Source organism: Paenibacillus ginsengihumi DSM 21568, assembly GCF_000380965.1.
GTDB classification, from domain to species: Bacteria; Bacillota; Bacilli; order Paenibacillales; family NBRC-103111; genus Paenibacillus_G; species Paenibacillus_G ginsengihumi.
The window spans coordinates 462-58,132 of the sequence record NZ_KB905560.1 but is presented as its reverse complement, the minus strand read 5'-3'; the positions used below and the strand labels follow the sequence as shown (position 1 = coordinate 58,132).

Sequence of the window (57,671 nt, the reverse complement as noted above, 5' to 3'; positions counted from 1 at the left end):
TGTCGTAGCCTTGGGGCAGCCGCCGGATGAACGGATCGGCGTTAGCCATGATCGCGGCCGCTCTTACTTCCTCGTCGGTGGCGTTCTCCTTGCCGTATTTGATGTTCTCCCTGATCGTTCCCGAGAACAGGTACGTATCCTGCAGCACGATGCCGAAGCAGCGCCTCAGGCTGTCGCGCGTGTAATCGCGGATGTCTCTGCCGTCGATCGTAATTTTGCCGCCGGTCACGTCATAGAAGCGAGTCAGCAAGTTGACGATCGTCGTCTTGCCGGCGCCGGTCGGACCGACCAGGGCAGTGCTGCTGCCTGCCTCGGCTGCGAAGCTGACGCCGCTTATGATCGGCACGTCTTCCCGGTATCCGAAGCTGACGTTCTCGAACACGACGCGGCCGCGCGGATGGGCAAGCGGCACGGCGTGCGGCGGATCGGCCGGCTCCTCCCGTTCGTCCAGCACCTCGAAGACGCGCTCCGCTCCGGCGACGCCGGATTGCAGGATGTTGTAGATATTCGCCAGCTCGTTCAAGGGCCGGACGAACTGCCGGGAATAACTGAGAAAGCTGGCGATGACGCCGACGGTAATATCGCCTCTTACGGCCAGCAGCCCGCCGACGACGGCAACTACCGCAAAGCCGATGTTGTTGATCACGCTCATGATCGGCATCAGGAAGCCGGACCAGATTTGCGCTCTCAGTCCGACCTCGTACAGCTTTTCGTTCACCTCGTCGAATTGCTGAACCGCCTGGCGCTCGTAGTTAAACGCCTTGACGACCTGTATGCCGGTGATCGTCTCTTCCGCGTGCCCGTTCAGCTTGCCGAGCTGGGCCTGCTGTTCCTTGAACAGCACCTTCGTCCGCTTCGTGATCGTGCGCGCCAGCAAATAGACGAGCGGCACGGTAATCAGGCTGGCCAGCGTCAAAATCGGGCTGAGCACGAGCATCATGACGAGCGAGCCGACGATCGCGATCGAGCCGCTCATCAGCTGCAGAGTCGACTGCGATACGGTCGTGCTGACGTTATCGATGTCGTTCGACAGCCGGCTCATCACCTCGCCGTGCGGGCGGGCGTCAAAATAGCCGAGCGGCAGCTTCTGCAGCTTCCCGAACAGCATGCCCCTGAGCGCCGTTACGATGCGCTGCGAGATGCCCGCCATCAGCCATCCCTGCAGGAAGGTCAGCAGCCCGTCGGCTACGTAGACAATGACGAGCGCCAGCGCGAGCAGCTTCAGTACCCCGAAGTCGACCAGGCCGGCGCCGGGAGCCATCGCTTCTCCCGCCCGATATGCGACCACAGCCTTTTCAGCGTGCCTTTGAAATCTTTCGGCTTGACGACCGGTCCGCGGCCGCCGAGCCCCGGTGCTCCGGGACCGCCGGGCCTTCCCGGTCCGCCGATCAACGGGACGTTCGCCGGCTCCCGCCGGCCGGACGAAGATTCATGTTGCCGGGACATAGGGCGGCATCTCCTTTCCCATCTGCGATTGGTAAATTTCCCGGTACACAGGGCAGCTGTGCAGCAGCTCGCCGTGCCGGCCGACTCCGACGACCTGGCCCTGATCGAGCACGACGATGCGGTCGGCGTCCATGACCGACGCGATGCGCTGGGCAATGATCAGACAGGTAAGATTGGCGGCGTACTTGCGAAGCGACTCCTTGATCCGCGCTTCCGTCGCCACATCGACCGCGCTCGTACAGTCGTCGAGAATCAAAATTTCCGGATTGCGGACGAGCGCCCGGGCAATCGACAGGCGCTGCTTTTGCCCGCCGGAGAAGTTCACCCCGCCCTGCCCGATCCGGCTGCCGTAGCCTTCGGGGGAAGCGGCGATAAACCCGTGTGCCTCGGCCATGACGGCGGCCTGTTCGATTTCCTCCCGGGTGGCGTCCTCCCGGCCCATCTGCAGGTTCTCCAGCACCGTGCCCGTGAACAGCACCGTCTTTTGCGGCACGACAGCGATGCGCTCCCTCAACCTGCCGGGCTCGATCTCTTTGACATCCACTCCGTTCACCTTCACCGTGCCGGAGGTCGCGTCGTAGAAGCGCGGGATGAGGCTGACGAGCGTCGTTTTGCCCGAACCGGTCGAGCCGATGATGCCTACCGTCTCCCCGGCCTTACAGGAGAACGTGACATTTTTCAGGACGGGATCGCCGGACATGCCGCTGTAGGAGAAGCTGACATTCTCGAATTCGATACTGCCGCGTTCGCCCGCCTTTACAGCGTCGGCGCCCTCTTGCCACGTCAGGCTGTCCTGCTGCGAGAATACTTCCCCGATCCGCCCCGCCGAAGCTTTCGCCCTCACGAACATAGTAAACACGTTGGAGATCATCATCAGCGAGAACAAAATTTGCGTCATATAGTTGATGAAGGCGATAATGCTGCCCACCTCCATCCGGCCAGCGTCGACCCGCATGCCGCCAAGCCAGATGACGGCGACGATGCCGAAATTGACAAGCAGCATAATGCCCGGATTAAAAATCGACATCACGCGCATAGCCGTCGTCGCCTGCTGGCCGTATTCCCGATTCACGCCGTCAAATTTGTTCATTTCGTAATCGTACCGGTTGAACGCCTTGACGACCCGAATCCCCGACAAATATTCCCGCATGACGCCGTTTACCCGGTCCAGCGCCCTCTGCACCTTTCCGAACAGCGGAAAGCCGATCTTCATGTTCAGCGCGATCAGCACCGCTACCAGCGGCACAACGACGGCAAGCACGACCGCCAGCTGCGGATTCAGGCGCGTCGCCAGGATGAGGCTGCCGATGCAAATGAGCGGCGCCTTGACGAAAATGCGCATCATCCCGTTCGTAAAGTTTTGCACCTGCGTCACGTCGTTGGTCAGCCGGGTCACAAGCGAGGCCCGGTCGAATTTGTCGACGCTTTCAAAAGACAGCGACTGAATTTTGGCGAACAGGTCGGATCTCAGCTCGGCGCCGAATTTTTGCGACACGCGGCTGGCCATAATGTTGCGGCCGGAAGCCGCGATCGCGCCAAGCCCGGTAATGAGCAGCATGACGCCCCCCAGGCGCAGGACGTAGTCCATATCGTTATTCGCAACACCGACGTCGATGATGCTGGCCATAATCGTCGGCTGCAGCAGGTCCGCAATCGCCTCGCAGGTCAGAAACAGCAGCGCAACCATGAACGAACGCCAATGCTTGCGCGCGTATTTTTGCAAAAACGACAAGCGTATCTCCCCCTCACCTCATATGATCGCGGAATCGCTCCGAAAGTATTTAGTGTCGCTATATAAAACATACTCCGATTGACATGAAATGTCACTTGTTTTTTTTCGGATAGACGCCGATGACGAACGATTCCTATCGTCATCGGCCCGTCACCTTCGGTGTTAAAAAATTCGCCGGAGGGGTCCGTCCAATTTTTTCAAGCTAGACACCTATGACGCTGGTGCGGCACCATCAGAAGATGAAAACGGGCCGCGCACCAAGCGCTATTTTCAAGCTAGACATCTATGACGAGCGATTCAATGCTTGCTAGCCTAGGGTGCTGTTTTGCCGGGCGAACCCTAAGCTAACGCTAGCCACAGAGCTTATTTTCCTCGAAACCATCGATTTGAAATGATAACGCAAGTGGGCGGCCTTATTTGGCAATTTAGGCTGCCCGATTCAGCATTTTTGGCCAAATAGCGATACTACGTTTCGTTACATTTTTCAAAGGCTGCATTTCAATAAAATAGCGTTTGTCACTGGCGTTAGAGATTCGGAAGCTTCGGCGAGAGCGCAGGAAGGAACCGTTCTGGAAGGGACTGCACGACCGGATAGCAAACAAACAAACAAACAAAAACATTCCGCGGCCGGAAGCCGTATACGGAATGCTTGAAGCGGGGGCGGCGCGAATTCCGCGAATGAATGGCCGCTTGCCGCCGTACATATAATGGTTACCAATATTGCAGAGGCGGTGGAAGTATGTATCGTCAAACACGAAATCCCGCTGCGGGCGCAGACGCCCCCTTCGTGCGCGATCATCGGCGCGTCATCGAGGTGGTCGGCGAGGGGGAAGCAGCGGCGCCTCCCGACCAGGCCGACATCGTGCTGGGGGCGGTGACGGAGGAGACCAGCCTGCATCAGGCGCAAAGCCGCAATACGGCCGACGTCTCGCGAATCATTCAAGCTTTGCGGCAATTGGGCATTCCGCCGGAAAACATGCAGACGGTCGCCTACCGCATCGAGCCGCAGTACCGGTACGAGGACGGCAAACCGATCTTCCTCGGCTACCGGGTTACACATCTGCTGCAAATTACGGTCAGAGACATGAACCGCACAGGGCTTATCGTCGACGCGGCCGTCGCCAGCGGCGCGAACTCCGTCACGAACATCCGCTTCTCCGTATCGCAACCGGCCGTTTATTACGACCGCGCGCTGTCGCTTGCGGTGGCGGACGCCCGCCGCAAAGCTTCGGTAATCGCCCGCTCGCTGGGCGTCGCGGTTCAAGACATCCCCTTCCATGTCGAGGAACAGCCGCGCGCGCCGGAGCCGTCTCCGCTGCTCGCAGTCGCTTACGAATCGCCCGCGGCGGCGGCTCCCGTCCAGCCGGGGGAGATTCGCATCCGCGCTGCCGTCAAGGCGGAATTCGCCTATTGACGGCTGGAAGCCGTAAGACTTGGCAGCCGCCGTCGGGAAGGTCGCCGGATCGTCGGATCGTCGAATCCAAATGACTGTTTCATCGTCAAAACGGGGCGTCAGCAGGCATCAGCAGCGTATGCACGACCTGCGAACTGGTCGTCCGCCTCATTCTTGGCATCCGTATTAATAATGAGGCGATTTTTTTCTCCATCGGCAATCGGCACGTCGAAGGGCAGCCTGCTCCTCATTCGCTGCTTCCTCCCCGGTTTAAGGTATCAGGCCTCGGAACGATAAATTCTGAGGGCCAAATAAGGCTTGCCCGGCAGCTCAATCCGGCAAGAGCCTGTCAGCCTTCCCTCCAGCGGCGTTGCCGTCATCTCCCACGTGTCGAGAATCTCGGCCTGAAACGATACGTCCGGCGGCAGCTCGATCATGCGGTAGGCGGGGCGGTGAATGCCGAAATATAGCAAGTAATACTCGCCGGGCACGCCGATCGTCGGCACGTCGCGAAAAGCCGGGATCGGCCGGCAGCCTTCCGGCGCCGCCTCCAGCACGCGGCGCAAGAACGCGATGCGCGCCGGGCTGTCCCCGTACAGCCTGCCTCCCTTGGCCCACCAAATTTCGTCCTCCGGGTGCAAATAAGTCTCCCCGTGGCCGGCATACCCCCCTCTGGCCGCAGCGTCCCAGAAACGGCGCGTCATCTCCTCGGCCGTTATGTTGCCCCAGCGCTGCGGCACGTTGCCTTCGTAGCAGCATTCGTCGATGACGATTGGCTTGCGGTAAAGGCGGTGCCACACCGGGGTTAGATTCACGTCCCAATGCTGGATGCTGCAGTGGGTCACCCACGGCTTGGCATGGTCGTACATGACGACGCTCTCCGGATCGTACATGCCCGTGCCGTTATGGATCGAGCGGAGATGGCCGTACGGGTCCTCCTGCTGCACGAGGCGGAACAAGCGATCCCAATCGCTCATCGTCTTCGCCTTCATGAAGTCGTATTCGTTCGCCAGAGACCACCATACGTTGCGGAACGCGGCAAGCCGGCTGACAACATAGCGGACGTACCGGTCGTCGGCCTCGCTGTCCATCGCATCGAAGCCCCAATGCCCCTTGTCATAAGGATGGAACAGAATCAGGTCCGCCTCGATGCCGAGCTCCTGCAGCTCGCGCAGCCTTTCCTCCAGGCGGCTGAAATAGGCCGGATTGAAGCGGCTCCAATCAAAGCCTGCCTCGCGATTGCCGGAGAAGGGGAACAGGTCGGGTTCGACGCTGTTAAAGCTGTATTTTTTCGGAAAAAGGCACATGCGGATTTTATTGAACGGCGCGCTGCGCAAGGTGTCCAGCGTCTGCCGCTGCAGCGCCTCGCTCTGATGAGTCCAGGCGTAGCAGGTCGTGCCGACGGGGACGTAAGGGGTGCCGTCCTCGTAGGCGAAGCGATACTCGTCCCGCACGCGCACCGGGCCGCGGTTGCCGGGCGAAGGCTGCGTGCAGCGGAAGCTTCCCGCAATCCCGTCCAGCTCCGGCGAGCTGCTCCTGGTGACAAAGCTCCACTCGCCGACGGCATCCGGCATGAAGCGCAGCTTGTACACGCCCCCGCCGTCATAAAATCCGCGCACCCGCACCGTCCGGCCGCCATGCCGAAAATCGGCAAACAGCTCGCAATCCGCGAACGGATTGCCAGCGGCCGGCCCGGGACAAGCAAGCTCCAGCATGCCCCAACGCTCGACCTGTTGTTCCTGTTCCGAATGAACCAAAGCGAATTCCTCCCCAAGACAGCAGCTTTATTTTCGCTTAACAGAAATCGTTTTCATTGCACACAACGCCATCGTATCACCCAAAAACTAGAAATGTCAATGATTAAGAAAAACGTCTATCGTCGTCTATTCAGGGATGAGCGGCCGCGGTCAGCAGATGTTTTTCCTGGTACAGAAGATCGCACTTCGCTTTATCGCTTTAGCAAAGTTAAATTTTCTATCAAGTTTCAGGAACTGGTCCAGCCTTGTTATGCCTGCGGCGCCGTTCGCCCATCCTGCTGTCCCTCCTTCCGGTTACCGCGCCCCGTACAGCTCTGCCAACTGCTTCACTCTTGCTGCAATGCGCAGCGGTATTTCCTCTTTAAGCTGCTCCCAGCTTGTAAACAGCTGCGGCGAAAGCGGATGCTGCTTGTAAGCAAAAGCCGGAGAAAATGCATAGGTTTGAAGATAGCGCCGTACCCATCCATTAATTTCTTCATTCGTAGAGAGCTTGTCCTGGAATAGTTCGTTAATCAGCAGGCCATCGTTGCCGGCGAGCGCGCTTGCCGCCGCCTCGGCATCGGGCAGCAGCTCGAACAGCTCCGGCAGCGGCGAAAATGCGTGCTTGCCCGGCTGCGAATACAGCTGCACATGCGTTGCGTCAAGCAAGTTGCTTCTATCCTTGCGCAATCCTTTCAACACCCGCCCGTGAAAGCTGGCTTCGCAGTCCAGCACCTCGCCGTTGCTTCCGACATACACCCACACATGCTCCAGCTCATACAGATGCCCGATCTCGTAATCCCACCAAATCGCATATTCGATAATTTGCTGCAAGCCTTTTTGCGTAAAAGGAAAGCTGCGGCGAAAAGATGGCGAGTCCCCCGGTTCAGTGATGACCGTTACGCCAACACGCTCGGGATAAAACGGCTCCTTCAGATCGAACCAAATATAAGGCGCATAGGTCAGCCATACATCCATGCGAATTCCTCCTTTGTTGTGCAGCCTGCCCGCTCTTTCCAGGCCGCTATATGCTGCCAATCCCGCTGCCTCGCGATACTAGTAATGGCCAAGTCGCGCTGCAGCCGGAATATTGGCACTCATAAATCCGCTTTCATTGTACAAAACTATTAAAGCATATTAATGAAGATCGTTGTCAAACGAAGGCAAAAAAAGAGCTAAAAAATTAACAAATGGATAGCCGGAAACGCGAGAAGGCCCCCCCTCTTTGGCAGGATGGGGTTCGTCCGAACAACATCGCCCAAAGAAAGGAGCGCCTTTGTAGGTGAACTTTAACATTTTCATAGCAAAATGTTACAAATTTGGGCAGCGAACGCTTCTGCAGCCTGCCCGGACAGCCGGAAGATCGGCTATGCTGGCGCGGGCGGCCTTTATGTGGCAGCTGCCGCGATTTCCTCCAAATAGACCGGACGGTTCTCGGCCATCGACTTGTAGGCGGCAAAGACCGTCTGCAGCGTAAGCAAATTGTCGGCCAGGCTGTTGACCGGCTCGCGGTCCTCCTCAATAGCCCGCATCAGCTCGCCCATCGTTCCCATGAACGCGTGCGGAAACCAGCGCCCCTCCAGCGTCGGCGCGTACAGGCAGCCCGGCTCCAGCCGCTCGCTGTACAAGGCGATCGTATCCTCCCGGCCGTGCGGATAGTTGTACAAGGCGCCGTTCGTTCCTTTGACGACGCCTTCTGTCCCTTCAAAGCGGAATGTGGCGTACCAATCGTCCTGCGGCATCCGGTTGTTGTGGCTGTCATGGATCAGACCGCGCACTTCGCCGGGAAATTTGAGATGAATCATCGTTCGCGTCTCTCCGGCGTACGTTTGGCCCGGATATTTGGCTCCGTCGGCATAGACGTATTCCGGGGCCGTGCCCAGCACATAACGGATCGCATCGAGGTAATGAATGCTGTGGTACATCACCTCCAGGGTCGGCATGTGCGACAGCCATGGCCACAGCTCCCACGGCGTCAGCACGTTCACCTGGATCGACGCCTGCAGCGGGGCCCCCAGCCAGCCCCGCTCGACAACGCAGCGGCTGGCCTGAATGCCGGGCGCCCAGCGCATTTGCTGGTTCACCGCCGCCTTGACGCCGAGAGCGGCGCACGCCTCGGCCAGCTCCCGGGCCTGGCGGTAGCTCTCGGCCAGCGGCTTCTGGCACAGCAGATGCTTGCCGCGCTCCGCCGCTTGCCGTGCAATCGCAGGCTGATATCGCGCCGGCACGGCGATGTCGACAATGCGCACCCCGGGATGCGCCAGCAGGGCAGCCAGCTCATCGAATACCGCGATGGAGTGCGTCTTGGCCGCCGCCTCCGCTTTGGAACGGTCTATGTCGTATATGCCGATCACCCGAAATCCGGCCAGCTTGTAGGCTGGAAGATGAGCGTTAACGACGATGTCCCCGGCCCCGACGATCGCGATCCCCATGCTGCGGTCAGCCGGCAGCCGCGGCTTGTAATCGAGCGCCAGCCGTCCTTTCCCGGCAGCGTTCCCGCTTGCGGGCTGCACAGCTCTTCCCTCGCTCATTGGCCTCTTTTCCTCCTCTCACCGATAACCGGCTTTTTTCAAAATATCGTTCACCTGCCGGGCTGTCCGGCCGATGGCCTCAGGTACATCGACGCGCAAATTCAGCGCATCGTCGGTCATTTGCGACAGCGCCTCGTTGATCGCCGGATATTCCGGAATCGGCAGCGGGCTGCGGACGTGCTTGTGCACTTCCTCAATCTGCTCGTAGTAGGGAAATCGCTTGCGCACTTCCTCGTCCCGCCATGTGGACAGCCGCGTTCCGTTGCCGCCGCATAAGGAGGTCGCCTTGTCCATGGACGCTGACGCCGTTTCCTTGATAAACCGGTACGCCGCCTCCGGATTCCGGCTTCCCGCCGCAATGCCCAGCACCCAGTAGATATTGAGCGACGTATGCCGCCCGGAAGGTCCGTCCCCCCGCGGAATAAGGCCAGTGCGAACCTTGCCGGCGATGCGGGACACCCCCGGCAATTCGGCGACAGCGGCGAAGCCCGCCCAGTTCCACATCATGGCGATCCCGCCTTGCGCGAAATGGTCGCCGCTTCTCACGCTGTCCATCTTCAGCGCTTCCTTCGGCACTACCTGATGAACATGAATCAGATCGACCAGAAACTGCAGCGCTTCATGCCCGATGCGATCGTCGAACGCGGACCGCCAATCGGCCGTGACCAGCTCGCCTCCCCGGCTCCACAGCTGAATGAGAAAATCGTATACGTTGTTGTGCCCGTCGGGATACGATGCGGTTAATGCGCCGTACAACCCCTCCTCGGGACGGGTAAAAAAGCGGGCGACATCGACAAACTGGCTCCACGTCTCCGGCACGCCGAGCGGATAGCCGTATCGTTCGAGGAAGGCCGACTGCTCCAGCGGATCGGCGAACAAATCGCTGCGGTAGATGAACATTTCCGGCCCGTCGTGGTAGGCGATGCCGTAGATTTGACCGTCCTCTCCCGTCTGCAGCCCGCGCATGCTCGGGGACCAGGCCTCCGGCCAGCCCTCGGGAGGATCGCTCTGCAGATACTCGCTTAGCGGCAGCAGCAGCCCCCGCCGAATCGCTTCCGGCAGCCAGTCGGTCACGCAAAGAAACAGATCATATTTGCCGGAAAACGCTTCCTCTCCGGCGATCATGCGATCGTACAGCCGGTGAATCTCTTCGAATTCGCGCTCCACCCGCCATCCCGACAGGCGCTCGAAACGATCCGCCTGAACGGCAAAAGACGATTCGAAGCCGGCGAATTCCCGCGAAATAAGCTTGAGACGCTGCATCATCTGGGTTATCCCGCCTTCCTTCCAAAAAATCGTTACGCCCTTCCTGTCCGCACCCGCTCGAACATATCCGGCGGGCCGACCTGCCCGCCTTTGAGCACGAGCTCCAGGCCGTCAAGCTGTTCGTTCCGCGACAAGACGCGGCACAGCGGCGCTCCGGGCACGAGCGGCGCCTTCATCTCCAGGGCGTAGCCACCGAGCCGCTGCACAGCGAAGCCTGACGTATCGCCGCCGGCGATGACGGCCCGGGTTAATCCGGCAGACGTAATCAACTCCTTCGCCAGATCGCCGAGCCGGGCGCCAAGCCGCTGTCCGCTCGCGGCCGGTTCAGCCGCCCGGCTCCGCAGGCGGCTGCGCACTTCGGCGATGCCGTCGTCGTCCGGACCGAGCGCCGTGTACAGGATGACGCTGCGGCCGTCGCGAAGCAGGCGCTTCGCCTCCGCGAGCAGCGGCTGCGCTGCCTCCAGCCCGTCCGCCAGCAGGCAGTCTGCCGGGATGCGCATGCCCGCATAGCCATGCGCCAGCGCCCACTCGATTTGGGCGCGGGTTACCGGGGAACAGCTCCCGGATACGACAAGCAGCCGCTCCGCGGAACCGGCCTGCCAACGCGGGGGCTCGGAAGGAAGCAGGCCGCAGCTCCGCCAATGGGCAGCCAGCGCATATTCCACGCCGGACGAGCCGACGGCGAAGGCCGGGCCCCGCTCGCCCAGGCGCGACAGCAGAGCGCCGATCTTCGCCAGATGCGCCTCCGACAGCACGTCGAACAGCACAATATCGTGCCCGGCTGCCGCATGTTCGAAGCGCCTCTCCAGTTCCGCCCCGTCAAGCTCCAGATCGAGCACGGACATCAGCCCGACCGGCAGCGCCGTCTGCCGGCCCAAATGAACCCTTAGGTCCGCTTCCTGCATCGGCGTAACCGGATGGTTCGCCGTATTCGGATGCCGGTCGAGCCGCACGCCCTCCGCTCCGACAAAATGATTGCCGAACACGGTGTAACGCTTCAGCACAGGCAAGCCGGCCACGACCGGCATGCAGCGCTGCTCCGGGAACGCCTGCCGCCCGAGCTCGATCACTTTGCCGATGCTGCCGATGTCCGGCGACGAGTCGAAGGTGGAGCATATTTTGTAATGCGTGATCGGCGCGCCAAATGCCCGCAGCGCGCTCAAAACAGGCGGCAGCTCCCGCTCCATCGCCGCCGGAGACATCGTGCGGCTGACGCCGGCCACGCCAAAGCCGTCATAATCGGCGAACCGCTCCTTCCAGACAGCCGGGTCCGGCACATCCATGAACAGGATGACTCGCAGCCCGGCCGCCGCCAGAGCCTCCAGCGCATCCGTCGAGCCGGTAAAGTCGTCCCCGTAATAACAGATCCTCATCCGCTTCCCGCCTTCCTCCAATGTCCGCAAGGCCGGCTGCCGGCCAATTAACCGAACGTCTCGATGGCCTGCTTGAGCTCCCAATGGGCTTCCGCATGCGTCTCAAGCGGTATGCCAGCGACAGCCGCCTCCCAGCCTTGCACGAGACTGCGGTAGCCGGCGCCGGGCCCGCCCGGATGGCCGTGAATGCCTCCGCCGGCAATGTTCAGCAGATCGACCGTCTGCAGCCTGGCATATGTCCTCGGCGCGGCTCCGGCCCACTGCTTCGAGGACAGCACCGGCAGCGCCGTATCCCGCTCTGCGAACATCGGCGTCAAGCAATCGCGCACGCCGCCGATGACGGAAGCATCGCTTTCGTAGAACTTGTTGTTCAGCCCGTTGACGTGCAGATGATCCGCGCCGCACAAGCGGCACAGCTTCTGATAGGCGCTGAACGACATGCCAAGATACGGGTAGCGCGACATCATGCCCCATTGGTTGCGGTGGCCGTGAATGCAGACGGGAGCCTGCTTGCGCAGATGGGCCAGCCCGGCGAAGCCGATGCTGTTGATGCTGACCATCACGCAATTGCCGCCGTGTTTGACGACCGTATCGAGATGGCGCAGCATCGGCTCGATATCGTCGGTAATGTTGAAGGCGTACATCGTCTTTTTGCCGGTGCGGTCGGCCGCCCGCTCGATTTCCTCCATCGCCGCCTTCACGCGCTCGGCCAGCGGGGCGTACGGCGGGTTGCCGTGCACCTCGTCATCCTTGATGAAGTCGATGCCCGAGGAAGCCAGCTCGCGCACGATCCCCCGCAGTTCCTCCACGCTCAGGCCGATGTTCGGCTTGATGATCGTGCCGATGATCGGCCGGCCATAGACGCCGGTCAGCTGCCGCGTGCCGGCGATGCCGAAGCGCGGACCTTCATATCGCTCGAGGAACGACGGCGGCAGTTCGAGATCGAGCAGCCGGATGCCGGACAGCTCCTCCAGCTCGAACAGGTTGCCCGCCGCCGTCGCCAGCACATTCGGGATGGACGGGCCGATATTGTCATATGGAAAAGCGATCTTGACGATGCCGCGGACGTATTCGCCCTTGCTGCCGGGCGGCACCTTCGCCCCGGGGAGCGCCGGCAGCGCGGCCGTCTCCAGCGGCTCGATCGACGCGATGCGGGCCCGGTGCCGCCGCTTCAGGCTCTCCGTTTCGTTCGGCAGCGGCGTGAACGTGCCCGTCGACTGCTCGCTGACGATGATGTCGGCGGCCTGCTCCAGCGAATAAGCCGTCTCGATCCAATATGAGGCGATCATTTCGCTCATCGCTATCCGCCTCCTTCCGTTCGGGATGATGATGTTGATGAAGCCCGGATATAGGCTGCGTTCAAAACCTACGGCGCCATTTTCCCCAGCCTGGCGAGCTCGGAGCGAACGGCCAGGACGCCGAGGCGGGGGCTGGAGAAGGTCGGCAGGCCGGACGCCTGCTGCAGCGTCTCCTCCATTCGCGCCATCGACCCTTGCGCGAGCACGAGCACGTCGGCCCGGCCCTCGGCGGAAGCGGCCGCCTCCAGGATCAGCCGGTCATGCTCCTCAGGCCGCCCCGAGACGAGCGCCTGGTACGCTCCTTCCGCCAGCAGGCTCAGCACCTGGACGGAGCGGCCCTGGCTGGCCGCCTCCCGCTCCAGCAGCCGCCGGGTCGGCTCCAGCGTCGTCGGCAGCGTGGCCAGCACGGCGATGCGCTCGAACCGCCCGGCCGCTTCCCGGGCCATGGCGTCGTCGATTTTGACGATCGGCGTAGCGAACATGGGGCGGGCCCAATCCGCCACTTCGCCGACCGACGAGCACGTATTGAGGATGACGTCGGCGCCGATCTCTTCGCCATGGCGATAATATTGTACGAGCCGGCGCGTCACCTCCGGCGTCACTCGGCCGGCGCGAATGACGTCGCCGATCAGGCTGTCGTCCATGATATTGACAAGCCGGCTGTCCGGCAGCACCTCGCGGAAAACGGCCTGAATCCGTTCCGCCAGGCCTTGCCCCGTATAAACCGCTACCACGGTGGACATCGCTTCAACCTCCTATTCAGCCTGCCGAAGGGCATGCCGCTTCGTTGTCAGATGCAGACAGTCTTCCTTCTTCCGCAAGCCATCTGTCCATATCCGGCAAATCGAAATAGCGCAGCATCGCCGGAATCAGGAAGCTGAGGGAATCCGTCTCGTCGTAATACGGCTCGCGAATCCAGTCGGCCAGGCTGCTTATGGGCCGGTCCATTCGGACGCCGCGCACGCGCGCATCGAGCAATCCGGCCAGCCCCGCATAGATCGCATAGCGGCCGCTGCCGTACAGGCGAATATCGCTGGGGTCGGCGTTTTTCAGACCGGCAGCCAGCTCCACCGCCCGCAGCACGTCGAAGGTGCGCAGCGCCGCCATGCTGTCCCCGAGCCACATCAGCTCGTCGGTATGCCGGTCCATCACGCCGAAGCGCTTGAACGGCTTCTCCGTCGGCGAGTTCAGATGCGGCAGCAGCGCCCCGATGCCCGTCGGATTGAGCACAAGCGCCATCCGCCCCGAGGCGCACGTCGCTTCGATCCACTCCGCATGCTCCGCCAGCCGGCTCGTGCCGCCGTCCCACACCGCGATCGTCACCGGCAGCTTGCGCTGCGCGGCGCTGGCGGGGAAAAACTGCAGCCCGTGGTTCAATAGCCCCGGCTGGCTCCACCAGACGGTGCGGATAACCCACAGCCCGTTCACCTCGCCGCCGCCCGCCAAGCGCGGATTCAGCTCGCAGCCTTGCCGGGGAGCAAAGACGCGGGCGCTCAGCCATTCGAGCGCTCGCCGCTTCCGCTCGGCCTCCGGGTACGACTGCCGGGCTTTCTCGCATGCCGCAAGCCGCTCCAGCGTCTCGTCATGCGTGCTTTTGGCTCCTTCCAGCTCGCCCATCACCTGGCCGCTGCGCGTGCACCACAGCTGCTCGGCCGGAATTAAGCGAATGTCCGCATCCGCCAGCTCCGCCGCCCGGCCGAGCAGATGCCTGGCGAAAAATTCGGCCGCCGCCCTCGCCAGGCCGGGAGAAAAGCGGTGCACATTCTCCTCCTCGAAAATGTCCAGGTCGCCGCCCCGCCCGTGCATCTCCCAAAATCTCCGGTTGACGGCCACATTATGACGCGGCGCTTCGATCGGAACCGAATCGAACGTCGTGGCCAGAATGCGCACCGGACGCGGCGCCATTGCCAGCACGATATCCTCGTGATCGAGGCCGAGCGCCGAGAAGCCGGGCCACTTCTGCTCGGCGTCCTGGGCCTTGCCGGTGAGCAAGAAATACGGACGGTTCATGATGAAGCCGCCGGGAGCGGCGGCGGCGATGCGCCGATCGTACATCATGAGCAGCGCTGTCTGCGTGCCGCCTCCGGAGTGGCCGGTGACGCCGATGCGCTGCGGGTCCACCTCCGGCCGGGTCTGCAAATAATCGATCGCCCGCAGCGCATCGTGCAGCATGTATCGAGCCAGGCTGTCGCCCAGCGGAATGCACTGGCGGCCGACGTTCTCATGCTCCGTCACGCTCGTCATCGGCGCCTGCCGCGTGGCCGGGTCGTAATAGCCGAACCGCTCGCCTTGGCCGACCGGGTCCAGCGCCATCACGACGAGGCCGGCATGCACCAGGTAGTGGCACACCGTCTGATATTCGTCGCAATGCTTGGCCTGCTCGCGGTGGCCGCACAAGAGCAGCACGGCCCCGCGGGGACCGTCCGTCCCGTCCGGGATGTACAGGTTCGCCGTTGCATAGACGCAAGGCCGCGGCTCGAAGATCACCTTCTCGACGCGAAAGCCATTGCCTGCAACCGTCCCCGTAATTTTCGGCCTGAGCGGGGAAGCGGATTCGGGCAGACCGCCGATGCACCGCTCGATCCCTTCGCGGATGTACTGCTGGCGCCGCTTCAGCCCTTCTATATCCCGAATCGCCGCGCGCGCTTCTTCCCCCTTGGCGGCGGCGCGCATCGCGGCTTCGTATACCCATCTGGGCAGCTGGCTTTTCACATCGAAATTGGCGATGCCCGATTGTCCCAGCTTCTCGTACAAGTTCATCTGCTCAGCTTCTGCCATCCCGTTTCCTCCTCCGAACATTCGCAGGCCAGCAGCTCGGATATCCGCACCGGCCTGCCGCTATGCGCCGATTTCCAGATCGCTTCCCCAGTCAGCACCGACAGCGCTCCCGCCTCCGCGCCCGCCAGGATATCGTCCGGCAGGCCCGGATCAGGCCCGAGGAACAGATCCTCCAATAGCAGCGGATCGCCGCCCCCGTGCCCTCCCGGCCGGGGAACGACATGGATCGTTTCTTTGCCGCCGAACAGCGGAAAATAATCGATCGTTTGCCCGCTTGTCGGAAACGCCGCGCGCCCCGACATCACTTCCATCGTTTCGATCCGGCCCTTCGTGCCGTTAATGGCCAGCCGGTATCCTTCATACGGCAGCGAGAAATTGACCGAGTAGCTAAGCATCGCCCCCCGGTCGTACTTGACGACCGCCGCGTACGCATCCTCGATATCGATCTCGGAATCGAAAATACAGGCGTCCGCCCGATACCCGGACGCTCCGCCCGGCACCGCATCCATATTGGACAAATGATCGTCCTCCGGCACGATGATTTTGCTGCGCGAGGACCAGCGCGCGTAATAGGCGCAGTCCCGCTTCACCCGGCATGTGCCGCAGTATCGGCCGTCCTCCTTGAGCGGATTGAGCTCGCCCTGCGGGCCAAAATAATGGAGCGCCCCGTAGGCGAACGCCTCGACCGGCTTTTGCCCGATCCACCAGTTGACAAGATCGATGTGATGCGTGCTCTTGTGTACGGAAAGACCGCCGGAGGCGCTCCGCTTCCGGTTCCACCGCTTGAAATAGCTCGCGCCGTGATACGTATCGAGATACCAGTTCAAATCGATCGTCGTCACCGTGCCGATCCGCCCATCGCGCACCAGCTCCTTAATGCGCGTATGTATCGGGTTGTAGCGGTAATTGAAAGCGACCGTCAGCTTGCCCTTGCTATGGCTCTGCGCTTCCAGAACCCGCCGGCAATCCGCGCTGCTCGTCACCATCGGCTTCTCCGATATGACATCCAGATCGCGTTGCAGAGCCTGTACAATATAATCGGCATGGGTATGGTCCGGTCCGGCGACAATCACGACGTCCGGTTTCGTCTCCTGAATCATCCGGTCGAATTGATCGGGCATATACGTCGGCGCCCCGCTGATGGCCGGAAATTTGCGGAAGCAATTGGCGAACCGGCCGGGATCGGCATCGAGCAATCCGACGATCTCGCAGTGCGGTTGAAACGTGTCCAGCATCGGGCGAATAAACATGCCGTTGGCCCTTGTGCTTACGCCGCAGATCGCATACCGTTTTTTAGCCAAACGGTTCACCCCCAGTCATTGTCACAACGCTAAAGCAGCCTTTCGGACAACAGCGAAAAGATAGCCCGCTATGCGCGCCTATTGCAAGTATACGAGCGGGGGCAAGCAAAAAAAGCAGCGGATTCGACCGTCATTATAGGCCGATTGCGCCAATGCTGGAGAGCCGGAGGCGCTTGCCGCCTGTACATCAGTCTTCGGGCACGCGGCAGGCGAAAAGACCCCCGCCATGCGGCAGGGGCCTTTCGGTCATGCGGTGACGTTGCACGAATCTCGTTCGCCAATGCGCCGTTCACCAGGCTTAAGCCGGTCAGGCTCAGGCCATCACTTGACACTGATGATCGTCGAGGCGCTCTTGTCGTACGGCCCGGACATCGTCAGCTTGAAGCTCTCCAGATTGATTTGATTCGGATCGTGAGGGGTAAAGACGAGCTTGTAATCCTTGGTCATCTCGATCTTATCCTTCTGCTCATCCGGGGTGCCCGGCTTGTAAGTCACGTCGGACAGCGTAATTTGCACGCCAAAGCTTTCCAGGAAAGGTGTTAGCCCTTCGCTGTTTTTGTCTAGCTCGAATTCAGCCGAGTTGGTAAAGCTGTTGCCGTCCGTATCGATGACCTGAAGGTTGCCCATCAGCTTTTTGTCCCAAATAAAACGGTCTGTCAGCTCGTGGTAATTCACATTTTTGGTTTGGTTATTGTTGCCGGCCTTCAGTTCTTTGAACATGAGACTGGAAAGGAACACGGTGATATCGGCAGTGGCCAGCTTCGTGCCGCTCGGCGTATCGATCGCGAACGTCGCCGTCGCCGTCCCCGGATTCAGCCCGAGCAGACGCTTCGTGGCGCCGGAATTGTCGATGGCGATGACCGTATGATCGGATACCGAGCCGCTGCGTATCGAAACGCCCGGAACGTCGACCCGCGTGCCGTTCTTGTCCTTGACGAGCACCGACACGGACGGGGCCAGGTTGTTGTAATGCTTGAAAATATATTCCGCATCGGCCGGTGTCGCGTTCTCGTTGTCCATGTCTTTCGTCCTGCCTGTCTCGACTTCGCGGTCGACCAAATATTTGCCTGTGGCGAATACTTTCGTGCCGCCCTGAACCTCGATCTCGTAGCGCAAATCATCCGCCACCTCATCGTATGTGTGCGACTCCGCCCAGGCAATGCCGCTGCCCATCGTTCGGGTGACCCTCCATTGGGAGAGGTCCGTCTCCTGGTCATCGGGGACGACCTTGACGATCCTTGCCGTAACTCTATACATCCCGGCTTCCTTCTTATCGGCAATGAAGGTGAAGTTTTGCGAAGCGTCCTTCAGCGGCACCCGGACGGTGTTCTGCTTGTCATTCAAAATGATCTTGCTGTTGCCGCCATGCTTGCCTGTGAAGGCTCCCTCGGCGCCGCTGTATTTGTTCAGCGTGAAGTCGACGGCGTACTCCGGCTTGTTCAGATTGTAAACCTCGTCGTATTGGTCCCGAATCGTGAACTTGGTCGTTTTCTCCACCGCTTTGTCGCTGCGGACGATCATCGACAGAATGGACGTCTCCTCCGCTGCAATTTGGACCGGCACGCGCTCCGGCCTGAGCGTAAACTCGGCCGTGGCGGTTTTGTTCGTATCCGTAAGCCTTACTTCGATGGTTGCTTTTCCTGTTCCCCTTACATTCTGAATGCGAATGGTTCCTTTGTTGCGGGTGATGCCGATCGGGCCTTCGTCGTCCGACGCCGATCCCAGCTTGATGCCGCCGGTGCTGGTCACCTTGATTTTGCCGGCTTTGGCCAGCTCGGCAATTTCGTCTGCAGTAAATTCTAACCCTTCCGAATCCCTGACTTTCAGGTTTACGATTTTGTTCTCATCTCCGTCGGCCAGAATCGGCAGCGGGTCGTCGAAATCGATAGTTGCCGCATTCTTCGGAGTGACCACGCTGATTTCGGTCGTGACCGTCTGGCCGCTCCACAGCGCAGTCATGTCAATGATCGCTTTGGTATCCTTCTCCACATCGTCGAGCGCTTCCAGCTCCCATTCGGGGCTGTCGTCATTGTCGTAATCGTAAAAGGCGCTGTAATCTTTCTTGAATACCCGGCCGCCTGAAATTCGTTTAATAATGCCTTCATCCAGCACCTGCGGATCATACACGCGAAAGCCATACTGGTCATACGCAGCGAAGGAGATGTATACTTTATTGCCGGGCGTCAGGAAGGGCTCGTTTCCTTTGTAAGTAATTTGGCCCAGCTCAATGTGCGAGACGACTGCCCGATCCCCGAGCCGGAATATTTTGGTCAGCGTCAGCCGGTTGTCCCGATCGATGATCGTAACCGGAATGCCGATGCCCCGGTCCTCCAGGCTCAAATCGAGCGTGAATGCCTGCTTGCCCGGCATATATTGCGGCGTAAAGCCTCTGGCCACGCGAATATCGAAGCTGCCGGCCGACTGCGTCGTTTGCTCGCCGAACTGATTGAGCTGGCGAAACTCGATCGTAACCTTCGAACGGGGCAAGATATCGGAGGAATTGGCGAATTCCAGCTTTTCGACCCGTTCGTCTTCTGCTTCAAATGTAACGGACTTCGTCCCGACGAGCGCTTCGTCCAAACCGGATAACTGGGCGGTATAGATGCCCTTCGTCAGCTTCGAATCGAGCGTGACCGTCGCTGATTTCCGGTCTGGTGACCACTCGGCTTCTCCTTTCATTTCGGCGCCGATCCGTGTGATAGTCAGCGATGCGCCTGCAGGAGCCGGATTGTCGAAGGAGACGGAAACTTTGCTCGCGCCGGACTGCCTGGCTTCCTTGATGGAGACTTTCGCGTTGCCCGCTTCCACCGCGGCGATATCGGCGTAAAGCTTTCTGGCCTCGTAAGCAGCCTGGACCAGCATTCTGCGGTTCGCCATCCGGCCGCCGTTAAATCTGCCGTTCTCCTGCCTGGTCATCAGGTTCTTTTGCAGCGCCAGCGTCACAAAGCCTCTTAATTCTTCGTTCACATCGTCTCTGTTTAAATGGGTCGTATCGACAATCGGTGCAACTTTCCTTGCTTCGTCCGCAAATCCGAGAGCGGTGACGATATATTTGGCCAGGCTTTGCCGGTCTATTGTATTCGAAGGGGAATACACCCGCCCGGTGCGGCTGACGAGGCCGATTCTGTATAATTCCTCGATATAGTCCAGCTTCTTGGGGGCGGACTTATTTGCAGGCGGCGTAGCTACGGCCTCGCCAGCTGGTTGCGCGGCTTCGCCTCCGTCTAGCTGCGCCGTCACGGACTCGCCTTCGGCCTGCGCCGTCCCGGACTCGCCTTCGGCCTGCGCTGCGCCGGGCTCGCCTTCGGTCTGCGCCGTCACGGACTCGCCTTCGATCTGCGCCGTCCCGGACTCGCCTTCGGTCTGCGCCGTCACGGACTCGCCTTCGATCTGCGCCGTCACGGACTCGCCTTCGGTCTGCGCCGTCACGGACTCGCCTTCGGTCTGCGCCGTCACGGACTCGCCTTCGGTCTGCGCCGTCACGGACTCGCCTTCGGTCTGCGCCGTCCCGGACTGGCGATCCGTCTGTGCGGAGTGAGAGCCCCCAGCTCCGGCAGGTGCGGCCGACTCTTTTGTAAGCGTTTTATCATCCGGGAATGTAAAAATGACTTTGGCCACTTCCATAAATTCCTGGTTCGTGATCGTTTTATCTGCGCCAAAGAAATTTTCCGACTCCGGTTGAAGCGCCCCGGCCGCAATGAAAAAGTCGAATTGCTCTCTCAGTTCCTTCGGCAATTCCTTCAAATCACTGTAATGGTCCGACAGCTTGACAGGCTCCGCAGCTGCGGCAGGGACTGCTGCGCTTGGCGCAGGCGGCGCAGCCGCTCCCGCCTCTTCCGCATGGGCGGCGGGAAGGCAGGCGGACGCCAGCAGGGACAGCGATAACAGCCAAGATACGCTCCTTTTCATCTCATCACCCTTTGCTTGTTGTTGAAGTTGGATATCTACCCTTACATTAAAACTTTGCCGCCAGCGAGTTAATGGGGGAATGCAAGCATGTTCATAGGGAATCCGCTCCCGATTGCCGTTCCGGCAGCCGGGAGCGCCGCTTCGCATTCCGTTTACCAGTACAATTCCTTCTCCAGCCTGCGGTAGCTTCCCTCGCGCATCGGCGCTTTGTCGAATATTTGCCGGTGGTTGTAGAACGGATGGTGCACCCCTTCGGGAGTCAGCCGGATAACATCGTCGCCCCGCCACTGGGCGATAAACTGCTGGCCGACCGCCTGCTCGACCGTCTGCCGCTGCTTGAGCGGAAACGTCACGGTAATCCGCTCCCCTTCGCGAACCTCTCTCAGCACGAGGAAGCGCCCGTTCAGCCACATGCTCGGCTCGCTGCCGCTCTGCACAAACGCCTCGTCCCCGCGTTCCCTGCGGGCCGCTACCTTCGCATAGCCGGCCCATTCCGGAATCCGCACGAGCAGTCGCTTGATCGGCCGATGCACGAGCAGATCCACCCGCCCCTCGTGCGGCAGATGGCTGCTCACGTCGAGCCAGCGGGAGCCCCGGTTCAGCAGCAGATTGACGCTGACCGTCCCGTCCGTCTCTGTCACGATATGGCTCCAGCCCATGAACAGGCCTCGCGTCCCCGAGCCGATGCAGCACGTCTGCAGGTCGTTCGTATGGCCCCGTCCTTCGGCCACGTCGCAGCAGAAGTCGTTCGGAGCGGAATAGCCGGCGAAGGCCCCCCGCGCGCGCTCTGCCACTTTGTAGTACGATTTCATGCCGGGATCGTCCTGGCTTTTGTCCGGCAGGTCGACGACCCAGTCCAGATTCAGCAGCTGCGATTCGGTCAAGTGGTTGCGCAGGAAACGTTCGACGACGCCCCAATATTCGGTGTATCCGCTGCGGGCGAGCATGATGCCGGCGGCAATGAGATCGACCAGCGAGCATGTTTCATGCTCGAAGGCCTGCTCGCGCATATCCCCCGGCGTCCAGCCGAATGAGGTGCATCGGGTCAGCGCCCAATCGTAGCTTTTCTTGACGAAATGGATGATCGACGCATTCCGCGTATGCCAAGCGAAGCGGGCCAGGGCGTCCAACGTGCCGATCCGCGTATGGAAGTGGCCGCTGCGGAACGCCAGGGCGTCATTGAAGCTGCCGTCCGGCAGGAACACCCCGCTGCGCTCCATGATCATCGCCGCAAAAAACTGACACAGCTCGAAGGCGTCCTCATTGCCCGTCAGCTCGTAGTATTTGATGAGCGGCATGATCAGCCTTCCGCAGAACGCCGCCGGGTCCGGGGCAAGCCGCAGCTGAACGGCATTGGCGGACGGCCAGCCTTCCGTTGTATGCTCCGAGGCCGGGTAATACCAGACGTCCCGCTCCTTGACGGCAATCCGCTTCAGGGCGGCGACGTGCTTATCCGCCACCTCCTTGATTTTCGGATCGCCGGTTGTCATGTACCACGTCGTCAGCGCCAGAAGAACGGCCCGCTGGTCGATCATGTTGGCGGTCGTCCCCCAGTTCGGGGCCTTCGGATTTTTTTGCCGGTAGCTGAGTCCGTCCTCCTTGAAAAAACTGAGGAAATTGGCCCGGTAACGCTCCTCGATATCGCGCCCGCTCTCATCCCCCGTCATGTGCCTCGCCAGAATGAGGGCGTCGATCAGGCGCCCGTGGCTCGAGCCGTAATCCCAATCGCCGTGGGTCAGATATGCGGGCTTCTCCATCAGATTGGCAGCGAAAAAAGGTATGTATCCGTGATCCTCGTCGGCCATGCCGATAATCGCCTTGAGCACGTGCCCCGCCCGTTCCTCCAGCAGTAGGGTGTCGGGGATCAAATTCGGCGCATGCGTTGTCATGCTTTGCTCGCCTCCTTAAATCGTTTTCTATCCAGAATTGGCAACAATCAACAATGATGGAACATACTAGCCCCTAAGCGTCCTCCCCCAGCTTGACGGCCTGGTGAATGCGGATGCGCGAGACGATATAGCCGAGCACAGCTAGTCCTAGCGAAATCATAACCGTCACGATCCAGTACAGCCGGATCTGATCCTGCGGGTCGAACGTGACCTGAAACGGCGGCACCTGCGTGCTCGGATCGAACGACAGCTCGAACAGCGGCACGAACAACAGGCTGGCGGCATTGCCGGTGACGATGCCGATCATGATCGCCGCTCCCGAGATCAGCGCCTGCTCTCCCGCCAGCATAACAATCAGCTGGCCGAAGGATACGCCCATCGCCCGCAAAATGCCAAGCTGCAGCGTTCTGGCGAACAGCGACAGCACCCAATACAGCAAAAAGCCGAAAAAACAAATCACGATGGAGATGAGAAAACCGAGCGTCATCACGCCGTTGATCGCCAGCTGAAACGGCTCCCTGATCGCCTTGATCTGCTCCTGTCTGGCGTCATGAAGCGCTTCGATCTGGTAGCCGCGTTCGGCGATTCCTTCGTAGATCGCCTGGCTGCTGGCATCCGGCTTCAGCTTAAGCCATACCTCGTACGGCTCGAGCGCCAGATTGTTCTGAATGTACGGCAGATGGCCGACCACCAGCATCGGCTTTTTGATTTTCGTCGTTTGTCCTTGCTTCGTCTCTACGGCAACGGCGCTGCCCGGGCCGGGATTCGGATTCCACGACGGCCAGTAATCGACCATGCCGAAGACGGTAAACGGAGTACCTTCCACCTGGGGCCAGCCGACCGTAATCGTATCTCCCGGCTTGATTCCGTACTCGTCGGCCATCGATTGGGAGACAAGCACCGCCGACGGATTCGTAGCGATCAGGTTCAGGTAGGCGTTCATATGATGATCGAGCAGCCTGGGGCGCATCCAGGCGGTTTGGCCGAATTCCTTCGTATCGATGCCCATAAGCGTGACGGTATCCGTCACCTCGCCCCGCGTAAAGGTCGCGTTCGGCTTGACGAACACTTTGGCCGCATGCTCCACGCCGGGCAGTTGCGTGAACGGCAGGAACGACGGCTCGGTATATTGCGTCCGGCGCGGCTCCTCACCTTCCTCCTCCCCGCTCTGGCCCTCCTCCCCTTCTCCTTCCTCGCTCATCAAACCGACCAGAATGACCGGAGGGGCGTCGTTCTCCCAGCGAATTTTGAGCGTCATATCGGCCCCGGCCGCATAGCGGATTTTATCGATCGTATTTTTGCTGATCGTGCGGCTGGCGCTCGCCCCGAACAATCCTGTAGCAATCGTAATAATCAGGAATACCATAATAAACTGATACTGCTTCGTCGACCGGCTGACCTGCAGCAGCGTGGAGTACAGCGACGGCGGCCACCATCTCCGCCCGATGCCGAACAGCAGGCGCATCAGCCAAGGATACAGCCGCAAGATCAGCAGCCCCATCCCCAGAATGAACAGCGCCGGAATGAGGAACAGCAGCGGGTCGACGCGCAGGTCGGCCGATTTCAGCCCGAGCGACAGCAAATCGTCGACGCGTACCCGGTAATTGTACAAGCCGTACAAGGAAATGCCGATCAGGATGACGTCGATCCCGAATTGATGCCAAAAGGAGTTGCCCTGCTGCCTGGCCGACTGCTGCTTGTGGCCGACAATCGTCACCCGCGTTGCAAGAAAGACCGGGATCAGCGTCATGACCAGCGAGACCGATACGGCGACCAGCGCATACTGGCAGGCGTCGCGGGTCAGCTTGACGTCCAGCCTGGCCCGCTGCACGAACTCCAGAAAACCGCTGGAGGCCCCCAGCAGCTTGGTCAGCTGAGCTCCCAGCAAAGGTCCGATGAAGAAGGCGATCGCGCCGAGCACGATACTTTCCACCGCGTAGCTGACGATGATTTGCGTGCGGCTCGCGCCACGGCTGCGCAGCACGGCAATCTCCGTCTTTTGCCGTTCCGTGATCAGGTTGGCGACCATGTACAAATAGAACGCCAGCATGATCATCACCGGCACGTTGAGCGACCACAGCATTAATCTCAGGTTCGCTTCCTTCACATAATACGCGGCAATCGTTTTGAGCGCTGGAGCGTTGCTGTCGAACGATTCGTAGCGCTCCTTCATATGCGAGGCGACCGCCCGGTCGTTGCTTCGGTAATCGCCGGTCGACTCCAGCGTCATGCCGGCGTAATCCAGGGCGTAATACCAATAGCTGGACTGCACATTCAGCTTGCCGGCAACGGTCATATCCTTCTCGAACAGCGAGAAATCGATCAGGAAGCTGTTCTTGTAGCTTCCGGGAGTGTTGTACCAGAACAGGTCGGCATAATCTTTGCGGTCGAACACGCCGACCGGCTTCACCCGGATCGGCTCTGCCGCATCGCCGTTCTGGACGACAAACACCGTATCCAGCACCATGCTGAGCTCGGTCAGCGCCTCCTGCGGAACAAGCGCTTCATAGACGCCGTCGACCGGCTCCTTGGCCGGGAGCCGCCCATCGACGAGGCGGATATGCTCCTCCATTCCTTCGATCGTGCTGATATTCGCCGAACGTTGCCGGGTGCCGTCGACACGGTCCGGCTCGGCCGGAACGAGAGCGTAGCGCGATGTAGCCCGCTCGCGGACGTATTGCTGGACGGGAAGACCGAACTTGCCGCCGGCTTCCTTCATAAATTCGTCGGTTTCGGAAATTTTGGCATGCTTCTTCGGGTCGTCGGCCGACAGGGCAGCGGATACCCAGTATATCCCCGGATACTGATTGCTCGTCTGCTGCAGCTGCCGCAGCTCCTGAATAAGCAGACGCTGCAGGATGGCATTCGTATAAATCGGCATGCTGCTCGTCAGCGCCACGGAAATCACCAGCCCGAACAGAAGGCTGAGCTCCAGCCATTTGTTATTGACCATTTTGCGCAGGATCATGACCAGCAAAGCCATTGTTCAGAGCCTCCTCCGCCGTCAATTGGCCAAAATGATTTTTTGTCCCTCGTTGAGCCCCTGGCGAATCTCCACTTCCGTAGCGGCGACGATCCCCTTCTCCACATCGACCTCCTTCCGGCTGTCGCCGTCGAGCACGTGCACGTAATCGCGGTCCATATAGCTGCGCAAGCCGGCTCTCGGGATGACGATCACATTGTCCCGCTTCTCGGTCACAATCGTTATATCGGCCTGCGATCCGATCGTGACATCCTCGGGCAATCCTTTGACGTCAATGATCAGCGACTTCGCATTCCGCTCCTCGATCGCCTTGTTGTTGTTCGGCGGGGCCGTCATCGGCGTCTGCACGACTTTTCCCGTCAATACCTGGTCCTTGATTTTGACCTCCACATCCATGTTGATCTCAACGCCGGCCAAATCGTTCTGACTTGCTGCGGTATAAATCAGCTTCATTTGCTTCGGATCGGAGATCGTCACGATCTGCTTGTAGGCATCCACTTCCTCGCCTGGCTGAATCGGGTCGATATAGGTGACGATTCCGCTTACGGTTGCGACCAGCCTCGATTTGTCGAGCTGCTTTTGCAGCGATTCCAGCTGAATTTGCGCGCTCTCCAGATCGTACAGCTTCGAGCGGAAGGCCGGGTCCTCTGCGCCCTTCTCGGAAATTTCCTGCTGCAAGGTCAGCTTCAGCTTCTCGATCGCGATTTCCTGCAGCCGAATTTTTGTCTCCAGATCGTCGGTATCCGTCGTTGCGATAATATCGCCGGCTTTGACCGTATCGTTCAGCTTGACGTTCATGGAGACGAGACGGCCACCGGATTCGGTGAAATACAAGTAGTCCATCTTGTCCGACGCGAATGTCGCTACCCCGGTAATTTGCTTTGCGATATTGGCCCGCTTCACTTCATAGAGGGTAAGCGTCTCCTGAACGGGCTGAACGAGCGGAGGCGCCAGCTCCTCTTCCTCGACCGGAAGCAGCGAGCAGCCCCCTGCCACGGCGGCGAGGCACAGGCTTCCAAACAGCAGCGAAACCGCTTGCATACGTTGCTTCCGCAATCGCTCCACCTCCCATCCGTACACAAGCTCATTGGTTTGCCCCCGGGTTAAACGGCTTCGAGCTTTAAGAAAAAACTTTTATCGGCGTCCTTTCGAGGATGCGGGGACCGGTTATGACTCGAACCGCAAGGCATGGCTAAGGCAGCATTAACCGAGGGCTGCAAGCAAGCCATGGCGCCATGAGTCACCATATCCTCTCTAACGCAAGTGACGAACGCTATTTTGCTGAAACGCAGCCTTTGAAAAAGGTAACGCTGGCTGGGTACGCTATTTTGCCAAAAACGCTGAATCGGGTAGCTCAAAACGAGAAATAAGGCTGCACACTGGCGTTACAATTTCAAATCGAGCGTTTCGAATGAAATAAGCGCTGTGGCTTGCGTTAGCTTAAGATCTGCCCAAGTCAGCCCGGCAAAACGGTAAGCCCACGGCCAGCAAAACGAGGCTTGCAACGTGAGACAGCAAGGCGAGCAATCCATTCCCGGCAGCCCGGGTTCGCCGACCGCAAGTGTCAGGGACACTGCGACAGGGATACTCGGCCGGCGGTCCCCGAACTCTGCGTTAGCGCTCGGACTCCGCGTTTGTGTTCGAACTCCGCGTTAGTGCTCCGACTCCGCGTTAGCCTTCGCAAGCTCCGCGTTAGTGCAGCCCCTCTCCGGGCACCCCCGAGCACATGAGGCAATGAATCCTGCAAAAAATGCAACATTTTCCGTATCCTTCGTGCTGGTGGAGGGGGAATGTTGTATTTCGTGCAACAATTTGGGCGAGATGGGCTGCAAACCCGGGAATATCGCCCGAAATGTTGCACTTTCTACAACATTTAGCAGCTAATGCGCTTGATCCCCCCGTTTTTGTTGTACAAAATACAACATTTGCTGACTATAACAAACGAACACCGCCTTATCGGCCGGCCTTTCCTTTTGAAGACATTTCAAAAAAAGGACTGTCGCTCCCCTTGATCCGCTGCGCTCGCGTCCGTCCGCCCGCAGGAGGGGCAGACGGGCGCAAGCGCCTTTAGATTGATGAGGACAGTCCTTTCCTCGTCGCTTCTATTGAACGGCCCACAGCGCCGCCGCTTCGAGAATGTCCATCAGCTCTTCGGTGGCATTGTCCTTGAGCGTGCCCGCTTTGGCCATGAAGAACACGGTGCGTGCCGGAACCGTATCGCCGTCGACGTTCTTCGCGCCTTTCTCGTAGGCGAAGATGGTCGCCTTGTTGCTGTCGCTCTTCAGCGTCGCTACGACGATCGCGTCGTCGCCGGGGATGCCGAAGGTAATGTCGTTCGCGGCATAGTAGACGTCTACATCGCCCTTCAGCCCCGCCGCCAGCGGATGGTCGGGATTCGTGATCGTAATCGTCAGCTCCTTCTTGGCGGAGCTGTTCTCGGAAATTTTCGACATTCCGGCGTCGCCGATCGAAATTCCCTTATTATAGATGATCGGAATGGGCAGCGTTTTAAGCACGTGAATATTGTTTTTCGCATACTTGGAATTGACCGTCTCCGAAATAAAGATCAGATCGTAGCCGTCGAACGATTGAGGGCCCATCTTGCGGTCCAGCAGCCTGTCGACGGTAAAGCCAAGCTCCTCGAGACGGTTGACGATCGGCAGATCCTCCGGCGCCAAATCGCTGTTCCGCTCGCCGCTGACCAGCAGCACCTTCTTGCCGCTTACGGACACGTCGCCCGGCTCGGAAGGCTTCTGCGGCTGCTCCGGCTCCGTTGCCGGCGGAGTCTGCGACTGGGGCGCCGGCTCGTTCGCGCCCGAGCCCGCTGCGAACAGCGCTTTCGCTTCATAGCTTGCAAGCGCCAACATTTCACGCGTGGCCGGTTCGCCGCCGCCGAAGGTGCCTCCCGGCAAGTTCGTCATCAGCTTTTTCTCCAATGCGAGCGAGACGTAGCCTTTGGCCCAGTCGCTGACGGTGCTGTCCGCTACCGGCTTCGCGCTCTTGGCGGCGGCGTCCAGTCCGAGCCCGCGAATCAGGAACGTCGCCAGCTCTTGGCGGGATACTTGGCCGGACGGATGATACGTTTTGCCGCTCGCGTCGTAACCGTCGGTCAGCCCTGCTTTTTTCAGCGCCTCGACGTACGGGAACGCCCAATGGCTTGGGCTGACATCGGAAAACGAAGCTTTTGTAAGCGTTTGATCGACCGGCAGCTTGAAAATAATCGCCGCCACTTTGGCGAACTGCGCCCGATCCATTTTATCCTGCAGACCGAATTGCGTATCCGAAATTCCGCTGAATACGCCTTCTCGAATCAGCGAATCCAGCTTGGCTTTCGTATCGGCCGAAATGTTCTTCAAATCGCTGAAATCGTCCGCCGTCTTGGCGGCAGCGGACAACGGCAGCAGCGCCAAAGACAAGAACAGGAAACAAACGAGCGGAAACAGTAACTTCTTCATTCAACGCACCTTCCCGTTTTTAAGTTTTACGCCTATGACGAACAATCTGTCCGTCGTCGGTCGTCGCCTGCGGCATTGAAAATTCGTCCCATGAGATGCTGCCGAATTTTCAAGTTTGACGCTTATGACGAACAATCTGTCCGTCGTCGGTCGTCGCCTGCAGCGTTTAAAACACCCGTAACTTGCATAGCGAATCGTTGTCTTGCGGAACGCTTATCATGCCAGCGCGTATCTTGCCAGCGCGCGCCTCGCCCGGCGCAGCGCTTTCGCAGCCGAACACCTCCTCGGGGCAAGCGCTTGAATCGATGGCCCTGCATTAATAAAAATAATATGAATAAGCCTGCCCGTTATAGGGGCTTCATCTCACGTTTATAGGTTCATCGCTTCGTCATTGCCGGCTCGCTGCTTTGTCGATCGTCTCGGCGGCCGCTTTCTTCGTCGCAATCTCCTTGGTGGACTGCTCCTCGATCATGCGCAGCGCCGTGACAGAATCTTTGGACTCCTTGAAAATAAGCGGCGCAAAGACGTTCTGCATCGGCACGTCATACCAGACGAGGCCTGCTGCTCTCGCCGCCGGCGGCATCGCCGTCTGGCCGTGGAAGATCGCTTTGGTGTTTTTGCCTCTCATTTGCGGCAGATTTTGACCGAACGCTTCCTTGACCGCCTCTGTCTCAAGCGGCACGATGACGCCCTCCTTGGCCAGCTCGATCTGATGCTCCTCGGACAAAATAGCCGCCATGACCTGGAACGCCAGGTCTTTTTTCGTCGATTGCTTGGTAATATACATGGAGTAGACGTTCGGCTGGTACCTCGTGTTCGGCGCCTCGCTGAAGGATGGCACAGAGACAACGTCGAAATTCAAATTTTTGTTCTGCTCGTGGAAGGAGACGATATGATCGACGGTGGCCACAGCCATCGCAATATTCGCCTTCGTCGCGAACGTCTCGACCGTATCGAATTGATTGGCCGGAATCTCATAGAACCGCCGCAGGTTGTCGACTACCTTCTTCCACTCCGGCGTGCTGAGGCTGGCCTTGTCTTCCGTAAGGCTCAGCGGAGACAGCGACAGCTGGTTGTAGTTCATGTAATGGCCCGGGTTTTGGGAGAAGCCCTTGTACGTGATCTCGCCCTCCACCCGCGTCAGCTTCTTGGCCATTTCGTAAATTTCGTCGTAGGTCATCCCGTCCTTCGGATAATCGACGCCGAATTTATCGAAAATGTCCTTATTGTAGAACAGAACGAAATCGTTATTGTTGAACGGCAGGCCGTAGATTTTGCCTTCCGGCGACAAGTTGCGCATTTGCGCCATCAGCCCCGGATTCAGCTTGCTCGTATCGAAGTTGTACTTTTTGATCAGATCGCTGATATCGTAGTGCAGATCGTTGTCGATGATGTACCGCTGCACGTTCATCCGCGTGTTGTCGATAATAATGTCCGGAATAGTGCCTGCCGCAATCAAATCCTCGTATCTTCGGCCGGGATTGTCCCAGTGGACATGCTTTACGGTAATTTCGGGAAACTTCTTTTTGATAAAACTGCCGATGTGCTTTTCGAAGACGTCTTCCTTGGCATAAAAAGCGGGATATACCGTATAAATGAACAATTCATTCTCGGGCGAAGCGACCGGCGGGTTGTCCTCGGCGACCGGCTCCGAATCCTGGCCGCCGACCGTGCAGCCCGCGAGCAAAGACAGCGACAAGGCAGCGAGCAGCGACTTTCGCGCAATTTGTTTCATGGGATCATCCCCTTTGAGCAAGTTACCCGTTTTGCAGCGTCCAGACGACCAGATTCTCCAGAAGCTTCCACCCTGCGTCAGTCGTATTTTCGTGATTGCCGTTCGTCAAATAGAAAAAAGAAATGCGCGCCTTCACCTCATAGCCGTTGTCTGCCTTGCTTCCCTTATCGTAATAGTAGATCGCCGCTTTGCCCTTATCGCCCGGCACAGTCGCGATCACCTTCGCTTCCTTGCCCGGAATGCCGTAGCTAATGCCGATCTTGTCGCTCGTTTCCTTGTAAACGTCCACCGTGCCGGACAATCCGCCGGCAACCTTATGCTGGCTATCCACGATGTCGATCGCTTTGACGTTCATGACATTCGCGTTCTCTTCAATGGAGGACAGGCCGAGGTAGAACATGCCGTGGTTTTTCACATAAACAGTCGGAATCGCCACATCCTTCATGACCCCGCCTTTGATAAACTTGGAGTTCAGCGTTTGGCTAATATAGATCAAATCGTACCCCTGCGTATCTTCTGGCGTAAAGTCCCTGTCGATCATATACGTCACTTCAAATCCGAGCGCCTTGAGCTTCTCGCCGGCAAAGAGATCGTCCGGCGCGTTTTCCCTGCCGACCAGCAGCAGCTTTTTGCCCTGCGGCGATACTTCTGCCGGCGCGGGCGGGGTTGCCGGAGCGGGCGCGGTGGCGGCGGGAGCGGCCTGTTCCGGGGCCGGCTTCGCTTCGGGCGCCGGCGCAGGTTTCGCTTCCGGCTGCTGCGCCTGGCCATTCGCCGGCTCAGACGACTTCTCCGGCTGCTGTCCTTGACCGGCCGCTGGTTCCGGCGCTTTCTCCGGCTCCTGCGCCTGACCGGCCGCCGATTCCGGCGCCTTCTCCGGCTCCTGCGCCTGACCGGCCGCTGGTTCCGGCGCCTTCTCCGGCTCCTGCGCCTGACCGGTCGCCGATTCCGGCGCCTTCTCCGGCTCCTGCTTCGGCTCCGGTGCAGGTTCCGCCGTATTCGTCTCGGGCCCTTGGGCCGTGCTTACCGGGGGCGGCGTATCGCCGGCATTGCCTCCTTCGCCTCCGGAAGAGCAGGCAATCATCGAAATTGTCATCACCAGAACAAATAATAATGTTACGAGACGCTTCATCAGCTTGATTCCTCCTAGATTAGCGCTTGAACCGTCAGCTACGGCATAGACGTCTACGACGAGCGTTTCTCTCGTCATCGGTCGTCACCTTCGGTGCCTGTAAATTCGCCGGAGGGTTCCGTCCAATTTTTCAAGATAGACGCCTATGACGAGCGCTTCCTGTCGTCATCGGTCGTCACCTGCGGTATTGAAATTTTGTCGGCGTATACCGCCAAATTTTCAAGATAGAAGGGGCTTACCGACAAGATGAGCCCCTTCTTTCCATGCGCTTCGGTTATTTTGCCGCTTTTTCCGTCTGAATTCCTTTCGTCGTCTGCTCTTCAATCATCCGCAGCGCCGTGACGGAATCTTTGGACTCGCCGAAAATAAGCGGAGCGAACACGTTATGCAGCGGAACATCGACATACGTAAGTCCGGCCGCACGTGCTGCCGGCGGCATCGCGTTTTTGCTGGCGAAGATCGCCTTCGTGTTTTTGCCCTGCATTTGCGGCAGATTTTGCCCGAACGCCGCCTGCACCTTCTCGCTTTCCAGCGGGCTGATGATGCCTTCCTTGGACAGCTCCACCTGAATTTCCTCGGACAGCAGGTAGGAGATGACCTGGAACGCCAAGTCCTTCTTGGTCGACTGCTTCGTAATATAGGCCGCATACATGTTCGGCTGCGCCTTCGTATTCGGCACATCGGCGAACGACGGCATCGCTGCGATATCGAAGTTCAAGTTTTTGTTCTGCTCGTACCACTGCACGATTTTTTCCGATACGTGCACGCTCATGGCCATGTTGCCTTTCGGGAAGTCGTCCACCGACGTGAACTGGTTCGCCGGAATTTCGTAGAAGCGCCGCAGGTTGTCGACCAGCTTCTTCCATCCTTCCGTGTTCAGCTCCGCCTTGTCCTCCGTCAGGCTGAACGGAGAAAGCGACAGCTGGTTGTAGGTCATATACAATCCGGGATGCTGCTGGTAGCCCTTGTACGTAATTTCCCCTTCGACCCTCGTCAGCTTTTTGGCAATTTCGTAAATCTCGTCGTAGGTCATGCCGTCCGTCGGATAATCGACGCCGAATTTATCGAAGATGTCCTTGTTGTAGAACAGCACAAAATCGCTAAGCTGGAACGGCAGGCCGTAGATGTGGCCTTCCGGCGTGACGTTCTTCATTTGCGCCATGGCAGCGGGGTTCAGCTTGCTCGTATCGAAATTGTACTTTTTGATCAGATCGGACATATCGAATTGAAGGTCGTTTTTCAAAATTTGCTTTTGCAAATTTCCGCGCGCATTGTCGATAATAATATCGGGAATCGTTCCTGCCGCGATCAGATCCTTGTACTGCCTGCCAGGATTGTCCCAATGGACGTGCTTGAACGTAACGTCGGGAAACTTCTTCTTCAGATGCTGTCCGATCTGCTTCTCGTAGATGTCTTCCTTTACGTAAAACGCGGGATATACCGTGTAAATAAACAGCTCGTTCTCCGCCGAAGGCGTATTGCCCGTCGCCTGCGGCTGTTCGTCCGGGCCTGCGGCCTCTTCCGTACAGCCAGCAAGCAGCGCAGCAGCAGACCCGATGAGTAGCGACGTTTTGAGGAATTTCTTCATGCTTAAGAGCAACCTCCCTTTTTTGTTCACCGAATGGCTGGCATTGTTTGCAACTTAACTGTATTACGAAAGTAACGCGCTTTCATTAGGGGAGCTTTTCTTATTTATAGGTTATTCATTGCATCTTTGCAATCGTTTACTCGTGCGGATTGACCCCGCCCTGCCTGATGAACTCCCGAGCTTCGCGAATCGCTTTATCCATCTCCGCCTGGCCCATCCGCAGCGCCGTCTGGGTATCCTTGGACTCGTTGGCGATCTGGCCCCAGATGAAATCCATATTCGCATGGATGAACGTCAGGCCCGGCTTGCGTCCCGGCGGCATCGCGCTCTGCAAGTGATAGACCGAAGCGGTGCGCTTGCCTTGCCACTGCGGTACCTGCTGTCCGAACGCCTGCTGAACGGCCGGGTCCATCAAGGGGGAGATGAGCCCCTGCTTCGACAGCTCGGTCTGATACTCCGGCGACAGCAAATAGGCGATGACCTGGAAGGCCAAATCCTTCTTCTGCGATTGCTTCGTAATAAACATGCCGTTCGTGTTAGGCTGAAATTTCGAGGTCGGCGCTTCCGGGAAGACGGGAACAGAGGAAATATCGAAATTCAAGTTTTTGTTCTCGTTCACAAGGCGGACGGCGTTTTCCAGCGAATCGACGATCATGGCGATGTTGCCCTTGGAGAATTGGTTCGTCTTGACCAGCTGGTTGCCGGGGATATCGTAGAACCGCCGGATATTGTCCACAATGCGAATCCATTTGTCCGATACCATGGAGGCCTTGTCTTCTTCCGGATCAAGCGCCGGCTCGGACAGCTGATTGAATCTCATGTAATGGGCCGGATTCATCTGAAAGCCTTTATAGGTGATTTCTCCCTCCTGGCGGGTCAGCTTCTTCGCTTTCTCGTAAGCCTCGTCCCAGGTCATCCCGTCATGCGGATAGTCCTCGCCGAACTTGTCGAAGATGTCCTTGTTGTAAAGCAGCACCCATTCGTTCGAGTTGAAGGGGAGCGAATAAAGCTTGCCGTCCGACGAATTGACGGAATGCTGCAAATCGGCCGGATTGAGCGTGCCGGTATCGAAATTGTACTTCTTGATGAGATCGGTCATGTCATACTGCAGATCGAACCTGCGCACCTGCCGGTACGTGTTCCGGCGCACTTCGTCAAAGATGATGTCGGGGATCGTGCCTGCCGCGATCAGATCCTCATACCGCCGGCCCGGGTTATCCCAGGCGATATGCTTGACCTTGACGCCGGGAAACTTCTTCTCGATCGGCTGCCCGACCTGCTGCTGGAAAATGTCTTCTTTCACGTAAAAGGCAGGCCAAGCCGTAAAAATAAACAGCTCATTGTCCGGCGACGCCGTCTGCTTGGCCGCAATCGGTTCCGGGCCCGCGACACCCGGCTCCTCGCAGCCGGCCGCAGCGGACAGCAGGGCCAGGGCAGCGAGCATCAAGAAGCTCGATAGACGTTTCATGGCAACAACCTCCTCTCCTCCCATGCACTCGCTTCGGGCAAAAAGCGGGCAAGCGGCATTTCCTTGGTCGCCTTTTTTGCAAACGCATAACATCGACCTTGCAGCGGTATCATGGCACCTCCTTTCTCCAAATATGCTGAAACGTGCAAAAATCGGACACCTCCCTAAAGCTCGCATAGGCAGCAAACGCTGCCACACGAACACTGTATAACGAATAAAATGCCCTTTCATTAGGGCATTTTACTGTTTTTGTAGGCACTTCGCCTCAACCCCTTCCCGGAGCGGCAGCGATTTCGGCCGTTAAACTAAGCATTTCCGCGCCGTACCGCCGCCAGATTATTGGCCCGAGGCCGCCCATCGGACGGTTGCGGCAAACAGCTTCCAGCCGTTGTCCGTCTGGTTGATCTCTTCGCCGTTCACCAGGTAGAAATACGCCCGGCGCTCCGGCAACGGCTCGCCGCTCAAATTTTTCGAGCCTTTCTCGAATGCCGCAATGACGGCTCTTCGCTCGTCGTCCGGAGCGGAGGCGACGATGACGCCTTCGCCTTCGGGAACGACGAAGCCGATTTTTCCGTCGGACTGATATACGTCCACCGTCCCCGCCAGGCCGCCTGCGATCGGATGCCCGGCCTCGCGAATCGCGATCGCCTTGCCCATATAATCGCCGTTGTCGATATCGGACGCCTTGCCTGACAAATTCACGTCGCCCAAATTTTGCGACTCGGCATAAATGACGGGGACCGGCGAGTCCTTCAGCTTGCTGCTTACCCGCCCGGAATTGACCGAGGAGCTGACGAAGACGAGGCCATAATCCAGCGCCTGCTCGGTCGTCAGCTCTTTGTCCCCCACCACATACACCTCGTAGCCCAGACTTTTCAGCTGCTTGACGGTCAGAGCGTCGCCCCCGCCTTCCCGGCCGACAAAGAGCGCTTTGCCGCTTTTGCCGCCGTCAGGCACGCCGTCCGCCGTTTCGGAGCACGCTGTCAGCATGACCGCCAGCATAACGGCAGCTATGATGGTGAACCATCGCTTCATGTCAAGGCTCCCCTTTCCCGCTTGCGCTTAACTTTTCCCGGTCACCCATTTTACGGCGGCATCGAACAGCTTCCAGCCGTCCTCGGACTGATTGATTTCTTCCCCTTCGAACAGGTAGAAATAAAGCACGCGCGCCGGCGTCGTCATGTCCTTCGCATTTTTGACGCCTTTCTCGTAGGCAAAAATCGTCGCCTTCTGGTCGTCGTCCGGAACCGTAGCGACGACGATCGCTTCTTCACCGGGTACGGCGTAGCCCATTTTCCCGTTCTCTTTGTACACATCGACCTTGCCCGTCAGCCCTGCGGCGAGCGGATGCTGGCTGTCCTTGATCTGAATCGTCTTGGCGGCGTTGGCCGACTCCAGCTTGCCGTAGCCTTCGGTCACCGTCATCCCGGTATCGGACGTGGACTGCGGCTCGGCGTAGATGACGGGGATCGGTGTCGAGACGAATTTGTCGCCGATTCGGCCGGAGTTGACCGATTCGCTAATATAGATCAGCGCGCAGCCGTTCGCGTGCTCCGCCGTCAGCTCCTTGTCGGCGACGACAGTCACCTCCATGCCGTGCACCTCGCGCAGCCGCTTGGCGACGATGGCGTCTCCGCCGCTGTCTCTTCCGACGAACAGCACCTTGTTGCCGACGCTGGCCGGCTCGCCGCCGCTGCAGGCCGCAAGGCCGAGCAGCAGCGCCGCAAACGCGATCAAACCAACCGTCATTCGTTTCACCGACTTCATATCGCTCATCTCCCTCGTATATACTTACTTCCCATCATTGCCTGCAGCCCAGGCGATGGCAGCGTCGAACAGCTGCCAGCCGCTGTCGGTCAGCTTCGCCGATTCGCCCGCCGGAAGCGAGAAAAATACTTGACGTGCCGGCACTTCGTCGCCCGCGTTGTTCTTCGCCCCTTTCTCGTAGGCAAAGACCGTATACTGCTTGTTGTTGCCGCTGACCGGATGCTCCGCAATGATCGCCGCTTCCTTGCTCGGGCTTTGGCTGTACGATACGGTGCCTTCCTCCTGATAGATCGCTACGGTTCCCTTGAGTCCGGCCGCCAGCGGATGCTTGTCGTCGCGGATTTCAATCGTCTTCACGCCGGCCGACTCGCCGAAATTGGCCACGCCGCCCATACCCAGCATGCCCGCCACCTGCGTCTTGGACACGACGACGGGAACGGTCGACTGCTTCAGCCGCGTATCCACCCTGGCGGAATTGACGGCCGGACTGATGTAGATGAGGCCGTAATCGCTGGCCTGCTCGATTTTGAAATGCTCGTCGACGACGTCGTAGACGGTGTACCCCTTGTTTTTCAGTCGGTTGATAATGCCGTTTTCCCCTCCCCCCTCCTTGGCCCTGACCAGCAGCACCTTCCTGGAAAGATCCGGACCCGCGCCGGCCCCTGCCGGCTCGGAAGCCGAACAGCCCATGACGGCGGCCATTAACATGAACATCGCGACGGTAAAAGCCCAGCGGCCTCTGCGAATTTTCATACGCTTTTGCCTCCTCCTGCCACGGTAATGAAATCGGTTGACTACTCGACCAGACCGGTTCTCTCCACCCCTTCGATGAACCAGCGCTGCGTGAACGTATACAGCAGCATCGGCGGAATGATCATCAGGAAGGTCGTCGCCATTCGGATCGCCTCGTCCGTCACCGACGGACCGTACACTTCAGCCTGCTGCTTCAGCGCCGAGGCGATGCGCGAGATACCCATCGAGAGGGGGGCGGTTTCGATATCGGACAAATACATGCTCGGCAAATAGAAATCGTTCCAGGTCCAGACGAAGGAGAACAGGAACACGACCAGGATCGCGGGCCGGGCGAGCGGCATCATGACCTTGTAAAAAATTTTGAACACATTCGCCCCGTCGATCCGCGCCGCCTCCTCCAGCTCCTTCGGCTGGGTGGAGAAAAACTGCCGGTAAATGATGACGAACAGCGCTCCCTTCAGGCCGAGGCCGAAGAAAGCCGGCACGATGATCGGATATACCGTGTTCAGCAGGCCGAGTTCCCGGGCGTAAATAATGTTCGGCAGAATCGTCACCTGAATCGGCACGATGAAGGTCAGCAGCAGGAAAAAAAACAGCGTGCGCTTGAACGGAACCTTCAGCCTGGCGAAGGCGTAGCCCGTCACGGCGCAGGACATCGTCTGCAAAATGGCGACGGACAGCGACAGCGTCAGCGTCAGGCCGAGCGCCTTCGGATATTTGAGCCATTCCCACGCCTCCTGCAGGTTGCCGAGGTAGATCGTCCGCGGAAACCATTTGACGGACGGATCGAGCAGATCGTCCGCATTTTTGACCATCGTCGTCACCATGTGCAGAATCGGCTTCAAGTAAATATATGCCGTATCCAGCAGGATCAAATAAATGAACAGCTTGAACAGCAGCCCTTTGTCCGCTTCCAGGCCGATGATGCGATAACGCGCCTTCTGCAGTAACAGCAGCATCGCTGTGCCGCGCTCCGTCTTCGCCGTTCTCGTACGGATCAATGACATACGCTCACCCCTTCGTCGATATGGCAATTAAGCTGCGCCTCAAGTTAGGCTGCGCCCCAAGCGGCAGCCAGGGCGCCGGCTAGGCGGCATCCCGCTGCGCTTTCGTCGCCTTGCTGAAAATATAGAAGATGATGCTGAGAAAGAAGCCGATGATGAGAAAATAAATCCAGATCAGCGCGCTGTATTGGCCGTATTCGCTCTCCCTGACCCTGGTCAAAATCGGGTTCGTCGGGAAGGTGAACAGATCGACGACCGTATAAATCGTATTCAGGAAAATGAACGGCGTCATCGCCGGCAGCGTAATTTTCCAGAACGTATCCCACGGACTCGCCCCGTCGATGCGCGCCGCCTCGTAGGCCGAGTTGGAGATCGTCTGCCGGCCGCCGAGGAAGATCAGAATCTGCACGCCGGAGTACCACAGGATCAGCACGAACGAATCCAGAATGCTGATCAAGGGGCCGGACCAGGTCGCCGACAGGTTGGCCCGGATCAGTCCGGATACGTCGTACTTCGACATGAAGCCGAGATCGCCCTCGCCCTGCGTCAGGAACTCCTTGACCACCTCGCCGGTGGACAGGATGACGGGCAGGAAGAAAATCGCGCGAAAAAACGTGCGCCCCGCGAACTGCTGATTCAATATGATGGCGATCAAGAGTGCGAAGATGACGATGATCGGAATCATGAACAAGGCTTGCCGGAGGAACGGAAGCAGCTGGTTGTACAGAATGCTTCCGTTCTCGAACAAAATGTAGCGGTAATGGGTAAGGCCGATGAATTCGGTCGATGTGCTGGTCGCCGTAATCGTCACCTTCTGAAAGCTCATGAACAGCGAAAACCCGAGCGGAAAGGCCATGAACACCACAAATCCGATAAACCAGGGGGCGATGAAGATCGTGCCCTCCATATACTCCATCAATGAAGCCTTGAGCCTGGCTCTGGCTTTCATCGGCTGCTCCCTCCTCCGATCGCCACGAAGTCCATTGCCGGTACGACCAGCTCCCCGTCGCGGTAAGGCGTTAAGTTATAGTTGACGATAATCCGCTTTCCGTTCGCGTACGTCGTTTCCTTGACATTGGGCGCCAGCGTGCGGTGGTTCGCAATGAACTGGTTCTGCACGTCCCCGAGCGCCTCGTCGTACCTTTTATACTGCTCGGCAGCAAACTCCTCCCAATCCGGAAAATGCGTATTGTAGTAGCGGATGCCGTAGGCGTTGACATATTCCTTCGTTTCCGCCTCGGTAAAGACGAAGGAAGGAATGGCGCCGTACTCGATATCGCGCAGAAAATCGTTCACGTCCTCCTGCCGGTTGTTCGCAAACTCCGAGGAGTACGTGACCAGGCCGTGCGCCGCGATCTGGGCGAAGGGCACCGCTTCGTCCGTGAACAGATCGTAAGAATGATCGTACACCATCGACCGAATATGATCGACATGAGGCAGCGCATAGAAGCCGGAGCTGCTGCCGTGCACGCTCCCGAGACCCTCCTTGATGCTCTTCAGGATGCGCTCCTGCACGTCCCGCGCTTCATCCCGGTGCGCTCCGTAGCTCGTATTATAATCGCTGAACAGCCCCTGGCCGATCCGGCCTACAGCCAGGCCGGCGACGCCCAGCGCTTTGAAGGAAGCGAGGTCCTTCCTCACGATCTCTTCCACGAATTTGTCGCTGACAACCGGCACCCGTTCATTGCTGTACAGCGTGCCTAGCGTCAGGTTGCGGCCGGCCAAATTGAGCATCGCGTGAAAGCGCGGGTCGAAGCCCCCGGCGCCCGTATTGTTCATGCCGTATTCCGTATCCAGATATACGGGAAAACCGTGCCGCCGGGCATTGTCGATGAACGCGCGCATGCCCTGGTCGCCGCCGATCCGGGAATCGACGGGCAGCGTTCTGCCGAGGGCGCTGTAGCCCCCTCTCTGCCAGCCCGAATAAGTGATCGTCATGTTCTCCACGCCGCGGCCGCGCAGCGCATCCACCATGCGCGCCGCCTCTTCGGTCGTCGTCAGACGGATGTAGCGGTCGCGCACCACGCCCGGCTCCTGATCCCCTCCGATAATATGCACATTCATCGGAATATGGGGATTGCTTGCGTTAAGCGGCTTCAGCCCTTTCTCCTCCATCAAGTATTGCCGATACTTCCCGGCCATCCCTACATAACCGGCCTGGTCGCCGCCCAGCAGGTAGTAGCGCACGACCCGGTCGCTCCCGAACAATTCGTTGCGGTTATAGTCGACGAAGCCCCATTCGTCGGGAGAATTTCGGCTCGTAAACTGCAGGAAGCTGGAGCGAAAATTCATCTGCGCGGCGGCCCAGTTGTAATTGCTGAGCACGCCCGAAGGCGAGGCCACGATATTCGCATACTCTTCCCCGTCGTGCAGCACGGCCAGGAAGCCGCGGGAGTCCGCCTTCATGCCGAATACGGGCATAATGATCGGATTGCGGTTGTTGCTTAAGCCTGTAAACGTGCTGTCCACGCCGTATACGCTTTCATCATACAGCTTGTTGACGTTGAGCTGGTTGTTCTTGAAGCGGATGAGCGCCCCCGCGCCGTCCGGAATCAGCATGTAGCCGTCCTTGCCGTCGGAATATTCGGCGCCGAAGAACGGAAACAGCCGAATCCAGACCAGCCCCATGCTCTTCTCCTGAATACCGTCGCGGATGATCCGGGTTTCGACGTAATCCTGCTCAATCCTGACCTCGATCGGCACGGTAAAGCCGGTAGCGGGCAATTCGTATACGAGACTGTATCCGCCGGGAATCGGCTTCAGCCCCTTGACCGCTCCCCCTTCCTCGGCCAGATTCGTCTCTTTCGCCTGCAGAATGCTCTTCGTGAAATCGACGTACTGCACCATAAGCGGGGAAGCCAGATGCCGCTTCCAATTCTCCGAAATCGTCTCCCGCGGCCAATCGGCCGGATTCGGATACGAGCGGTACACGTTGCCGTTTCGCTTGTCCTCGACCATGAAATGGCCTGTCTTCTCATCTGCCTTCAGCCGCAGCAGCTCGTTCTCCGCCATCAGCTTAAAGCCGCTTTCCTCCGGCAGACGGGCGGGCGTCGCCGCGCGGGCGGCGTCGGCTTCGGAACCGTCCGGCGGAAACGGGCGATCGCCGGCCGCCGCTTTAAATTCGAATTCAGCCCGGGTCACGAAGAGAACGACAGCGGCCGCAAGCAGGACGGTGACGACAGCGGCAGTCTTGTTGATTCGCTTGAACAAGTTCATCGTAGAGTCGCCTCCTGCCACATCTCGTAGATCAACGATGCCAGATCATTGGTCAGTCCGGTCGTGACGAAGATCAATACGCCGATGACCAGCATCGTGCACAGCGTAAAGACGATGTTCAGCACCGTCTCCCCTACGCTGTAGTTGTGAATCCACTGGATTTTCCAGAACATCAGCAGCCCGATCCAGACGATCATGCCGTTTGCCGCGAAATTGTAGATCGACGACTCGGACAGCGTCATCATATTCGATATGATGGCCAGCGGGACGCCGACGATAATATACGGAACGAGCGCATAGGCGCTGCCGATAAAGATGTCCCGGAACCGGCCTTCCCCGCGGTAGATGGAGCTGACGAGGTAGTTGGAGACGATCCAGGCGATCCAGACGATGAAAAACTGCGTAAAGATCGAATAGATGTCGACCCGAACGGCGGCGTTGAACGAGAAGCTGGTGACGAATTGATCGAACAGGAGCGCGCCGTATACGCCGAGCATGATCAGGATCGCGCTGACATAGCTGCCCTTGTTCTCGTAGCGGACGGCGGTAAATCCGTCGACGGGATGCTTCAGGATATAGAGCGCATGGCGGAGGTTCGCCGCCAGCCGGTTCGTCATTCGCTTCCGCTCGCGCCACGCCTTCCGCAGCTTGCTGCGCGCGGTCAGCTTGTCGACGAGAAACAGCAGGATGCCGCCGAAAAAGACGGTGCTGGCGATCACCGAGAAGTTTTGCTGGAACCATCTCATCCGAATTTGCCAGAAAGCGTCGGAATAGCCTTGCTGGTCGCCGGCTTCCTTGAACAGCCGTCTCGCTTCCTCATACTGCTCCTTCTTGAAGGCCGCTTTGGCCAGTCCGAGCAGCGCCGGGCTGAACTGGGCGTTCATGCGCAGCACCTCCCGCCACGGCCCTTCGCTCGCCTCGTAATAGCCGGCCAGCGTCTGCTGGTTAGCCTCGTTCACCTTCTGCCCGAACTCGGACAGCCGGAATACTTGCACGATGTTCTCCTGATCGTCCAGCACGTACAATTCGTTGCGGGAGTTGACGTCGAGTGCAACCGGGCTTTTGAGCAGGCCGACCTGCGAGGAGCCGACCGCCGAGGCGCCTCCCCAGAAATACAGCAGATTGCCGGAGGCATCGTAATGGCTAATATATTTGAACTGCTGGTCGACGACGATCATATTGCCGCTCTTGTCGACGGCCACATCGATCAGCTGCGGGATGCGGACGGTGCCGTCGAGCGCTGCCGCCGCGTCTCTGGCGCGGTATTCCCCGAACGACTTCTGCGAGCTGCGAAGCAGATTCTCGCCTTTGATGTTCAATTTTTTCAGCTGGTCGAGCTTCGCCGTGCCGCCGGTCACCGTATAGATGTAACCGTTGTCGTCCGTCGCCACGCTGTTGATCGTCTCCGGCTTCTTCGCCACCTCGTTGGCGTACATTTCCTTGGGGTACAGCCACCGCTTCAAGGCGTCCAGGGCGGAGAGCACCGTCTTGTTGGCGCCGAAGAAGCCTTGGAAGTTGCCTTCCGGGTCCATCATCACGAGCCCCTCGTAACCGCCGTGCACGGCGATGTAGAGAAAGCCCCTTTCATCGACCATTACCTTGTTCGGATCGAACACGAACGTGTCGGTAATGTACTTCGTGTTCGGCCGTTCGAACTGCTTCACCAGCTTGCCGTCCCGATCCAGCCGGACGACCCTTTTGTTGCCCGTATCGGCGATATAAATGTCGCCGGCCGGCGTCACGAAGACCCCCTCGGGCTTGTTCAGCGGGCTGCCTGGCAGCGTAATATAGCGAATCAGCTCGCCTTGCCCGCTCAGATGGACGATCCGGTTGTTACCCGTATCGGCGATATACAGCTCGTTCTTCTTGTCGATAAAAATGTCCTTCGGGTTCAGCAGCGTCGATTTGATCTTGACTTCGGGGTTGGCGGGATCGGTCACGAACAAATCCTCGCCGATCACGCCGATCGGATAATAGGCCGGCTGCAACCAGATCAGATTGGCCCGGCTGTCCTTCGTGAAGGTTGCATATTTGACTTCAGCGTACGCAGCCGCAGGCAGCATCGCAACGCATATCGCGGCCAATACGAGTATTCGCATCCACCTGCCGCATCTTCCTGACATGCTCAAACCTCCGTTCTCTGCACCGCTATTCCTCCGCCATGCGGCGCAATGTGATTCGCCCGAACAAACCGTATGGCTGCAGCTTGTACTCCGGCGTATAGTCATCGCCTTCCTTGCGGAAGGACGCCCACCCGGTCGTCTTCGGTTCTCCCGCCGCATGGTGGAACGGGCCGAGCAAATTGCGCGGGCTGCCCATCACTTCCAGCTCGATCCGGTTCGTTCCGGCCTTTAGCCCGGTCAACGCGAGGCGCCCTGCCGCCCGCCACGGAATGTGGCCGGCCGGCTGGCCGTTCACCCTGACTTCGACCGTCACGGCCGAAAACTCGCCGATGACCAGCTCGTACCCGCTCTCCGGCCCCGCGCCCAGCGTCACGTCGAAGCGATAGACGATGCTGCCGCAGTAATGGGGGTACCCCTGCAGACACCAGTCGCCGAACGCCAGCGTCTCCGGCTCGGGGACGATTGCCCGGTCGGCGTCGACGGCAAAATCGCCGATCAAGTACACATCCTCGACCTCCATCCGGTTGGCGTACCGGCATGACAGCACCAGCTCATTCTCCCCTTCGACCGCCCCGGCCAGCGGCACCCGCTCGAACGATCGGTCGAGGAACCAGCCTTCGGGACGGCTTGCGGCCGGCTGGCCGTTCAGCCGAATTCCGTAATCGCTCGCCGCTTCCGCCACCAGCCAAAGCGATGAAGCCGGCAGCGATTTCACCCGGAAAGTGAAGCGGAACTCGACGGGCGTGCCGTCCGCCGGATGCGGCTCGCAAACCCAGCGGTACCGCTGCTCGATCCCGTTGCAGTAGATCTGCCTCATGCCGAGCGCTTCGCGGATCGCCCTCTGCGCCTGCCACACCTCCATCTCCTCCGACCATTCGCCGCCGGCGAACCGGTAGCGGCAGCGGTCCAGCGTGAGGGCGTTCGGCATCGTGCGGCTGAACCGGCAGTCGGTCGCAAGCGCAATTTCCGCGGCGGGCCATGCTTCCGCCGGAGCCCGGGCCGCTGAACGGCCAGCGCAGCCGGCATCAGGCGGCTGACTGCCCCTGCGCATCACGTACAGCCTGGAGCCGGCCGGACCGAGCTCGGCGCCAAACGTCAGGCGGCCGTTTGCGGCGGCGGCCCGGACCGGCGTGATCTTGCCTGTCAGCGGGTCCCACTCCTCCGCTTCGCTGACGCCTTCCACGGAGACGATCGCCGCGCGGCTGCGCTCCCTGTCGTTATTCACGACAAAAAGCGTGCGCAGCTCGCCCGCCTCCCTCAGCATATACAGCAATTCGGGCACCTCTGCGCCCTGCGCATCCGCCAGGCTGACCCGCCTCGGGAGAGCGGCCGCAAGCGCTGTTGCTGCCTCCGCAGCGTCCCCGGCCAGCGCCAGGTTCGCGTGGCCGTACAGCGCGGCGAGCCGCTCCGCCGCCGGCCTGCCCTCGATCATCTCCGGCGGCGGTCCGACGGCGACGATGCGGCCGCCCGCTGCGAGGAATTGCATGAGCAGCTCGCAGGTGCTCGCAAGCATCGTCCGAATGCGGGGGATGACGACGATCCGGTATTCCGCCAGCTTCACCGCCAGCTTGCCGCCGCGCACCTGCCCCTCCTCCGCCATGATCGTCTCATCGCCGAGATCGAAGTCGTAATGCGCTTTAAGCAGCGTGCCGAGAAACGCGTTGAACTCGTGGCCGTACGCGTTCGCTGCGGAGACGTCGCGGTCCTTGCCGCGGGCGGGGAAGCCGTAAGGGCCGGTGCCGACCATGCTCCAGGCGGTCGTCGCCGGGTGCAGCACGAGCACGTCGCGGACCGGCCGTCCCTCGGTGAGTACCGCCGACAATCTGGCGAAATAATCTTCTACGACATGGTTGTACTTCCACCAGCTCGTGTTGTAGTTGAATACCGGCGGATAATCGCGCTTGCGGCAGCCTTTGAGCGAATAGAGGGCCAAATGCTGCGAGCGGATATTGACGCCGAGGACGTATTGAAAATCGCCCATCCATTTTTGCCCTTCGAACGTAAAGCCCCAGCCGGTGCAGCCGTACGTCTCGCTGAGCACGAACGTCCGGCCGTATTGGTTGGCTACGCTGCTGCACTGCTTGACGGTAATGTATTCGCTTGTCTGCTCGTTCAGCATATCGATCCCCGGGACATGCTGGTAGCGGTAGTTCGGCATGACCGCGCCGCAGACGCGAGTCGCCGTCCCCAGATTGTTCTCCCACAGATAGTGGCCGGTGAAGGCGATGCCGTTCTCCTCGCACCAGCGGCCGATCTGCCCCGAGAACGATTCGCTGAACCGCTCGGTCACCGTCCGCCAGTAATCGTGCCGCGCCGCCGGCGACATCTCCCCGTCGAAGTACAGGTACGGCGCGACATCGAGCAGATCGTACCCGCGCCGTTCCCGGAAAAAGCCGGGGAACGAATCGCTCCACGGAACCCAGCCGCGGCCCGGCGTGAACCGGCAGTGGCGGTCGTGAACGCTCGGCTCGTCGGTGAAGATGCCGCGGACGGTCGAGCCGAACCGGTCGCCAACCTCCCGCTTGTACGCCTCGTGCGTCGTGCCGATAAAGCACTTGACGGCATCCGGATTCAGCTGGTCCGGAGGCGCCTCGTTGTTGAACCATTCGCTCCGCTCCGAGACCTCCACGCGGAAGACGAGCCATACCTCGTTCTCCGCCAGTCGGCCGGCGGATTCGGGCCGGGACCGCTCGCAGCGCAGCAGGCGGCGATCGTCGATAACCGCCTTGAACAGAGCGGTGCACGCTGCCGCCGCGTCCGGAAGCTCCGGCTCGCGCAGCACCTCCAGCGTCAGCCCCTTGGCCCGGTACGCGTCGCCTCCAGCCGCCTGCACGAGCCCGCCGGCGAATCCGGACGGCCAGCGGTCCTCGTCATAGAGCCAGACGTGCAGGCCGAGCCGTTCGGCCTCATCGACCGTGCGGCGGACGCAGTCCATCCACTCCCGCCCCATGTAGTCCGTCTCCAGCCCTTCCCGGGAATGAATGAAGAAGCCGCCCATCCCCTGCTTCTTCATCTCCTTCGCCTGCCGGGCCAGCTCTGCTGCGTCCAGCTTGTCGTTCCACGCCCAGAATGGCACCGACCGGCATTCGGCCGGCGGCCGTTCGAACTTCTCCTTCCACCTCAATCGCTCATCCATCGTCATCCGCCTCCTTTCGCGCAGCCTTGGCGGCAGCTAGGCCTGGGCTAGCGCCCGATTATGCTTTAGAATCATGACGCCCTTCGGGGCCAGCTCGATCTCGCCGCTGACGGTCCCGCCGCTGAGCAGCTCCTGCCGGATGTCATCCCCGATATGTATTTTTTGCGCTGCGTCGCTGTGATTCAGCACGAAGGTATAGATCGCGCCGTCCTTCGCCCGCTCGGCCACCTCGACCCCCGGCGGCGCCGCGCACAGCGGGCGGATGCCCTTAGCTTCGCACAGCGCCTGAAGCCACTGCCCGAGAAAGCGGCGGTCCGGCTCGGTGGCCGCATACCACGCTTCTCCCTGGCCGTAGCGGTGGCGGGTCAAAGCCGGAGAGCCGCGGTAGAAGTCTTCGCCGAACACCGCTATCGTCTCGGCCCCCTCCGGGTGCACGATCTCGCACGCCAGCCGGCACTCGTACGAGCCATCCAGAAGGCCGAACGGCTGCTTGACGACGATCCGGTTGCGCCGATCCGGGAACAGCGCGTCGATCTCCTCCACCCAGATGCCGAGCAGCCTGCGCAGCTCGCCCGGATACCCGCCCGGCACGACCCGGTCGTGCTCGTCGGCGATGCCGCTGAAGAACGTCGTCACGAACGTCCCGCCGCCCTGCACGAACTGCTCCAGCTTCCGGGCCAGCCCCGGCTTCGCCATATACAGCAGAGGCGCCACGACCAGATCGTATCTGCCCAGCTCCGTGCCCTCGTGGATGAAGTCGACCGGAATGCGCAGCTCGTAGAAAGCGTCGTAATATTTCTGCATCTGGTCCAAATATTTCAGATGTACGGAAGGTCCGCCGCCAAGCTCCACCGCCCACCAGTTCTCCCAGTCGAACAGCAGCCCGACCCGGCTTTCCGTCCGCGCGCCCAATAGCCCGCTTCCGAGCCGCTGCAGCTCCTGGCCGAGCTCGGCGCACTCCCTGAACACCCGCGTATGCTCATGCCCGGCATGGTCGATGACGGCGCCGTGAAATTTCTCGTACGCCCCGAGCGAACGGCGCAGCTGGAAGAACATGACCGACTCCGCGCCGCGCGCGACCGCCTGATAGCTTCTAAGCCGCATGACTCCCGGCCGCTTCAGCGGATTGACCGCCTTCCAGTTGATCACCGACGGGCTCTGCTCCATCAGCAGGAACGGCGCTCCGTCCTTGAGCCCCCGCATCAGATCGTAGCGAAACGCCATGTAGCTCTCGGGCGTATGGTTTTCCGGGTAAATATCCAGGGCGACGATGTCCAGATGCGGCGCCCATTTGAAATAATCGAGCGGTTTGTAGGTGCCGTTGCCCTGAAAATTCGTCGTAACGACCGCATCGGGAATAATCTCCTTGATCGCGCGGTATTCGATCAGATAGCATTCCAGCCAGCTGTCGGAGTTAAAGCGGTAATAATCGAGCGTGATGCCCTGAAATGCCGTCTGGTCGGAATTGCTGTTTTGCAGCCCTTCGCTGAGCGCGCTCGGCAGGACGATTTCCTCCCAATCGTAGAACGTGTGGCCCCAAAAACGCGTGTACCACGCCTGGTTCAGCTGCTCCAGCGTGCCGTAGCGCTGCTTCAGCCACTCGCGGAACGCTCGCTCGCAGTTGTCGCAGTAGCAGCGGATGCCGATCTCATTGTTGACATGCCACAGCAGCAGAGCCGGGTGATCCTTGTACCGCTCGGCCAGCTTGCTCGCCATCTGCCCCGCATAGCGGCGGAAGGTCGGGCTGTTCGGGCACGAATTATGCCTTCTGCCGTACTTGCGCTTTTTCCCGTCGTAGGTCACGGTCAGGACGTCCGGATACTTGCGGGCCATCCAGGCCGGGTGGGCCGCCGTGCCCGTTCCGAGGCAGGCGCGCATCCCGCTGTCGTGCAGCTTGTTCATCAGCTCGTCGAGCCAGTCGAAGCAGTAAGTCTCCTCATCCGGCTGGTTCAGCGACCAGGAGAAGACGTTGATGGTGGCCGTATCGATGCCGGCAAGACGAAACAGCCTCATATCTTCGTCCCAGATTTCCTTCGGAAACTGCTCCGGGTTATAGTCGCCGCCGTACAAAATTTTCGGAAACGCGCATCTCGTCATTGTATCGCCTCCTGTCGCGCCGCCAGCGGCGCGGCTTCGGCCGCTTCACCGGTTTCATCGCTCCAGCATAGCGGCTCCGGCTGCCGCTTGTGCAGCAGCGCCGGGGAAATGTCCCTTGTAGAGAAGGGCTTCAACCTGACGGAAAACAAAATCTCCTCCGCGCGAAGCAAATATTTGTCCAGCGGCGGCGCTTCGCCGCAGCTGTGGTTGCCGATCGGCGCCTGCCGGTAATCGATGCTGACTATCGTCTCGCTTGAAGGCGTCAGCTCATGCGTATGCTTCGCCGCGGCGAGTTGCTCGGCCGTATAGCGGCTGACCCCGACGTTCAGCGTCGGCATGCCGCCGATGAACAGGCCGGTGCCCAGCGCGTTCGTCACCGCCGCCCAGCGGACGTCCGCCTTGTTCCCGTGCTCCTGCGGCTTGACGTACGGCACGTACTGTTCCTGCACGGCGCCGGCGTAGACGCCGAGCTTCCCGCTCTCTTTCCGGTCGATGTAGCACTCGTGCGGGCCGAGTCCGAACCAGGCGAACCGCTCGAACGCGCTGGGCAGCGCAAGCCGCACTCCTGCGCGGGGCAGCGGCGGCAGTTCTCCCCGCGGCTTCATCCGCACGGAAAGCACGATATCGCCGGAGCCGTATACGGTGTATGCCGTCCATACATCGAAGCAGACGCCGAGTCCGGCCGCGCCGAGCGACGAGCGGACGGCGATCCGCGCCGCGCCGGGCTGCCGCTGCTGCGACGTCTCGTGCACTCGGTGAACGAGCGCGTCGTAGCCGGCTTTTTTCCAGATCTTCGACTGGCGCGCCTCGTTGTCGATCGGCGCCCGCCACAGCTGCGGGCTTGGCCCTGCGGTCAGCAGCGGGACGGCGTTGTATTCCATGGCCGTAAGCGTGCCCTGCTCCAGATCGAACGCGTAGCGGAAATCAGGGCCTTCAAGCCGCAGCAGCGGCCCGTCCTCCTCGGCGCGCAGCTGCGGCATCGCGCTTGCGGCGATCCGCGCCGGAGCGGCCGCGCGGGCGGGCAGCGGAAGATCGGCCCAGGCGATCTCGTGGCCCTGCGGCGCCCACGGCGCAGCATGGCGCAGCGTGAAGCGCAGATGCAGCCAATATTCGCCGCCCGGCTGCGCGAGCTTCTTGTTCCACGGGATCGTGACGGCTCTCGCCTCCCCCGGCGGCACATCCAGCCCGCTCAGCTCGCCCTGCTCCACCGCAGCGCCTTCGCAGACGAGCGTCCAGGTGCATTGCAAATGATCGAGCGACAAAAAGTCGTAACGGTTATGGAGCTTGACGACGCCGGAAGCGATATCGACCGGCTCGACCTTGACCGGCTCGATAACCTTCTTGAATTCGAGCAGCGAGGACTTGGCCGTGCGGTCGGGAAGCAGCAGCCCGTCGATGCAGAAGTGGCCGCTGTGCGGCCGCTCGCCGAAATCGCCGCCGTACGCATACCAGACCTCGCCCGATTCCGCCCGCCGGCGGATGCCGTGATCGGCCCACTCCCAGACGAGGCCGCCGAGCAGGCGCGGATATTCGTATACGGCGTCCCAATATTCCCGCAGGTTGCCGGAGGCGTTGCCCATCGCATGGGCGAATTCGCACATCAGAAACGGCCGCGGGTCGTCCTTCTTGCCCTCCTCGATCAAGGCGTCCAGCGAAGGGTACATGCAGCTGACGATATCGACGATCGGTGCGTCCTTCGCCCGTTCGTAATGAATCGGTCGCGTCGGATCGGCCTGGCGCACCCATTCGGCCATTGCGTCATGGTTAGGCCCGTAGCCCGACTCGTTGCCGAGCGACCAGATGATGACGGAAGGATGATTTTTATCCCGCTCCACCATGCGACGGACGCGGTCGAGGAACGGCTCCCGCCACTGCGCGTCTTTCGCCAGATCGCTCTCCTCCCCGACGAAGACGAAGCCGTGCGTCTCCAGATCCGCCTCGTCGATCACATACAGCCCGTACCGGTCGCACAGGTCCAGCCAGCGCGTATCGTTCGGGTAATGCGAGGTGCGGACGGCGTTCATGTTGCACTGCTTCATCAGCCGGATATCCTCCACCATCGTCTCGTAAGGGATGGTGAAGCCGAGCTCCGGATGAAATTCGTTGCGGTTTACGCCTTTCAGAATAACCCGCTTGCCGTTCACCAGCAGGCGGCCGTCCCGGACGGCAATCTCCCGGAAGCCGAACGCCAGGCAGACCGCTTCGAGCGTCTCGCCGACTTCGTCCTCCAGGCGGAGCACAAGCGCGTACAGGTTCGGCTCCTCGGCGGACCACAGCAGCGGCTCGGCGACCGGAATCTCCGCGGCGACCGTCTGTTCTCCCCGGCCGTCCAGCGACGCGACCGGCTCTGCGCCTTCGTATACCGTCTGCTGCGCGCTGTCCAGCAGCGCGATGCGGAGCTTGTGCGGCGAAGACGGCGAGTCGGCCTCGTTGCGGACGGCGATCCGCAGCTGGGCAGCCGCGTTGCGGAACCCATCGTCCAATCGGGTCCGGACCGAGGCGTCGCGGATGTGTACATTCGGGGCCGCTTTCAAATACACGTCCCGGAAAATGCCGCTGAGCCGCCATTTGTCCTGATCCTCCAAATACGTGCCGTCGCTCCATGTATACACCTGCACGGCCAGCGTGTTCACGCCAGGCCTTAGCAGCGGGGTGATCCGGAATTCCGACGGCATATGGCTGCCCTGCCCGTACCCGGCAAGCTGGCCGTTCACCCAGACATGAAACGCGGAATCGACTCCTTCGAAGACGAGGAATGTCTGCATGCCGATCCAGCTGTCGGGAACGATGAAGCTTCGGCGGTAGCAGCCCGTCGGGTTGGCCGCCGGCACGCGCGGCGGATCGACCGGGATCGGATACTGGCTGCTCGTATAGTGCGGCCGGCCGTATCCGTGCATCTGCCAGTTGCCCGGCACCGGGAGCGTCCCCCATTCCCCGTCGTCGAACGACGGCTCGAAGAAGCGCTGCGGCGCCTGCCGCGGACTCGCCGCGTAATGAAACCGCCAATCGCCGTTCAGCGACAAGTATCGCGAGGAAGCGCCCCGCTCGCCGGAGAGCGCCGATTCCGCATCGCCATGCGGAATGAAGCTGGCGTGCGGAGGCTCCGCATGCCGCGAGAGCACCTCGAGGTTCTCCCAATCAGGCAACCGATCGTTCACGATGCGTCCCTCCTTGCGTGTTCGTTCCATTTATTCGCCCGCCTCCCGGAACCGCAGCGCATTGTGCAGCACAAGCGCAATGACCCAGGACGGGTTCCAGCGGTTGCTGCTGCCCCGCTGATGATAATGCGTCTGATAAAAGCCTTCTCCCTGCTCGCCAATGACGGTAAAGCCCCATTCTCCCGGCCTGGAGCAAATGCCCTGCCCCATCGCGTCGAAGATCATCCTGCCCATCCGCTCGTACGCCCTGCTGCCGGCCAACTGACCGAAGCGCCACAATTCGTAGGTCGGGAAAAAGACGTCGAGATGATGGTTTTGCACGCTGACCCCCGGCCAACAGGCAGCCTGAAAGCCGGCTTGACGGAAGCTCGAATCGCGATCGTACTGCGGATTCCATACATAGACGTAGGTGAGCAGCCAATCCGCGGCAATGCCGGCCCATTCGAGGTAGCGCTCCCGTTGTGTGAGCAAATACAACTCAGAGGCGGCCTGGAAGAAGTACATCCCCGCCTCCTTGTCCTCGCACCTAGCATCGAGCGTAGAGCGGGCGAACGGCCGCTCGAACGTCTCCGCATGCAGCTCGTAATAGCGCCGCATCGCCGTTTCGGCATGGTCCAGATAAAGCCGCTCCCCGGTCAGCCGGTAAGCTTTGGCCGCCGCGATCAGGCACGGAATTCCGGCCGCCGTGATCATCTCGTCCGCCGGCGATCCGTCCAGCCGCCAGGCAGCAGGATAAACGCCGGACTTAAGCGTGCCGCCGCGGAAGAAGTCGGCCGCTTCGCGGACGGCCTCCGTCCAGCCGGCAGGAACGTCCCGGCCCGCTGCGCGCATTAGCAGCGCGATATCAGCGAGGTCGGAGGCCGTCTCGCCGAGCGCCCGGCTGGAGACGACCTGCTCCCCGTTGCGGCGGAAGCTTTCCCATCGGCCTTCCTCAAGGTAATAAGCGCTGTGCCTTAAGCCGGGAACGCCGGCAGCGCTTTCGCGCAAATAAAAGTCGACGGCCCGCCGGCAGCGCTCGATTCGCTCCTCGCAGCCGGCGTCAAGCCCGAGCTTCAAGTCGCACCAGGCCAGCTTCAGGCCTTGCCCCGTCCAGCCGTACATATAATGCAGCGGACGTTTCGAGACGTTGCCGAACGCATTGGAATCGCTAAACTTCACATAGCCCGCGGCCCCGCGGCTGTCCGTCCGCCACCGGTCGTCCAGCGCCGCCGTCTTCAGCGCGATGATCTCGTCCGTGCTGAAGGGCTTCGCCCCTGCCGGCCGGAACAGCTTAAGGCCTTGCCGGACGATCTCGCGGAAGCCGTGGCCGGGTCTGGAGACATCTCCCCAATCGAGCGCATACCGCTTCGTCAGCGCAAAGCCCGGGGCGAAATCCAGGTAACCGCCTTCATAATTGTCCGTCTTGCTCTTGCCTACATAATACACGTCCTTCTCCCCGTTAAACATCAACACGCCGCTCATCGCAGCGGGGACGGATCGTTCGTCCTCCTGAATCATGCCCAGCGATCCATAATGAACGACGCCGTCGCCCGACTCCACATAGTCCGGAATGGAGTACAGGGAGAAGTAGCGGCCTTGCCCCCCTTCCTTCCACTCCACGTTGACGCACGGAATCGGCAGCCGGTGCTCCTCGCAAAGGAAGCCTTGGCCGGGACCGACCCCGAGCCGGGGAACGATTCGCTCCGGATCGGAGGAAGGGTTATTGTTGTAGATCATATGGGGGATCGTGACGATCTCCCCGTCCCTTCTCGGCAGCGGAAACAGCACTCCGGCGGCGACATCGCGCAGCGCCCGGTCCGAGCAGTTCGTCCAGGTTGCCCGCAGCCGCAGCACATCATGCTCGTCGAAGGAAAACTCAAGCTCAACGCCGAGCTCCCCGACATCGCCTTGGACGAGCACCGCAGCCGCGCCCGAGGAAAGCCGCGCCTGCCGCAGCCGGCCGACCTCGAACCGCCAAGGCTTGCCGATCGAACAAGTCAGCATCTCATCCAGCCGTGCGGCGAAGAAGGGAGCGGACGCGCCGCCGCTGCACAGCGCGATGCGGACGCCACCCGGCGATTCCGCTATTTCTGCACGCCGATGTCCATTTCGGCTAACGATGAGAGGCATGGCGCAAGTTCCCCCGTTTCGTTCATAATCGATATGAGAAAGCGGTCGAGCGTCGGATTGAAGCCGACTCTTCCCGACAGCGGCAGGCAGATGAAGTACAGCAGACCTTTGCCGAGCCGCTTCCTCCCGACCAGCGGCAGCTTGCGCTTGCCGCCCGGATCGCCCTGCTGCTGATAGGCGAAGACGACCGGCTCCAGCCCCTCGCCGACCAGATGACAGTTCGAGATGCCGTCGATCCGGTCGTTCGTCAGATGGTAGAAGTAAGCGAAGTCGTCGGCTCTCAGCCAGCGCAGGCTCTCCTCGTCGGCCTGAGCGGCGAGCGTGTACAGCTCGCGCAGCTTGACCGTCGAGACGGCCGTATCGCCGATGTCCCAGGCGGCGCTGTCAGGCCCGCTTAGCACGAGCAGCGCCCTTCCGCCCTGCTTTACTTTGCCGAGCAGGGAAGATCGGTGCCGCAGGAACGCTTCCCTGGAGGCAACGACCAGCGGCTCCCCCTTCCACGCCTCCGGCTGATACGCCTCCGCCGGCACCTCCAGCAGCGAGCAGAGCAGCTCCGCTTCGGAGTCGAGATAGGCGGCCTTGCGCGGCTTCGGCCGTCCCCGCCTGGCGAACGCCTCGAACGTAAAGCGCTCCATGTTGACCGGCCGGCCTTCTTCGTCCAGCAGGCAGGCATCCAGATGCAGGCTTCGCCGGTCGATCACCTGGGGGACGGCAAGGCGGATCGTTCCTCCGTACTGCGCCGTCGCCGCCGGCAAGCTTGCGGCGATTTCGTAGCTGCCGTAATCCCGCAGCTCGTCGCGGAGCGTCGCGACGATGCGGCACCGCTCATACGCCTGCGGCGTATCGTTGAGCAGCCAGGCCTCGATCTCGACCGTCTCCCCTTCGTACACTTTCCAGCGATCGCTGCGCAGGTTCACGCGGACCGGCTCCAGGCACGCCTTATAGGTGAAATACGCCGGCTTCGGAATCCGGTCGACGCCGACGAGCGCCTTCATCCAGCCGGCCGGCCAGGCGTCGATCAGCAGGTGAACGGCGGTCGACACGATGATGTCCGCCCGGCGCCGCCAGGCGTCTGTCATCAGCTTCGTAGCCAGGCATTGATGCTTCTGGCTGGCCTCGATCCATTCGCGGATCGTCCGCTGCTCGGGGAACCAGTCGCCGTGCATGCCGTACGTCTGAGCGCCGTGAATTGCCGTCGGCACCCAGCGCTCCTTGTCGTTCTCGGGAAGCCATTCCTTCGGATAGCGGGTCATCATCGTCCCGTAGTTGTCGAGGCCCTCTGTGCCGTACTCCCCGCAGCCGGCCTTCCAGCCGCTCCGGATCGTCGGCAGGAACCCTTTGTGCATTTTGCCGACGGAGATCGTATTGTTCGTATACCACATGTTATAGCAATGAAAATCGGGCAGCCCTTCCTGCGTCGGGGGATTGTAGTCCCCGTCCGCATTTTTGACGACGCGATCGGGATTTTCGATAAAAATTGCCTGCCGGCAAGCAACGAAGAATGCCTCAAGCTCGTTGCGGTGCAGATGCCGATGGCCCTTGCGCCGCTTTTCGGTGCGCGACGGCTCGTTAATGAGCGACACCATCACCGAGGACGGGTGGCTGCGGATCAGCCGCTCCATCTCGGCCGCCTGGCGTACTCCCTCCACGAACTGGTTGCGGCGAATAAAGCCGAAGGTCGGCAGGTCGCATTGGTGCATCATGCCGAGCATATCGAAATAATCGTATATTTCTTCCTGAACGGGCCGCTGGGTGACCCGGAAAAAGTTAATATTCGCCAGCTTCGCGATCAAAATATCGTCCGCCAGCTGTGCGAAATCGCCGCGCATCACGCACTGCTGCAAATGCCCCATCTCATTGGCGCCCCGCAAAAAAATCGGCTTGTTGTTGAGATACAGCGTGCCTTTCGGCGTCTTCTGTTCGTCCATATGAAACTTCCGCATGCCGAAGGCGCGGTCGCTGCTGTCGATGCATGCGCCATCATGAATCACCTGCACTCTGGCGATGTACAGATAAGGCGCGTCAGGTTGCCACAGCCGGAAATCCGCAAGCGCGACCTTGTAGCGGTAGTAATTGATGCCCGGCCCTGCATAAGCGACCGGAAACGTCAGCGAACCGGGTCCGGTTCCCTCGAAGTTTTTCGGCATAATGTCCAGCTGCAGCTCGAACTGCTCCATCAGGCGGTTCGTCGAGTTGACCGCATCGATCCATACTTCCACGAACCCTTCGTCGATGTTCGGCCTGACGAAAATATCCTGAACGTACAGCAGCGGCCGCTGCTCCAAATACACCGCGTTGTAGATGCCCGCGCCCGGCGGGCAGTGGTTCCAGCCGCTGTACGGATCGTCCCAGCCCGGGCCCGTCGCCGCGTACATCTTGTCGCCGTCAAGCTTCGTGCCGCCGACCCCCATCATCGGGTAATCGTTGTGCACCTCGACGATCAGCGTATTATGCCGCTGCAAATAGTCGGTGACGTCGAATTCGAACGGGGCGAAGAAGCCTTCGTGGCTGCCGACGCATTTGCGGTTGAGATATACCGTCGCCTTGTAATCGACGCCTTTGAACACGAGATATACCCGCCGATCCCCGGCAACGGGGGCGTAGTCGAATTCGCAGCGGTAAAATCCGATCCAGCGCCCGTTCTCCCCGGTCGGGCCGCGAAAGTCGGGCACGGTAACCGGCTCCCATTCGCCGCTTCCATCCAGCACGCGGGTAAAATCCGCATCCTCCGGCGTATAGTACCGAAACTGAAAATGAGTGCATGCCTGCCGGCTGCGGTTCACGACAGGGACGGGAGCCAAATTTCGCATGAACGGCCGGTAACGCTCGCGCAGCGCCTTCAATTCCTCGTGAAATTGCGCGAGCTGCGTCTCGTAGGCCGGCGCTGACGCATCCCCCGCTTTGACCGTGCCCGGAACGAAATATTTTTTGTCGTAAGGCACGGGAGGAATCTCCCTTAATTCATCTTTATTTCCGGGATGTTCGCGAAACGCGATTTCCGCGAACGGATCCTGACGCTTGGATAGCTCCAACCTCGTTTCCCCCTCTGCCGACAACAATGCTATCTTGAAAATAACCCCCAGGGTAGGCGGCCCGTTTTCGTCTTCTGACGGTGCCGCGCCAGCGGCATGGGCGTCTATCTTGAAAATAGCCCCCAGGGCCCGCGGCCCATTTTCACCATCTGATGGTGCTGCGCCAGCGGCATGGGGGTCTATCTTGAAAATAGCCCCCGGTTCATGCGGCCCGTTTTCATCTTCTGATGGTGCTGCGCCAGCGGCATGGGCGTCTATCTTGAAAA

General features: G+C 60.1%; 33 protein-coding genes and 1 pseudogene (1 of these 34 only partly in view). 1 reads left to right on the top strand and 33 read right to left on the bottom strand.

The features are described from left to right. Positions 1-1,446 (bottom strand): annotated as a pseudogene (locus F591_RS27705) (ABC transporter ATP-binding protein) (it extends 353 nt beyond the left edge of the window). After that, positions 1,430-3,178 carry an ABC transporter ATP-binding protein gene (locus tag F591_RS0109400; protein WP_019534344.1) on the bottom strand — a complete coding sequence of 583 codons (1,749 nt, stop codon included), beginning with the start codon at positions 3,176-3,178 and terminating at the stop codon, positions 1,430-1,432. The pseudogene F591_RS27705 and the gene F591_RS0109400 overlap by 17 nt, the downstream one beginning before the upstream one ends. Before the next feature lie 739 nt (positions 3,179-3,917). On the opposite strand from F591_RS0109400, the gene F591_RS27700 reads away from it, so the two are divergent. Beyond that, entirely contained in the window at positions 3,918-4,592 is a 675-nt protein-coding gene (locus F591_RS27700) for an SIMPL domain-containing protein (protein WP_019534343.1), read from the top strand. Positions 4,593-4,690: 98 nt separating this feature from the next. Here the strand turns inward: F591_RS27700 and F591_RS33255 are convergent, their stop codons facing one another. The 31 genes from F591_RS33255 to F591_RS0109235 form a co-directional block, all read right to left on the bottom strand. Beyond that, complete coding sequence (locus tag F591_RS33255; protein ID WP_019534342.1) at positions 4,691-4,822, bottom strand: hypothetical protein; 132 nt, start codon at positions 4,820-4,822, stop codon at positions 4,691-4,693. Between the two features lie 27 nt (positions 4,823-4,849). Beyond that, on the bottom strand, positions 4,850-6,328 hold the full coding sequence (locus tag F591_RS0109385; RefSeq protein WP_019534341.1) for a DUF5605 domain-containing protein: 1,479 nt from the start codon (positions 6,326-6,328) through the stop codon (positions 4,850-4,852). 294 nt (positions 6,329-6,622) lie between these two features. Beyond that, positions 6,623-7,285: a hypothetical protein gene (locus F591_RS0109380; RefSeq protein WP_019534340.1), complete on the bottom strand. Its 663-nt coding sequence runs from the start codon at positions 7,283-7,285 to the stop codon at positions 6,623-6,625. A 410-nt stretch (positions 7,286-7,695) separates the two neighbouring features. After that, on the bottom strand, positions 7,696-8,838 hold the full coding sequence (locus tag F591_RS0109375) for a Gfo/Idh/MocA family protein (RefSeq protein WP_019534339.1): 1,143 nt from the start codon (positions 8,836-8,838) through the stop codon (positions 7,696-7,698). A gap of 18 nt (positions 8,839-8,856) precedes the next feature. Then, the gene (locus F591_RS27695) at positions 8,857-10,104 is read right to left on the bottom strand and encodes an extracellular solute-binding protein (protein ID WP_019534338.1); all 1,248 of its coding nucleotides are present in this window, start codon (positions 10,102-10,104) and stop codon (positions 8,857-8,859) included. Between the two features lie 32 nt (positions 10,105-10,136). Further along, the gene (locus tag F591_RS0109365; RefSeq protein WP_019534337.1) at positions 10,137-11,477 is read right to left on the bottom strand and encodes a four-carbon acid sugar kinase family protein; all 1,341 of its coding nucleotides are present in this window, start codon (positions 11,475-11,477) and stop codon (positions 10,137-10,139) included. A gap of 47 nt (positions 11,478-11,524) precedes the next feature. Then, positions 11,525-12,775, bottom strand: a complete 1,251-nt coding sequence (locus tag F591_RS0109360; protein WP_019534336.1) for a ribulose-bisphosphate carboxylase large subunit family protein — start codon at positions 12,773-12,775, stop codon at positions 11,525-11,527. Positions 12,776-12,843: 68 nt separating this feature from the next. Continuing rightward, on the bottom strand, positions 12,844-13,518 hold the full coding sequence (locus F591_RS0109355; RefSeq protein WP_019534335.1) for an aspartate/glutamate racemase family protein: 675 nt from the start codon (positions 13,516-13,518) through the stop codon (positions 12,844-12,846). A gap of 16 nt (positions 13,519-13,534) precedes the next feature. Then, on the bottom strand, positions 13,535-15,553 hold the full coding sequence (locus F591_RS0109350) for an alpha/beta hydrolase family protein (protein ID WP_019534334.1): 2,019 nt from the start codon (positions 15,551-15,553) through the stop codon (positions 13,535-13,537). Next, entirely contained in the window at positions 15,532-16,854 is a 1,323-nt protein-coding gene (locus tag F591_RS0109345) for a Gfo/Idh/MocA family protein (RefSeq protein WP_019534333.1), read from the bottom strand. The genes F591_RS0109350 and F591_RS0109345 overlap by 22 nt, the downstream gene beginning before the upstream one ends. Positions 16,855-17,175: 321 nt before the next feature. Next, complete coding sequence (locus F591_RS0109340) at positions 17,176-20,763, bottom strand: prolipoprotein diacylglyceryl transferase (RefSeq protein ID WP_026326488.1); 3,588 nt, start codon at positions 20,761-20,763, stop codon at positions 17,176-17,178. A gap of 152 nt (positions 20,764-20,915) precedes the next feature. Then, on the bottom strand, positions 20,916-22,652 hold the full coding sequence (locus F591_RS0109335) for a glycoside hydrolase family protein (RefSeq protein ID WP_019534332.1): 1,737 nt from the start codon (positions 22,650-22,652) through the stop codon (positions 20,916-20,918). A 73-nt stretch (positions 22,653-22,725) separates the two neighbouring features. Further along, the gene (locus F591_RS0109330; protein ID WP_019534331.1) at positions 22,726-25,635 is read right to left on the bottom strand and encodes an ABC transporter permease; all 2,910 of its coding nucleotides are present in this window, start codon (positions 25,633-25,635) and stop codon (positions 22,726-22,728) included. A 21-nt stretch (positions 25,636-25,656) separates the two neighbouring features. Further along, entirely contained in the window at positions 25,657-26,691 is a 1,035-nt protein-coding gene (locus F591_RS0109325) for an efflux RND transporter periplasmic adaptor subunit (RefSeq protein WP_245581008.1), read from the bottom strand. Positions 26,692-27,737: 1,046 nt separating this feature from the next. Then, a complete protein-coding gene (locus tag F591_RS0109320) occupies positions 27,738-29,090 on the bottom strand; it encodes an S-layer homology domain-containing protein (RefSeq protein ID WP_019534329.1) in 1,353 nt (450 codons plus the stop codon). 388 nt (positions 29,091-29,478) lie between these two features. After that, on the bottom strand, positions 29,479-30,825 hold the full coding sequence (locus F591_RS0109315; protein ID WP_019534328.1) for an ABC transporter substrate-binding protein: 1,347 nt from the start codon (positions 30,823-30,825) through the stop codon (positions 29,479-29,481). A gap of 22 nt (positions 30,826-30,847) precedes the next feature. Further along, a complete protein-coding gene (locus F591_RS33250; protein ID WP_281166690.1) occupies positions 30,848-32,032 on the bottom strand; it encodes a procyclic acidic repetitive family protein in 1,185 nt (394 codons plus the stop codon). A 196-nt stretch (positions 32,033-32,228) separates the two neighbouring features. Next, positions 32,229-33,542: an ABC transporter substrate-binding protein gene (locus tag F591_RS0109305; RefSeq protein ID WP_019534326.1), complete on the bottom strand. Its 1,314-nt coding sequence runs from the start codon at positions 33,540-33,542 to the stop codon at positions 32,229-32,231. 136 nt (positions 33,543-33,678) lie between these two features. Then, positions 33,679-35,010, bottom strand: coding sequence for an ABC transporter substrate-binding protein (locus tag F591_RS0109300; protein WP_019534325.1), 1,332 nt, complete (start codon positions 35,008-35,010; stop codon positions 33,679-33,681). Positions 35,011-35,346: 336 nt separating this feature from the next. Then, positions 35,347-36,045, bottom strand: a complete 699-nt coding sequence (locus F591_RS27690) for a hypothetical protein (RefSeq protein WP_019534323.1) — start codon at positions 36,043-36,045, stop codon at positions 35,347-35,349. Positions 36,046-36,072: 27 nt separating this feature from the next. Beyond that, positions 36,073-36,777 carry a hypothetical protein gene (locus F591_RS0109285; protein ID WP_019534322.1) on the bottom strand — a complete coding sequence of 235 codons (705 nt, stop codon included), beginning with the start codon at positions 36,775-36,777 and terminating at the stop codon, positions 36,073-36,075. A 24-nt stretch (positions 36,778-36,801) separates the two neighbouring features. Further along, entirely contained in the window at positions 36,802-37,530 is a 729-nt protein-coding gene (locus tag F591_RS0109280) for a hypothetical protein (protein ID WP_019534321.1), read from the bottom strand. A 41-nt stretch (positions 37,531-37,571) separates the two neighbouring features. Beyond that, positions 37,572-38,537 carry a carbohydrate ABC transporter permease gene (locus tag F591_RS0109275; RefSeq protein ID WP_019534320.1) on the bottom strand — a complete coding sequence of 322 codons (966 nt, stop codon included), beginning with the start codon at positions 38,535-38,537 and terminating at the stop codon, positions 37,572-37,574. A 79-nt stretch (positions 38,538-38,616) separates the two neighbouring features. Next, positions 38,617-39,483 carry a carbohydrate ABC transporter permease gene (locus tag F591_RS0109270; RefSeq protein ID WP_019534319.1) on the bottom strand — a complete coding sequence of 289 codons (867 nt, stop codon included), beginning with the start codon at positions 39,481-39,483 and terminating at the stop codon, positions 38,617-38,619. Then, entirely contained in the window at positions 39,480-41,750 is a 2,271-nt protein-coding gene (locus F591_RS0109265; protein WP_019534318.1) for a DUF5696 domain-containing protein, read from the bottom strand. The genes F591_RS0109270 and F591_RS0109265 overlap by 4 nt, the downstream gene beginning before the upstream one ends. Further along, positions 41,747-43,873 (bottom strand): YIP1 family protein, encoded by a 2,127-nt coding sequence (locus F591_RS0109260; protein WP_026326486.1) that lies wholly within the window; start codon positions 43,871-43,873, stop codon positions 41,747-41,749. The genes F591_RS0109265 and F591_RS0109260 overlap by 4 nt, the downstream gene beginning before the upstream one ends. 25 nt (positions 43,874-43,898) lie before the next feature. Next, positions 43,899-47,009 carry a glycosyl hydrolase gene (locus F591_RS0109255; protein WP_019534316.1) on the bottom strand — a complete coding sequence of 1,037 codons (3,111 nt, stop codon included), beginning with the start codon at positions 47,007-47,009 and terminating at the stop codon, positions 43,899-43,901. A gap of 36 nt (positions 47,010-47,045) precedes the next feature. Beyond that, positions 47,046-49,106: a beta-galactosidase gene (locus tag F591_RS0109250; RefSeq protein WP_019534315.1), complete on the bottom strand. Its 2,061-nt coding sequence runs from the start codon at positions 49,104-49,106 to the stop codon at positions 47,046-47,048. Beyond that, positions 49,103-52,264, bottom strand: a complete 3,162-nt coding sequence (locus F591_RS0109245; RefSeq protein WP_245581007.1) for a glycoside hydrolase family 2 TIM barrel-domain containing protein — start codon at positions 52,262-52,264, stop codon at positions 49,103-49,105. The genes F591_RS0109250 and F591_RS0109245 overlap by 4 nt, the downstream gene beginning before the upstream one ends. Before the next feature lie 30 nt (positions 52,265-52,294). After that, the gene (locus tag F591_RS0109240; RefSeq protein WP_019534313.1) at positions 52,295-54,373 is read right to left on the bottom strand and encodes an AGE family epimerase/isomerase; all 2,079 of its coding nucleotides are present in this window, start codon (positions 54,371-54,373) and stop codon (positions 52,295-52,297) included. Continuing rightward, positions 54,328-57,405 carry a glycoside hydrolase family 2 protein gene (locus F591_RS0109235; protein ID WP_019534312.1) on the bottom strand — a complete coding sequence of 1,026 codons (3,078 nt, stop codon included), beginning with the start codon at positions 57,403-57,405 and terminating at the stop codon, positions 54,328-54,330. Before F591_RS0109235 ends, F591_RS0109240 begins: the two co-directional genes overlap by 46 nt. Positions 57,406-57,671 lie beyond the last annotated feature (266 nt).

Bases quoted from the DNA above. Each gene is read 5' to 3' on its own strand.
- F591_RS27700 (WP_019534343.1), top strand. From the start codon at position 3,918: ATGTATCGTCAAACACGAAATCCCGCTGCGGGCGCAGACGCCCCCTTC.
- F591_RS33255 (WP_019534342.1), bottom strand. From the start codon at position 4,822: ATGAGGAGCAGGCTGCCCTTCGACGTGCCGATTGCCGATGGAGAAAAA.
- F591_RS0109380 (WP_019534340.1), bottom strand. From the start codon at position 7,285: ATGGATGTATGGCTGACCTATGCGCCTTATATTTGGTTCGATCTGAAG.
- F591_RS0109375 (WP_019534339.1), bottom strand. From the start codon at position 8,838: ATGAGCGAGGGAAGAGCTGTGCAGCCCGCAAGCGGGAACGCTGCCGGG.
- F591_RS27695 (WP_019534338.1), bottom strand. From the start codon at position 10,104: ATGATGCAGCGTCTCAAGCTTATTTCGCGGGAATTCGCCGGCTTCGAA.
- F591_RS0109365 (WP_019534337.1), bottom strand. From the start codon at position 11,477: ATGAGGATCTGTTATTACGGGGACGACTTTACCGGCTCGACGGATGCG.
- F591_RS0109360 (WP_019534336.1), bottom strand. From the start codon at position 12,775: ATGAGCGAAATGATCGCCTCATATTGGATCGAGACGGCTTATTCGCTG.
- F591_RS0109355 (WP_019534335.1), bottom strand. From the start codon at position 13,518: ATGTCCACCGTGGTAGCGGTTTATACGGGGCAAGGCCTGGCGGAACGG.
- F591_RS0109350 (WP_019534334.1), bottom strand. From the start codon at position 15,553: ATGGCAGAAGCTGAGCAGATGAACTTGTACGAGAAGCTGGGACAATCG.
- F591_RS0109340 (WP_026326488.1), bottom strand. From the start codon at position 20,763: ATGAAAAGGAGCGTATCTTGGCTGTTATCGCTGTCCCTGCTGGCGTCC.
- F591_RS0109335 (WP_019534332.1), bottom strand. From the start codon at position 22,652: ATGACAACGCATGCGCCGAATTTGATCCCCGACACCCTACTGCTGGAG.
- F591_RS0109330 (WP_019534331.1), bottom strand. From the start codon at position 25,635: ATGGCTTTGCTGGTCATGATCCTGCGCAAAATGGTCAATAACAAATGG.
- F591_RS0109320 (WP_019534329.1), bottom strand. From the start codon at position 29,090: ATGAAGAAGTTACTGTTTCCGCTCGTTTGTTTCCTGTTCTTGTCTTTG.
- F591_RS0109315 (WP_019534328.1), bottom strand. From the start codon at position 30,825: ATGAAACAAATTGCGCGAAAGTCGCTGCTCGCTGCCTTGTCGCTGTCT.
- F591_RS33250 (WP_281166690.1), bottom strand. From the start codon at position 32,032: ATGACGAGAGAAACGCTCGTCGTAGACGTCTATGCCGTAGCTGACGGT.
- F591_RS0109305 (WP_019534326.1), bottom strand. From the start codon at position 33,542: ATGAAGAAATTCCTCAAAACGTCGCTACTCATCGGGTCTGCTGCTGCG.
- F591_RS0109300 (WP_019534325.1), bottom strand. From the start codon at position 35,010: ATGAAACGTCTATCGAGCTTCTTGATGCTCGCTGCCCTGGCCCTGCTG.
- F591_RS27690 (WP_019534323.1), bottom strand. From the start codon at position 36,045: ATGAAGCGATGGTTCACCATCATAGCTGCCGTTATGCTGGCGGTCATG.
- F591_RS0109285 (WP_019534322.1), bottom strand. From the start codon at position 36,777: ATGAAGTCGGTGAAACGAATGACGGTTGGTTTGATCGCGTTTGCGGCG.
- F591_RS0109280 (WP_019534321.1), bottom strand. From the start codon at position 37,530: ATGAAAATTCGCAGAGGCCGCTGGGCTTTTACCGTCGCGATGTTCATG.
- F591_RS0109275 (WP_019534320.1), bottom strand. From the start codon at position 38,537: ATGTCATTGATCCGTACGAGAACGGCGAAGACGGAGCGCGGCACAGCG.
- F591_RS0109270 (WP_019534319.1), bottom strand. From the start codon at position 39,483: ATGAAAGCCAGAGCCAGGCTCAAGGCTTCATTGATGGAGTATATGGAG.
- F591_RS0109265 (WP_019534318.1), bottom strand. From the start codon at position 41,750: ATGAACTTGTTCAAGCGAATCAACAAGACTGCCGCTGTCGTCACCGTC.
- F591_RS0109260 (WP_026326486.1), bottom strand. From the start codon at position 43,873: ATGTCAGGAAGATGCGGCAGGTGGATGCGAATACTCGTATTGGCCGCG.
- F591_RS0109255 (WP_019534316.1), bottom strand. From the start codon at position 47,009: ATGGATGAGCGATTGAGGTGGAAGGAGAAGTTCGAACGGCCGCCGGCC.
- F591_RS0109250 (WP_019534315.1), bottom strand. From the start codon at position 49,106: ATGACGAGATGCGCGTTTCCGAAAATTTTGTACGGCGGCGACTATAAC.
- F591_RS0109240 (WP_019534313.1), bottom strand. From the start codon at position 54,373: ATGCCTCTCATCGTTAGCCGAAATGGACATCGGCGTGCAGAAATAGCG.